Origin of the sequence: Pseudoalteromonas luteoviolacea S2607, assembly GCF_001625575.1 — a bacterium.
Taxonomy (GTDB): Bacteria; Pseudomonadota; Gammaproteobacteria; order Enterobacterales; family Alteromonadaceae; genus Pseudoalteromonas; species Pseudoalteromonas luteoviolacea_E.
Genome location: NZ_AUXV01000019.1, coordinates 115,343 through 173,013, shown reverse-complemented (window position 1 = coordinate 173,013; position 57,671 = coordinate 115,343). Strand labels below are relative to the sequence as shown.

General features: G+C 42.3%; 53 protein-coding genes (2 of these 53 running past the window's edge). 24 read left to right on the top strand and 29 right to left on the bottom strand.

Annotated features, from left to right (window positions below; genetic code table 11):
- The 4 genes from N480_RS11840 to N480_RS11825 all read right to left on the bottom strand — a co-directional run.
- On the bottom strand, positions 1-199 hold the start of the coding sequence (locus N480_RS11840; RefSeq protein ID WP_063372710.1) for a ferredoxin--NADP reductase. It extends 542 nt beyond the left edge of the window; 199 of the gene's 741 nt are visible here — the first part of the coding sequence; its start codon is at positions 197-199; its stop codon lies off the left edge, out of view.
- Positions 200-253: 54 nt separating this feature from the next.
- Entirely contained in the window at positions 254-1,264 is a 1,011-nt protein-coding gene (locus tag N480_RS11835; protein WP_063372709.1) for a hypothetical protein, read from the bottom strand.
- Positions 1,265-1,699: 435 nt separating this feature from the next.
- The gene (gene deoD / locus N480_RS11830) at positions 1,700-2,401 is read right to left on the bottom strand and encodes a purine-nucleoside phosphorylase (RefSeq protein ID WP_063372708.1); all 702 of its coding nucleotides are present in this window, start codon (positions 2,399-2,401) and stop codon (positions 1,700-1,702) included.
- 17 nt (positions 2,402-2,418) lie between these two features.
- On the bottom strand, positions 2,419-3,633 hold the full coding sequence (locus N480_RS11825; protein WP_063372707.1) for a phosphopentomutase: 1,215 nt from the start codon (positions 3,631-3,633) through the stop codon (positions 2,419-2,421).
- Between the two features lie 311 nt (positions 3,634-3,944).
- Here N480_RS11825 and udk point away from each other — a divergent pair, with 311 nt between their 5' ends.
- From udk to N480_RS11805, 4 genes are all read left to right on the top strand, one after another.
- On the top strand, positions 3,945-4,574 hold the full coding sequence (udk, locus tag N480_RS11820) for a uridine kinase (protein WP_063372706.1): 630 nt from the start codon (positions 3,945-3,947) through the stop codon (positions 4,572-4,574).
- 17 nt (positions 4,575-4,591) lie between these two features.
- Entirely contained in the window at positions 4,592-5,815 is a 1,224-nt protein-coding gene (locus tag N480_RS11815; protein WP_063372705.1) for a NupC/NupG family nucleoside CNT transporter, read from the top strand.
- Positions 5,816-6,200: 385 nt separating this feature from the next.
- Positions 6,201-9,233: a TonB-dependent receptor plug domain-containing protein gene (locus tag N480_RS11810; protein ID WP_063372704.1), complete on the top strand. Its 3,033-nt coding sequence runs from the start codon at positions 6,201-6,203 to the stop codon at positions 9,231-9,233.
- Between the two features lie 395 nt (positions 9,234-9,628).
- Positions 9,629-11,068: a patatin-like phospholipase family protein gene (locus tag N480_RS11805; RefSeq protein WP_063372703.1), complete on the top strand. Its 1,440-nt coding sequence runs from the start codon at positions 9,629-9,631 to the stop codon at positions 11,066-11,068.
- A gap of 113 nt (positions 11,069-11,181) precedes the next feature.
- On the opposite strand, the gene N480_RS11800 is transcribed toward N480_RS11805, so the two are convergent.
- The gene (locus N480_RS11800; RefSeq protein WP_063372702.1) at positions 11,182-11,433 is read right to left on the bottom strand and encodes a DUF2999 family protein; all 252 of its coding nucleotides are present in this window, start codon (positions 11,431-11,433) and stop codon (positions 11,182-11,184) included.
- A 111-nt stretch (positions 11,434-11,544) separates the two neighbouring features.
- A complete protein-coding gene (locus N480_RS11795) occupies positions 11,545-12,771 on the bottom strand; it encodes an RsmB/NOP family class I SAM-dependent RNA methyltransferase (RefSeq protein WP_081231842.1) in 1,227 nt (408 codons plus the stop codon).
- A gap of 301 nt (positions 12,772-13,072) precedes the next feature.
- Here N480_RS11795 and N480_RS11790 point away from each other — a divergent pair, with 301 nt between their 5' ends.
- Positions 13,073-14,455, top strand: coding sequence for an FG-GAP repeat domain-containing protein (locus N480_RS11790; RefSeq protein WP_081231841.1), 1,383 nt, complete (start codon positions 13,073-13,075; stop codon positions 14,453-14,455).
- 162 nt (positions 14,456-14,617) lie between these two features.
- Complete coding sequence (locus tag N480_RS11785; RefSeq protein ID WP_063372701.1) at positions 14,618-15,973, top strand: hypothetical protein; 1,356 nt, start codon at positions 14,618-14,620, stop codon at positions 15,971-15,973.
- 43 nt (positions 15,974-16,016) lie between these two features.
- Here N480_RS11785 and N480_RS11780 read toward each other — a convergent pair whose 3' ends face one another.
- Entirely contained in the window at positions 16,017-17,441 is a 1,425-nt protein-coding gene (locus N480_RS11780; RefSeq protein WP_081225336.1) for a chitinase, read from the bottom strand.
- Between the two features lie 295 nt (positions 17,442-17,736).
- On the opposite strand from N480_RS11780, the gene N480_RS11775 reads away from it, so the two are divergent.
- From N480_RS11775 to N480_RS11765, 3 genes are all read left to right on the top strand, one after another.
- Positions 17,737-18,297: a GNAT family N-acetyltransferase gene (locus N480_RS11775; protein WP_063372700.1), complete on the top strand. Its 561-nt coding sequence runs from the start codon at positions 17,737-17,739 to the stop codon at positions 18,295-18,297.
- Positions 18,294-19,631 carry an NAD(P)/FAD-dependent oxidoreductase gene (locus tag N480_RS11770; RefSeq protein ID WP_063372699.1) on the top strand — a complete coding sequence of 446 codons (1,338 nt, stop codon included), beginning with the start codon at positions 18,294-18,296 and terminating at the stop codon, positions 19,629-19,631. The genes N480_RS11775 and N480_RS11770 overlap by 4 nt, the downstream gene beginning before the upstream one ends.
- A 95-nt stretch (positions 19,632-19,726) precedes the next feature.
- The gene (locus N480_RS11765; RefSeq protein ID WP_141685345.1) at positions 19,727-20,131 is read left to right on the top strand and encodes a hypothetical protein; all 405 of its coding nucleotides are present in this window, start codon (positions 19,727-19,729) and stop codon (positions 20,129-20,131) included.
- Between the two features lie 98 nt (positions 20,132-20,229).
- On the opposite strand, the gene N480_RS11760 is transcribed toward N480_RS11765, so the two are convergent.
- From N480_RS11760 to N480_RS11750, 3 genes are all read right to left on the bottom strand, one after another.
- The gene (locus tag N480_RS11760; protein WP_063372698.1) at positions 20,230-20,481 is read right to left on the bottom strand and encodes a YdcH family protein; all 252 of its coding nucleotides are present in this window, start codon (positions 20,479-20,481) and stop codon (positions 20,230-20,232) included.
- 240 nt (positions 20,482-20,721) lie between these two features.
- Positions 20,722-21,420, bottom strand: a complete 699-nt coding sequence (locus N480_RS11755) for an SDR family oxidoreductase (protein WP_063372697.1) — start codon at positions 21,418-21,420, stop codon at positions 20,722-20,724.
- A gap of 122 nt (positions 21,421-21,542) precedes the next feature.
- The gene (locus N480_RS11750) at positions 21,543-21,926 is read right to left on the bottom strand and encodes an STAS/SEC14 domain-containing protein (protein ID WP_063372696.1); all 384 of its coding nucleotides are present in this window, start codon (positions 21,924-21,926) and stop codon (positions 21,543-21,545) included.
- A 163-nt stretch (positions 21,927-22,089) separates the two neighbouring features.
- On the opposite strand from N480_RS11750, the gene N480_RS11745 reads away from it, so the two are divergent.
- Positions 22,090-22,860, top strand: a complete 771-nt coding sequence (locus tag N480_RS11745; RefSeq protein ID WP_063372695.1) for a putative porin — start codon at positions 22,090-22,092, stop codon at positions 22,858-22,860.
- 22 nt (positions 22,861-22,882) lie between these two features.
- On the opposite strand, the gene N480_RS11740 is transcribed toward N480_RS11745, so the two are convergent.
- The 8 genes from N480_RS11740 to N480_RS11705 form a co-directional block, all read right to left on the bottom strand.
- Entirely contained in the window at positions 22,883-24,190 is a 1,308-nt protein-coding gene (locus N480_RS11740; protein ID WP_063372694.1) for a methyltransferase domain-containing protein, read from the bottom strand.
- A gap of 20 nt (positions 24,191-24,210) precedes the next feature.
- On the bottom strand, positions 24,211-24,816 hold the full coding sequence (locus N480_RS11735) for a LysE family translocator (protein ID WP_063372693.1): 606 nt from the start codon (positions 24,814-24,816) through the stop codon (positions 24,211-24,213).
- 112 nt (positions 24,817-24,928) lie between these two features.
- On the bottom strand, positions 24,929-26,104 hold the full coding sequence (prpF, locus tag N480_RS11730) for a 2-methylaconitate cis-trans isomerase PrpF (protein ID WP_063372692.1): 1,176 nt from the start codon (positions 26,102-26,104) through the stop codon (positions 24,929-24,931).
- 54 nt (positions 26,105-26,158) lie between these two features.
- Entirely contained in the window at positions 26,159-28,747 is a 2,589-nt protein-coding gene (acnD, locus tag N480_RS11725; protein ID WP_063372691.1) for a Fe/S-dependent 2-methylisocitrate dehydratase AcnD, read from the bottom strand.
- 97 nt (positions 28,748-28,844) lie between these two features.
- The gene (gene prpC, locus N480_RS11720; RefSeq protein ID WP_063372690.1) at positions 28,845-29,966 is read right to left on the bottom strand and encodes a bifunctional 2-methylcitrate synthase/citrate synthase; all 1,122 of its coding nucleotides are present in this window, start codon (positions 29,964-29,966) and stop codon (positions 28,845-28,847) included.
- Positions 29,967-30,050: 84 nt separating this feature from the next.
- Positions 30,051-30,929: a methylisocitrate lyase gene (gene prpB / locus N480_RS11715; protein ID WP_063372689.1), complete on the bottom strand. Its 879-nt coding sequence runs from the start codon at positions 30,927-30,929 to the stop codon at positions 30,051-30,053.
- Positions 30,930-30,956: 27 nt separating this feature from the next.
- The gene (locus N480_RS11710) at positions 30,957-31,619 is read right to left on the bottom strand and encodes a GntR family transcriptional regulator (protein WP_063372688.1); all 663 of its coding nucleotides are present in this window, start codon (positions 31,617-31,619) and stop codon (positions 30,957-30,959) included.
- Positions 31,620-31,958: 339 nt separating this feature from the next.
- Positions 31,959-32,168 (bottom strand): cold-shock protein, encoded by a 210-nt coding sequence (locus N480_RS11705; protein WP_023398377.1) that lies wholly within the window; start codon positions 32,166-32,168, stop codon positions 31,959-31,961.
- Between the two features lie 474 nt (positions 32,169-32,642).
- Here N480_RS11705 and N480_RS11700 point away from each other — a divergent pair, with 474 nt between their 5' ends.
- Entirely contained in the window at positions 32,643-33,320 is a 678-nt protein-coding gene (locus N480_RS11700) for a hypothetical protein (RefSeq protein ID WP_063372687.1), read from the top strand.
- Between the two features lie 10 nt (positions 33,321-33,330).
- Here the strand turns inward: N480_RS11700 and N480_RS11695 are convergent, their stop codons facing one another.
- Positions 33,331-35,598, bottom strand: a complete 2,268-nt coding sequence (locus tag N480_RS11695) for a putative bifunctional diguanylate cyclase/phosphodiesterase (RefSeq protein ID WP_063372686.1) — start codon at positions 35,596-35,598, stop codon at positions 33,331-33,333.
- A gap of 171 nt (positions 35,599-35,769) precedes the next feature.
- Between N480_RS11695 and N480_RS11690 the strand changes: the two genes are divergently transcribed.
- From N480_RS11690 to N480_RS11665, 6 genes are all read left to right on the top strand, one after another.
- Positions 35,770-36,387, top strand: a complete 618-nt coding sequence (locus tag N480_RS11690) for a hypothetical protein (RefSeq protein WP_063372685.1) — start codon at positions 35,770-35,772, stop codon at positions 36,385-36,387.
- A complete protein-coding gene (locus N480_RS11685) occupies positions 36,384-37,118 on the top strand; it encodes an MBL fold metallo-hydrolase (protein WP_063372684.1) in 735 nt (244 codons plus the stop codon). The genes N480_RS11690 and N480_RS11685 overlap by 4 nt, the downstream gene beginning before the upstream one ends.
- 314 nt (positions 37,119-37,432) lie before the next feature.
- Positions 37,433-39,226 carry a glycoside hydrolase family 3 protein gene (locus N480_RS11680; RefSeq protein WP_155732827.1) on the top strand — a complete coding sequence of 598 codons (1,794 nt, stop codon included), beginning with the start codon at positions 37,433-37,435 and terminating at the stop codon, positions 39,224-39,226.
- A 54-nt stretch (positions 39,227-39,280) separates the two neighbouring features.
- Complete coding sequence (locus N480_RS11675; protein WP_063372683.1) at positions 39,281-40,078, top strand: D-glutamate cyclase family protein; 798 nt, start codon at positions 39,281-39,283, stop codon at positions 40,076-40,078.
- A gap of 14 nt (positions 40,079-40,092) precedes the next feature.
- Complete coding sequence (locus N480_RS11670; protein ID WP_063372682.1) at positions 40,093-40,827, top strand: 5-oxoprolinase subunit PxpA; 735 nt, start codon at positions 40,093-40,095, stop codon at positions 40,825-40,827.
- A gap of 36 nt (positions 40,828-40,863) precedes the next feature.
- On the top strand, positions 40,864-41,385 hold the full coding sequence (locus N480_RS11665) for a GNAT family N-acetyltransferase (RefSeq protein WP_063372681.1): 522 nt from the start codon (positions 40,864-40,866) through the stop codon (positions 41,383-41,385).
- Between the two features lie 85 nt (positions 41,386-41,470).
- Here the strand turns inward: N480_RS11665 and N480_RS11660 are convergent, their stop codons facing one another.
- Entirely contained in the window at positions 41,471-43,603 is a 2,133-nt protein-coding gene (locus N480_RS11660; RefSeq protein WP_063372680.1) for a beta-propeller domain-containing protein, read from the bottom strand.
- Positions 43,604-43,758: 155 nt separating this feature from the next.
- Here N480_RS11660 and N480_RS11655 point away from each other — a divergent pair, with 155 nt between their 5' ends.
- From N480_RS11655 to N480_RS11640, 4 genes are read left to right on the top strand one after another with little or no spacing between them, the layout of a single operon-like run.
- A complete protein-coding gene (locus tag N480_RS11655; RefSeq protein WP_081231840.1) occupies positions 43,759-44,700 on the top strand; it encodes a MipA/OmpV family protein in 942 nt (313 codons plus the stop codon).
- A complete protein-coding gene (locus N480_RS11650; protein ID WP_063372679.1) occupies positions 44,690-45,091 on the top strand; it encodes a DUF3019 domain-containing protein in 402 nt (133 codons plus the stop codon). Before N480_RS11655 ends, N480_RS11650 begins: the two co-directional genes overlap by 11 nt.
- Positions 45,091-45,780: a response regulator gene (locus tag N480_RS11645; protein ID WP_063372678.1), complete on the top strand. Its 690-nt coding sequence runs from the start codon at positions 45,091-45,093 to the stop codon at positions 45,778-45,780. Before N480_RS11650 ends, N480_RS11645 begins: the two co-directional genes overlap by 1 nt.
- 7 nt (positions 45,781-45,787) lie before the next feature.
- Positions 45,788-47,032: an ATP-binding protein gene (locus N480_RS11640; protein WP_063372677.1), complete on the top strand. Its 1,245-nt coding sequence runs from the start codon at positions 45,788-45,790 to the stop codon at positions 47,030-47,032.
- Here N480_RS11640 and arfB read toward each other — a convergent pair.
- The 6 genes from arfB to N480_RS11610 all read right to left on the bottom strand — a co-directional run bounded on the left by arfB (position 47,029) and on the right by N480_RS11610 (position 52,931).
- Entirely contained in the window at positions 47,029-47,442 is a 414-nt protein-coding gene (gene arfB / locus N480_RS11635) for an alternative ribosome rescue aminoacyl-tRNA hydrolase ArfB (protein ID WP_063372676.1), read from the bottom strand. The two genes, N480_RS11640 and arfB, sit on opposite strands and share 4 nt — an antisense overlap.
- 266 nt (positions 47,443-47,708) lie before the next feature.
- On the bottom strand, positions 47,709-48,914 hold the full coding sequence (locus N480_RS11630; protein WP_063372675.1) for an ABC transporter permease: 1,206 nt from the start codon (positions 48,912-48,914) through the stop codon (positions 47,709-47,711).
- Positions 48,915-48,922: 8 nt separating this feature from the next.
- Positions 48,923-50,251 (bottom strand): ABC transporter permease, encoded by a 1,329-nt coding sequence (locus tag N480_RS11625; RefSeq protein WP_063372674.1) that lies wholly within the window; start codon positions 50,249-50,251, stop codon positions 48,923-48,925.
- Positions 50,252-50,259: 8 nt separating this feature from the next.
- Positions 50,260-50,949 (bottom strand): ABC transporter ATP-binding protein, encoded by a 690-nt coding sequence (locus tag N480_RS11620; protein ID WP_063372673.1) that lies wholly within the window; start codon positions 50,947-50,949, stop codon positions 50,260-50,262.
- Between the two features lie 10 nt (positions 50,950-50,959).
- Positions 50,960-52,228: an efflux RND transporter periplasmic adaptor subunit gene (locus N480_RS11615; protein ID WP_063372672.1), complete on the bottom strand. Its 1,269-nt coding sequence runs from the start codon at positions 52,226-52,228 to the stop codon at positions 50,960-50,962.
- Between the two features lie 412 nt (positions 52,229-52,640).
- The gene (locus N480_RS11610) at positions 52,641-52,931 is read right to left on the bottom strand and encodes a hypothetical protein (RefSeq protein WP_063372671.1); all 291 of its coding nucleotides are present in this window, start codon (positions 52,929-52,931) and stop codon (positions 52,641-52,643) included.
- Between the two features lie 144 nt (positions 52,932-53,075).
- On the opposite strand from N480_RS11610, the gene nhaR reads away from it, so the two are divergent.
- Both nhaR and N480_RS11600 read left to right on the top strand, forming a co-directional pair.
- Positions 53,076-53,966: a transcriptional activator NhaR gene (gene nhaR, locus N480_RS11605; protein WP_063372670.1), complete on the top strand. Its 891-nt coding sequence runs from the start codon at positions 53,076-53,078 to the stop codon at positions 53,964-53,966.
- 31 nt (positions 53,967-53,997) lie between these two features.
- On the top strand, positions 53,998-54,282 hold the full coding sequence (locus N480_RS11600; protein ID WP_063372771.1) for a SelT/SelW/SelH family protein: 285 nt from the start codon (positions 53,998-54,000) through the stop codon (positions 54,280-54,282).
- Between the two features lie 76 nt (positions 54,283-54,358).
- Here the strand turns inward: N480_RS11600 and N480_RS11595 are convergent, their stop codons facing one another.
- A complete protein-coding gene (locus tag N480_RS11595) occupies positions 54,359-55,228 on the bottom strand; it encodes an AraC family transcriptional regulator (RefSeq protein ID WP_063372669.1) in 870 nt (289 codons plus the stop codon).
- Between the two features lie 150 nt (positions 55,229-55,378).
- A complete protein-coding gene (locus N480_RS11590) occupies positions 55,379-56,308 on the bottom strand; it encodes a hypothetical protein (RefSeq protein WP_063372668.1) in 930 nt (309 codons plus the stop codon).
- Between the two features lie 150 nt (positions 56,309-56,458).
- On the opposite strand from N480_RS11590, the gene N480_RS11585 reads away from it, so the two are divergent.
- Positions 56,459-57,307, top strand: coding sequence for a hypothetical protein (locus N480_RS11585; RefSeq protein ID WP_063372667.1), 849 nt, complete (start codon positions 56,459-56,461; stop codon positions 57,305-57,307).
- Here N480_RS11585 and N480_RS11580 read toward each other — a convergent pair.
- Positions 57,219-57,671 carry the 3' end of a LysR substrate-binding domain-containing protein gene (locus tag N480_RS11580; protein WP_063372666.1) on the bottom strand. 483 nt of this gene lie beyond the right edge of the window, so 453 of the gene's 936 nt are visible here — the last part of the coding sequence; the start codon falls outside the window, past its right edge — the gene reads right to left on this strand; it ends in the stop codon at positions 57,219-57,221. The genes N480_RS11585 and N480_RS11580 overlap by 89 nt on opposite strands.

Genomic DNA, 57,671 nt, shown 5'->3' with positions numbered 1-57,671 from the left:
AAAAGAATTCTAACAATGGGTCTGCAGGAGCATTAACAAATGAATATGCTCTGGCCACTTTTCTATTATTTATCTCAAGGCCTAACTTAGTAAATTGTCCAGCAAAAAATGGCTCGATATCAGCGGCGACTTTGAGGCTAAATAAACTCGGTGTCCACCAATTAATTTCAACAACTTTTCCTTCTACCCAATTCGACATAGTCGCACCATAAAAAATGCATATACTAAAACAATGGCATAGAATCAAAGCTTGTCAAAGATCTTGGCACCAAGTGCTTGCTAACCCGCTTTTTAGTTTAGTTTCGGGTGGTAAAAATACGGTTCTTTTGGGCACTAAATCTCCCGCATCAAGGCTCTCAAGTAACTGCGAAACATGCTCAACATACCCATACTCTATGAGCTTCGGCACATGCTGAATGGTGTAGCTGATAACATCAGCTGCCATCGTATTTTTGACGACACTCTCATGCATTAAGTCTAACCACGCTAGGTACGCCAAATCGCTATCTGGTAAATAATTATCAGGCAGCTCTGCTAATTTCGTGCGGTAGTGATCAAAAATATCGAGTTTCCTCGAAATAAGCGCTGCGCCTAGCAGATTCACGGTCACCCTCGCGGCGCTTCTTTTATGCTGAACCTTCAAATAATAATTGCGCGCTTCACTGAAAAATTTGACTGCATCTACCGCCTTGCCAAGTACGACGGCTGTGTTTCCTTTTACTACCAATAATCCAGCTTTACGATTACCATTGAGAATTGCTTCGTCAATGCTTTGCAACAGTTGAAAGCTAATTGCAGGTTGCTGTTTCATGCGATAGGCAATGGCCAAATTGACTTTTACTGTCATTTTATCAATGTCGTTAAATGCATACTTAAACGTACATTTGTATGCAGAAATTGCCTCATCAAACTGACCATTTCTTCGGTATGCTACGCCGATGGCATTTGTTACCACGAATAAGTATGGTGTGATGTAGGGGGCAAGACGCGGTGCAGAGAGTAACTTTACCATTTGCTCAACAAGTGGCATATTTTTTGTGCTGCTTGCAGCAACGAGTACATCTTTGTATATCAAGATCGTTTCGGTGTTGTCTTGGTCTAATAGCCGCTTGGCAATTTTTTCGAACTCTTTTATTGCCTCATCAGGCTTGTTACGTGCAAGGTACTTTATATCATCAGCAACAGGTTTACTGCCAGCCGCAGCATAGGTTTGACTCAGCAGCATTATCGCAACCACTGTATTGATACACATTTTTCGAATCATACCTACTTTACTCTTTACAGCCTGTGCTTATTTTAAAACATAGTACACCCAGAAAAACCGCGGATCCAGAATACAAATTTATACAACAATTGGCTCAACTTTGTGCAAATACAGAATACAGTAGACGAGACAGCCTCAGTGAGATACCTGCAAAGCGAAAAGCTGCTACCTTATTAAGCTCTATTAGGTGTTATTTTAACGTCGTATCTCAGCAAAGAAATTTCCGAGTCGACTGCCTAGAAGATATGTCGTCGGCACGACCGTGAGGTTGCGAAATAGTATCAACGTTATTTAGGACAGATCAGAAGATAAAAAAAAGCCGCACTACGTGCGGCTTTTTGGGTGTGATTCGCTTTGTTTTAGGCGTGTCTCCAAAACTCTGCGATTACGTTACCAAGGAACTGTTGTAACAGCACTAACAGTACTGTTTAAAATTTAAATCGATTCAAGCGCGATTTTAACCATTTCGTTAAACGTGCTCTGACGCTCTTCAGGTGGTGTTGCTTCACCAGTGATTACGTGATCACTTACCGTGAACAATGCCATTGCTTTTGCGCCGTATTCAGCAGCAACACCGTACATACCCGCTGTTTCCATATCAACAGCCAATACACCTAATTTATCTAGTTCGTTATAAAACTCACCATCGGCTTGGTAAAAGGTATCCGTTGTGAACACGTTACCAACCTTTGCTTCAATACCAAGTTTTCGTGCTGCGTTTACGCCATTTTCAAGCAATCCAAAATCTGCAATTGCTGCGTAGTCGTACCCACGAACACGCGCTCTGTTTACATTTGAATCGGTGCTTGCACCCTGAGCGAAAATAACGTCGCGGATCTTAGTATCTTGACTGATACCGCCACACGTACCAATACGAATTAGGTTTTTAACCCCAAAGCTTACAATAAGCTCGCGAGCGTAAATAGACATTGATGGGATACCCATACCTGAACCCATGATACTTACAGGCTTGCCATTGTATGTTCCCGTGAATCCAAACATGTTACGAACATCTGTAACTTGTCGAGCGTCTTCTAAAAAGTTCTCAGCAATATACTTTGCACGTAGTGGATCACCCGGCATCAATACCGTTTCAGCAAAATCACCTGGGTTTGCATTAATATGCGGAGTACTCATAACATGTTTCCTTTAACTTAAGCTGTAACCAACTTGTCGGCAAAGCCGTCACCATATTCTAATGCTTCAAGGTTAAACCACTGGGCAAGGGTTTGACCAATATCTGCGAAGCTGTTTCTTTCACCTAATGGAGTATTGTTCATTCCATTACGGTATGCCAACACTGGCACATATTCTCGTGTATGATCGGTACCAGGTGCAGTTGGGTCGCATCCATGGTCCGCTGTAATAATCAACAAATCGTCGTCTTGTAGCTTACCTAAAATTATTGGTAAGTATGCATCAAACTCAGCCAGCGCTTCAGCGTAGCCAACAGCATTGCGACGGTGACCAAATTTTTCGTCAAAATCTACTAAGTTAGTAAATATCAGGCTGTTATCAGGTGCTGACTCAATCACTTCGCTGGTTTTATTTAGCAAGTTCATCAAACCTGGAGCCTTATGTTTTTGGGTAATGCCTTGGTGCGCATAAATGTCTGCAATTTTACCAATGCTGATCACCTCACCACCGTTACCTGCTAGCTTATCTAGTACAGTAGGTGCTGGTGGTAATACAGAATAATCACGTCGATTTCCTGTACGAATAAAGTCGGCACTCGAAGTGCCTATAAACGGCCGCGCAATCACTCTACCTATGTTCATTTCATCAAGCAGTGCCCGTGCGATTTCACATACTTGATAAAGCTTTTCAAGGCCAAATGATTGCTCATGAGCGGCTATTTGAAAGACGCTATCAACTGAGGTGTAACAAATTGGCTTGCCCGTTTTGACATGCTCTTCACCCAGCTGTTCTAGAATTACTGTGCCCGAACCGTAACAGTTCCCTAAAATTCCAGGGATTTCAGCTCTTTTACACAGCTCATCAATAAATTCTTGTGGGAAACAAGGTTGCGTATTTGGAAAATAGCCCCAGTCAAATAACACCGGTACACCCGCCATTTCCCAATGACCTGAAGGCGTGTCTTTTCCGCTCGAAAGCTCTTTAGCATAACCCCAAGCCGCATTAGGCTGCTGTCGCTCAGAAACTAAGCAAGGTTCTCCCCCTGCCGCTTCACATGCATCGACTAGACCTAGCTTGCTAAGATTCGGGATTGCTAACGCTTCACCTTTTTCCTCTTTATAAGCTTTTAAAAGATGAGCAAGTGTATTGGCGCCTACATCACCAAATTTATCAGCATCTGGCGCTGCACCAACACCAAGGCTATCTGCCATTAAAATAATTGCTCTTGCCATATATCACCTCTCATCTTTTGTCTGGGCCATATTTTGTTTTTATAAAGCATTTAAGCTCCCAGAGGACGTTACTTTATTGCTACCTAAATATATCGTACAGGACATTAGTCCGCTGTCACAAAACAGTAATATAATAATCACCGTACCTATTTTACCTAAAATAAAAATCTGGTTATACCAGAGGACATAAGTCCTGTTTTGAGAGTCCTAAAACATTTAAATTTGATCCTTAAGCGAGGCAAAAGAGATTAATCGTGTCTTTTTTGCTATTGTGATCTTCCAACGTTAACAATAGCTGGGTGTGAACTTTAGTGACACGAACAATTATAGCCATAGCTGGCGCTTCTGCGTCCGGTAAGTCTCTTTTTAGTCAAACAATATATAATGAATTAGTAAATGAACTTGAATCAGGTGCTATTGCCGTTATAGAAGAAGACGCTTACTATAAAGATCAATCGCATTTGCCGTTTGAGCACAGAACTCAAACCAATTATGACCATCCGGATGCGTTTGAGCATGCGTTGATGAAAGAGCACCTTGGACAGTTGCGTCTAGGTAAATCGGTACAAGTTCCAACTTATGATTATGCTCAACATACACGCAGTAGTGAGACACGCACGGTAAACCCGGCAAAAATTTTAATTGTCGAAGGGATTTTACTGTTAAGCGACCCAGCATTAATAGAAGAATTTGATATAAAGGTATTTATTGATACCCCACTTGATATTTGTTTATTACGCCGTATGCAGCGTGATATCGAGCATAGAGGCAGAAGTATATCTTCTGTTGTAGAGCAATATCAGGCAACGGTAAGACCGATGTTTTACCAGTTTATCGAACCATCGAAGCACAATGCCGACTTGGTCGTGACCCGTGGCGGTATGAATCGCGTTGCGATTGATATTATTAAAAGTAAAATAAAATATTTGCTGCAAGAATAAAACGGGAACATTTTGGCATGACAACAATAATGAGCCTAGTCGGCATGATGATGCTACTAGGTATTGCTTTCGCGGCTTCAACGAACCGCAGCGCAATTAATAAAAGAACTGTGGGAATCGCATTCCTTATGCAGGTCGTCATTGGCGGCTTTGTATTATTTATAGAAGCGGGTAAAAACGCACTGGCTGCGATGTCATCAGCCGTGTCGTCAGTGATTGGTTATGCCAATGACGGTATTAGCTTTTTATTTGGCCCTCTGGCTGCTCAAGAGTCCATCGGATTCATATTTGCAATTCAGGTTTTACCTGTCATTGTATTTTTCTCAGCGTTGGTAGGTGTTTTATATCATCTGGGAATCATGGAATGGATAATTAAAATTTTAGGTGGTGGATTACAAAAGCTACTTAAAACGTCACGACCAGAGTCTTTGTCTGCGACTGCGAATATATTCGTTGGTCAAACAGAAGCGCCTTTAATAGTGAAACCGTTTATTCCAAAAATGACACAATCAGAGTTATTTGCGGTTATGGTGGGCGGTCTAGCCACTGTTGCAGGCTCTGTAATGGCTGGATATGTAGCAATTGGTGTCGATCTGAAATATTTGATCGCGGCGAGCTTTATGGCGGCACCTGGTGGCTTCTTGATGGCAAAAATGATTGTGCCAGAAACTGAGAAGACAAAAGAGAATTTAGCCGAAGTAGACAGCGGCGAAGACAAGCCTGTAAACGTAATTGATGCAGCAGCAGCTGGCGCATCAAGCGGTATGCATTTAGCACTGAATGTAGGTGCAATGCTTTTGGCATTTGTCGCACTAATCGCGCTGATGAATGGCTTGTTAGGCGGTATTGGTAGCTGGTTTAATCACCCAGACCTAACGCTGCAAGAGATTTTAGGTTATGTCTTTGCACCTGTCGCTTGGATGATTGGTGTACCATGGGCAGAAGCCACAACGGCTGGTAGCTTTATTGGCCAAAAATTAGTAGTCAACGAATTCGTTGCTTACTTGGACTTTATGAATTATCGAGATGGGTTAAGTCCTCATACTCAAGCAATTGTCACATTTGCGTTATGTGGATTTGCTAACCTGTCATCGATTGCAATTTTACTAGGTGGACTAGGCGGTATGGCCCCTAGTCGTCGAAAGGATATCGCACGCTTAGGGCTCAGGGCGGTTTTAGCAGGGTCAATGGCTAACCTAATGAGCGCAGCAATAGCAGGTTTTTTCCTCTCGCTAGCTTAGAAACTTAACGAGATATGCCGCTTTTGCAAAACAATTGGTTGGTTACCTTAAGGGGTTAGGGTAGCCATACTAACTTGAACGATACTTCACCAAAGGGCCTTTATGGCCCTTTTATCGTTTCTAACACCATGAAATACCCCCCCACAATTTCCTATTTCCTCTTGGTATACAGTCCTATTGATAATCAATTTTCCATTCCCATACAACTGGACCAACCTTTATGAAACAACAAGGTCACAACTTCATTTTAATTTACATTTGATACACAAAGAAATATCATTGCATTAATCAAAAGGGAAGAAATAGAAACAAGAGAACATTATTCATTCTCACCCCCTCTATTTGATTGTTTCCAAAACCAATAAAACTAATTAAGGAAAGTTCAGTGTCACTAAGCAACAAGCGCAGTTTGCTTGCCATATCCGTAGCCGCAATATTGAGCGGTTCAGGGTTTGCCAACGAAGATATAAGCCGCACTCAAATTGAAGACTCCAATGCATCAGCCCCCACAACCGAAGAAAGCGAAAAAGCGGAACGTATAGTTGTAACCGGATCTCGCATTAAGCGAGACAGCTTTTCTGTTGCAACCCCTATTGCAACACTTTCTAAAGACGCATTAAGCGATGCAGGTTTAGGTTCACTATCAGAAATCCTCGTCGATCAAATGCCACAGATTGGAGAAGGGTCAAGCAACAGTAACTCGCAAAGCAGTGTACAAAACACCGGCCTATCAACGGTAGATCTAAGAGAACTTGGAATAAACCGCACACTCACTTTAATTGATGGACGCCGCGTTGTTTCTAATAGTTATTCAGGTAATTATGTCAGCCTCTCTACCATTCCAACGGGCATGGTTCAAAGGGTTGAAATCATCACTGGCGGTGCATCTGCAGCATATGGCTCTGACGCCATTTCCGGTGTTGTAAACATCATCACCCAACAAGATAAAGAGGGCGCATCATTTAATGTGAGAACTGGTGAAAGTACCGAAGGCGGTGGTCGAGAGCTCACATTTGACGCTGATTTTGGTACCAGTTACGCAGATGGCCGAGGCTACTTGTTCGTCAGCGCCTCTTATGATGAACAATTTGGCTTAGAGTACTGGGACCGAGACCGCGCGCAGCAACAAGATTACTGGGACTATGACGAAAAGCGCATGTGTAACACTATGCTCACGGCCATATATGATGAGCAGAACAAGACCGCATTTCAGTGTATGCGAGACATTGAGCAATCAGATTGGCGATCGTTGAGCGATTCAATACCTGGGGGTGTATTTGACGAAGCGAGTAGCTTTAGGCCGAATGCTGGCTTTTGGTATGATGGCACAACCTTACGAGATGACTGGCAAGAAGAAAAGCACGGTATCCATTTCAATCAATTTACAATGCTAAAAGTACCAGACAAAGCCCTCAGCGCAGCCCTCAAAACCGAGTTTGAATTTGAGTCCGGCACTCAAGCTTATTTCCAATTTCATCTCAGCCAAAATGACTCAACAAACCCAAAGTCGCCTGAAAGCGAAGATGAATGCGATCCTATCGTCACTTATAACCCACAAAATGATCAATTTGGCTCAGATTGTATGGGCAGAATCCCGTACGATAACCCATATATGCCAGAGGCAATTCGTGCTCAAGCCAGTGAACGCGGCGTAAAGTGGGACCGCCTCTTTCAAGAAGTGGGTAATATCGTCAATAGTAATGACCGTACCACAATTAGATCTTGGACAGGGCTAAGAGGGTATGTGTGGGAAGATTGGGAATGGGATGTGTCGCTTGGTTATGGCAAGTTTACGCAAAAACAAACCCGTACCAATGAAATTATCGTTGCTCACGCTAAATACGCACTGAATGCTGAGCAGCTTGACGATGGTACCATTCGCTGTAAAGATGCTACAGCTCGCGCAGCAGGCTGTGTGCCACTCAACCTGTTTGGAGAAGGGTCAATCACGCCAGAAGCTGCCGACTACCTGAGAGTCAATGCGCAAATAAATACTGATATAAAACAAACAACATTTGCAGCTGTACTTACTGGTGATTTATATACGTTACCTGCGGGCCCAATCGCGTCGGCATTTGGCTTTGAGTATAGAAAGGATGAACAAAGTGTCGCAACCAATGTGCCACAAGGTGGTATCACATTTAACTACGTCCCAAATTTCTCGGGTGATGTCAGCGTATACGAGGCTTTTGCAGAGGTATCGGTTCCGCTATTAAACAACGCCCCTTTTGCAAAACATTTAAGTGCTGAATTTTCAGCCCGACTTGCTGATTACAGCTGGTCTACAACCGGAATGATCCAAAGTTACAAGGCTGGTTTCATCTACGAGCCAATTGAGGGATACTCAATTAGAGCTAACTGGGCAAGAGCAATGCGCGCTCCAACCATCACTGAGTTAATGTCACCTCCACGAGGAGACTACAATACATTCAGTGACTTTTGCGATGGGGTAACAGCTACTTCAAATAATCCAGGCCATGACAATTGCCGACAAGAAGCGGGCATACTGGCAACCATTGCCGCAGAAGGTGTGTTTGAGGATGAAAATAGCAGCTATTCGCCTAACACAGGTAATTCTGAATTGCATGAAGAAACTGCAGACACCTACACACTAGGGGTTTCTCTTGCACCAGAGTTTATACCGGGTCTTAGAGTCGCCATTGATTACTACGACATACAGATAGAAGATGCCATTACAGCACTTTCTAACGATGACATCATCACTTTCTGTTACAACTCGGCCATCGCATACGGTAGTAGCAACGAATTTTGTAATGACATACGTCGTGACGAAGAAGGTCAAATTGTCGAGGTTCAACAACGTTTGATCAATACCGATGAAATACGTACTAAAGGCTATGATATTGCCCTGCAATATGACTATAACATTGGTGAATATGGTGACTTAACATTTAAGTTGGATTGGGGCCACGTCATTGAGTACTCGATAAAATCGACTGGGCCAGACGGTCAATTTGAAGATTTTGAAGAAGGCTTCTTAGATAGAGATGTTTTCGAAGACAAGGGCTCAGCGTCACTTACTTGGCGTAAAAATGGCTGGCGCGTTCGCTGGAGTACACAGTACAAAGGCTCTATAAAACGTGACAAAGATGATTACGAAAAGTGGCTAGACGCGATGGCTGAAAACCAAGAACGTTGTGCCACGCAAGCCGATACTTGCATCGCAAACCCAGAGTCACTTTGGGGAGGTGACCTGCCTTCAGTAACGACTCATGGACTGAGTATGTCGTACACCATGCCAATGAGTAATGACAGTGAGCTACGCCTCTACGGTGGAGTGAGAAACCTGTTTGATGAACGTGGCCCGTTTATCATCTTTGGTCCCGGTAATTATAACAGCGCATATGGGGGTGGCTTGGGCCGATTTGCATTCGTAGGGGCACAATACACCTTCTAATAAGGCCAACTGAGCCTACATCATCAAGCCAGCTTAAAGTTGGCTTGATTTACATCACGTACAATATGCCCTCTCAGTGAGACAGCTCGCAATAAAACATAAACCTTGAGCGCTCCCTATTCCACGTGAGTGTTCGCTTCACTCCATTCATTCCACTAAATTCGAATGTTAGTAAACCACTTAAACATTTCCTGATGAGATTGCTAGTTTTGTTTAATGGGGTCTTGTATAAATATATGTATATGACCGATTTTATTTTCAGACATAAATCGACTCAATATTTAAAATACCAATAAAAAACGTGATAAATACAAGAATAACTGCAATCCGTCACTAGCACCGACCAAAATAAACATACTCTAGTGGCTGCCCCTATTCTAGGAGAAGGAATTTTTATGAGTAAACTCGCAATTACACTATTTGTAACCATTTTTCTGAGCGCATGTTCTAATATTCGCTCTGTTCCGTACCCCACGCATTTTGAGACACTAGATCAACATGCTGTAAACTTCATTCGTGATGTTCCGACTATCAGCTTGAAAGACTATTCACCACAGTCTAAACGTGCGTTGCAGAAAATGCGTGATAAAGAAATCATGGTCTCTATTTCTGGCGGTGGAGCAAGAGCAGCTGCATTTTCACTCGGCGTACTGGCGGAGCTCGAATACCTTGGGCGATGGACAACGGCACCTAATGATAACAATGCGGTTATGGAAATAGATTACTTTTCTACAGTTTCGGGGGGCGGTTGGGGCGCTGCTTCCTATTTAGCAGACAGAATTCAATCCGGCACTGCAAAATATAGTTTAAATGAGCGGCTCCCAGACATCGAAAAAAAATTTCTCAAATTCTCGTCGGAAAATGATTCATGTTTAACACGAGGTATCGAAAAGCACATTACAACCGGTATAAAGATTGGACAAATAAACACGAATACGAACACAAACTCACCACAGCTCCCCTACTTGTTTATCAACACGACAATTGAAGCTAATCAATCACCATTTATCCCTTCTCCAAAGCATATCAATTACTACCACGTTTCTGATTTTTACGCATGTGGTCGAGGTGAGACTCATCGTGTAACAAAACAAGGCAATTTACTGCCAATTTCTTATGCTGTCGCGATGAGCGGAAGTGTGCCCGGATTTCACTATAGTTCTGCGGCAACAAATATCTGCAATGACCCGATACTATTTAAATCTTCTTTTTGCAGCCGTGGAAAAAACAACTTAAGTGATCTGGTGCTAGTCGATGGCGGGGTTTATGATAACTATGGATTTCAAAGTGCACTCGAAATCCTTAACTCTGCGCCTAGCACAAATAACAAAACACTGATTGTCATTGATTCGAACGCTGATACCGAGATCCCATTCACCAATAATAGTGACCCTTGGAATTTTAGCCTTGGGTTTGGTTCACTGACTAAGGCGGGCTTTCCCAGCAAAACGTCTTCATTCAATCGCCTTTTTAACATGACCGCAAAAGCGATGGGGATTATGCCTATTGTATTGGACTTTTATGGTGCAGCCCTGACAAATGAGCAACTCAGTCGAGTTCAAAAGCTGGGGTTACTAGAGGGACTAGATATTCTTCAAGAGCATGCTAAAAACTATGTTAATTGTTTCGCGGTAGACGGGACCTATTTAGACACAGCTGAACTTAGATCAAAGCATTGGAGCCAAGATTGCGCCGTAAATAATTTTTATAGATCAGGCCTAATTGGAAAAACCACCTATAAATTTGACGACTACTACTTCACATTATTAGAACAACTAGGGCGATTTGTCGTTAGGGTTAATGCGGATAAAATCCATGCCGCCATATATAAATAGCTGATGAGCAACTTGATTTAAGTAGTTCACCGTAAACTCAGTTCAAAGCAGCCAAAACACTGTCAGGTTTATGGAGTTAACCCACATCAACCTGACAGCTAAAATAACGCATATTACTTATTAAGCTGCGCTTTTGCTTCTTCCACTTTAGAATAGTCCAAGCCGAGCTCGGTAACAGCTTCTTTAATTAGCTGTGGGTTTTGCATCACAAGCCCCATTAGTTGCTGCAACTTCTCAGGTGGAATAGCTAATTGTTGCACTGTGGCCATAGCCATAAGGGGGTTTTCTGTAAGGGCTTGGAAAACTTCCTTAATTTTCTCGTCAGAAATATTGTGCTCTTTTAACAAAGCAATAATTGGATTCATGTTTAAACCTTTTCGTTCCTATAATGAGTCAGTATTTCGTACTGCACTCAATCAACTATATATGATGCTGTAGTTATTGGGACTTAGCGCTTTAACTTCAAGACCTATTAATTATTCAGCATTATTTTTCACTAAAACGGCACCGTAGAACCCATCAAATTCAGAACTGATGCCAGGTAATAAACTTACCTCTTGCTCCAGAGACCAGTTTGGATTGTTTGCTAAAAATCGCTGCACTTGCAGTTCGTTTTCTGACGGAAAAATAGAGCAAGTAGCGTAAACTAACTTTCCACCAATACGACACATTTGGCTATAACGCTGCAAAATATCTTGCTGTAGTACAATTAGGTCATCCACACTTTGCTCGCTCAAATGCCACTTCGCATCAGGGTTTCGGCGCAGCACCCCCGTACCAGAACAAGGAACATCCAGTAACACTCTATCAAATTTCTCTTTTTGCCTTTTGATGGTTTTACTATTTTGAATCAATCGAGTTTCGATAACATGTGCACCTGCACGTTTAGCCCGCTTTTTTAAAGTATCTAATTTGTGTTGATGAATATCTAAAGATAACACTCGCCCCTTGTTTTGGAGCAGTGCAGCTATGTGCAAACTCTTGCCACCAGCACCTGCGCAAGCATCCACTACCTTCATACCGGGCTTTAATTCAAGCAGTGGGGCAATTTGTTGAGAGCCGGCATCTTGCATTTCGAAAAGCCCAGTCTGAAATGCATCTGTGCGGAATAAGTAACCCATTTGCTGCACTTCCAGCGCATCAGTAATCGCCTCTACCGGTGACGTTGAGATGCCCTGTTTTGACAGTGATTTTGCAACTGTGTTGTTATCAGCCTTTAAGCTATTTACGCGAATAAAGTTGCTTGCACTGTGATTCAGTGCATGAGCGACTGTAGGCCAGTCATCACCCAACTCTTGTTTTGCTCTTTCATGCAACCACACCGGCATACTCAATTGGATGTCTTGTGGTGCGTCATCAAGTGCTTGTTGCAGTTCGCTCGCTTGAAGCGATTCCAATTCAGGATAATCAGGTATCTGCCCTGTTTGTAAAAACATATAGGCTCCCCAAAAATGCCAACTTTCTTCTAAAGTACATTCTTCGAGGGCATCTAGACGCATTTTATGTCCAGTTATCCAGCATAGTTTTCGGCTAAAACGAATGAGGTTGTATAGAGTTGTAACAAAATATGCTCTTTGTTCTATTGTCCAACCGCCATTGGCAGCCAAATGTTGTTGAATGACTTTATCAGCGTATTGCTCTAAAGTTACTGCTTGTAAGAATGCTGTATGCAAGCAATCTAGCAATTGGCGGGTCACAGTCACGGATGTTCTCTCTTTACAAATTTAAGGCGCGAATTGTAGCGCTTTTCACTATATGACACCACTTAATGACCTATATTTGACCGGATTAAATCACAAAAATTTACATCCTCAACATTGAGCGTATTCCCTTCCTCCCATAGCATGGGTGAAACAATAAATAGATAAGTTGAGCTAGCTTGGCTCTTTGGCCCACATCACGAGGAAATTACCTCAAACGTCGTGCGCCAATTAGCAAGTTTGTGGCATCTCAACTTAGAGAATAAACCAATATAAAATCAACAGGATTTTGAGGAACTTATCCATGAAATCAAAATTGCTACTTGCAGTTAGCTTTATCATCGCCGGCCAGTTACATGCGTCCCCTATGTCTTTAAAGCTAAAAACTAAAAGCCCTTTACAACTTACAGACTCAGAAATTGTGTTTGCATTAAATAAAGACGCCAAGCAATTAGAGCGTATTGAATTGAACAATGGCCAATCGACGGTGATCCAAGCGAATAAAAGTTCTAAAGGGTTTCATTTTGGTCGTATTGCAGGCCATCAAAATGTGCAGGCTTTTATTATTGATGACAAAGGTGTTTATCTCGCTACGCATAAAGATGCGACACGCATTGTCAATTCAGAGAGTTTACTAACCCGCTTACAAGTAGACGACTTCAAAAAAATTGATTTTATGTTGGATGCAAACAACGATGGCCTAAGTGATATTTATCTTCCTGGGTTTACACACAGTGAATTGTATATTCAGCAGTCTGACGGTACATTTAACAGACATCACTTTAAATACTTACTGCCTCTCAGATCTCATAATTACAGCGATAGAATGGAAGTAAGCACAAACTTCAACTCCCTCCCAACCGTTCATGACTTTGACCAAGATGGTAAGCTTGATCTGGTATTTCGAACTCGTGAGAATATTTCGGTCCTCTATGCAAACAAGACGGGCTTCAACAATGAGGTAGAGCATATTTACCTACCTACTTCTTTCGGTAAAACAGACAATAATGCTATACGTACAACCCATGAACTACTTGATATTAATAAAGATGGTCATTTAGATCTTATTACTAGAACCCGCCCAATTACGGAGGGGATTTCAGGGCTAGAAGCCAAAATTGATTATGACCTGTATTTAGGTCAACCAAAAGGGTTTAATTCAGGAGCAATCAAGCTACCACACACTATTGGTGCGGGAGGAATGCGAATAGAGCATGATTTTGACGGAGACGGTTTACTCGATTTACAAACACTCAGTGTCGATATTGGGCTCACTACAATTGCTGCGATGGCACTCGGTGGAGGTAAGGCTGATGTTGATGTGGAAATGCACTTTTTTAAACAGCATCCACATACTCTGTTTGCAAAAAAGCCAAGCACAGAAAAAGAAGTGGAATTAGAAATAGACATGAAACGCTCTATGCGTGGGATCCCCTTTTATACTGGCGACCTCAATGGCGACAAAAAACACGACATTGTCTTCAAATCAGGAGATAAGACACTCAATATTTACTACGGTGCGAGTGAAAATTTGCTCAAAGCAGAGCGCAAGAAAATCAACAAAAAACTCCCCGAAAATGCCAATGATATCGTCTTAGTAGACATCGACGGTAACGGAAAAGAAGATTTTATATTCAAGTATGCTGATGATGCTGGGCATGTGCGGCTTGAAACACTCTTAAATTAAATAGCACAGAGAGCTCGGGCCAAATTTTGCGAGTTAGATTTGGCTCTTATAAGTTCAGATTATATGTTATTTTTTATAAACATCTGATTTATGTTCAAAAATAATCCAACTTCATGTATGGTTCCAATTTGGGAAATTAATTACTACGAAAGGAACTGTACCATGAAGTTAAAATACAACGGATTATTTTTGGCCACAGCTGCTGCGCTGTCTTTAACAGGATGTGGTGGCGGCAATAACAGTGAAACGCCACCAACTATTGATAGGCCGGATCCCACTCCTATCGTCTTTTCAACGCTCTCATTAAAAGCACTCCAACAAAATACATGCGGTAATTCACCCATTGTCGCTGATGTTGTATTTCACAGAGCCAATGGAGAGTTTATATCCAGCGCACAAACGCAAGCTGATGGAACGCTAGAATCCACAATCCCTTCCGATGCTCAGCATGCTTCTTTTGTGTACAGGTCCGTTGATGATAAAGGCGACAAGTACCTGCAGATACAGTCCGTATTAAATATTAGCAATGGTTTTGAAGTAGATGCCTTGGTCTTTAAGAATTACGATGATTGCGGCTGTAATGCGATTAATTACAATCTAGAGACGCTGCGCGCTGAGACACCAGATTCTGAACTTTATGGTGCGAGTGTAGAGCCGATACTTCTTGGCCAGGCAAACGACGAAACCAGTCTGTGTGTAGAAGATCAGCAACAATTATTATTTACTCGATATGAAGATACGCGCAAAGGTGCCATTTTTGATACTTCCAAGCCCGCCACAATTGCCCTTTCAGATGCGCAGTTTACAGCTGAAGGGACAATAATAGATTTTGGTGACCACACCTTTGAACCAAGAGAGCTGATATCATTGTCTGCGTATGCTGGTAACATAAGCGTGTACAACGAACACGTCAATGAAGCGCGCTATAATCACGCGTCTTATAAAGACCAAAATGCGCTTGTTATATTCAAAGACCTTAACACCGTAAATTACCTGTCGACGTCTAGAATTGATGAATCGAATGGGTTTGGCGTTTCAGTGACAACAAACTCTTATGCGATCAATAGGGTAGACAATGAAGGTAAAGTTGCGATTGCATCTCATATTGCCGATGATGAGTCACTCGCTCGCGGTTATCTAAGGTTGGCTGAGTCAATGGCTGATGAAAGCAGCACCGATGTTGCGGTGATTAACTTTAGTGATGCAGATGACAGGATTAACGCCGTTAACTTTACTTTAGACTGGGAAGACGCACAGCAAGGCACGGCAAAATGGCAGTTTATTACAGATGGTGATGACACAATACCTAACTTAATGTTTGGAGACATTGTCCCTGAAGATAGCGTTACACCTTTGAGTATTTCTCTAGATGTGACATTGTTTGCCCTGAATTCTGAACTGAACTTTGAAGATATGAGAGAGATCATGCTACAAGGCCAAGAGAGCTTTGAAAAGCGTGTAGAGTCAAAACTATATGATGGCGCGGCAATTTATTCAATAATTGCTAAAGAGCTTTAAAAACTAAATTAGGGGGAAACCTGTTGGTTTCCCCCTAATATTATTAAGGCATTAACTTCCAAGGGCCATTTGAATTAGTCGGACTTGGCGTATTACCTTTCGTCCACCACTTAGCTTCATATATACGGCCTTCATGACTGGCTTTGTCACCTTTTAAGTAAACCTTAGTGGCGCTCCAAGCTTTGACGCCTCCTACAGGCGGTTTGTCATCAACCGGCGGTAGAGTATCTACGGCAGTTACACTTGGCCAGCCTGTATGAGATTGATAAAAATTGGTGACGCACTTTTCATAATCCCCAGGTACCAAAGCAGAGTATGCAGTTTGATAACCGACCAGTTTACATTCAAACGAATGTCCTCCTGGCCTGTCAGAATAATGCGCCCAGTTTGCTTCCCAGTTTGTATACAGTACGCCATTGGCGCCATCTAGATTAAGGCTACCAAACGGTGTTTGCTGCCAACATGTGTTTTCTTCGTCTGTTTCGATAGGTATGTTGTAATAGTGCGATAACCCTTCCCAGTATCTAATACGGTTTACGGGCTGCCCTTTATATCGATTGTGCTCACCACACTCAATACCGCCATTAATTACATTAATCGTAGTACCAAAGCCGTAGCCAATTCCTGCATTAAGTTCTACTTGAGAAGGGACCCATGTTCTATCTATTACATGTAGCATTGCAGGCTTTGGTGCTTGAGGTGTTAAAAAGAACCATATAGCCGATGCTAAGTTAAGCCAAGAATCAGCGACTCGACCAGGATCATTCAGCAGTACAGTCGCATCACCGTCAAACATCACTTCTGAAAACATGCCATAGTTAAAATGATATGACAGCTGCTTCGCACCTCGGCCAAAATACCCTTGTCCAGCCCCACATGGCCAGCGACGGTTTTGCCAGTCATTTTGGCCACATCCAGTGCGATAACCTCCTTGACCTTCTGACCATCCCATTTCTCGAACATGAACCAATGCTTGTTGCCATTCTTCTAAGCCGTTTGGATTGTCTGAAGTGTTGTCCTTAGAGATATGGCCACCGGTTTCCTGAGCAAAATGAGCAAATGCAGTCACGATAGACTTTTTACAAATTGCGTCTGAATTACGCCCATCCGTATAAGTGCCACAAAATGCAGGGAATTTACCAATAGCACGTAAGAAGCGAGTGTAAGTATACTCTGGTGCAGCCATTTGCGTTAAGAAGTCCCATTGGGCCTGGCCAAACACACGCTCTACACGTTTTACATTCTCAGGATTAGATGCGGCACCAGGCACAATAGCTTCTACAATCGTATTGCTGCGTGTTTCGAGCGCTTTTGACCAAATTGCATACATAGGGTCAGACGTTAGAGCTTGTTCGGCCGCATTTAGGTCAGCGCGAGAAACAAGATAGCCATTTGGATTATTTGGATCAGGCTGCACGTTCATAGCTTGAACAAAGGTGCTTGCACACAATACAGGCGCGCAAAGCATCGCGAGCCTAGCAAACTTGCCTACCTTAGCATTTGAATTATTCATAATTTACCTTTACATGTTGTTGAAATTATTGAATTTGAAAGTCAATTTTTATCGTTTTCAGTTACCAATTTGCGGTTGCTTATTGGCTGTTAAATTGATGAATATCAAAAATCATCAATTTAACAAATATTACACATTGACATCGCTGTCAATGTGATTTACCTAATTTTTATACAAATGGAAACTTGATTCCTGCCATTTGTACTGCAAAATAAGGAAATATTATTAATAAAAAGAACAAACTACCGTCATGAAAATTGAGCAATTAGAAGCACAACATTTTTCCCAAGTAATTCAGTTAGGAAATTTGGTACACGGCGAAAATTATCTAGACAAAGACAAACTGAAAAAATTTTATAAGATGGGTCTCAAAAGCGGACTGAACGCCTCTTTTGTTGCAGTGAATGAAGAGGCGCAAGTGATAGGCTTCAGGCTCACTTACAGCGCAGGCCAATGGCCAATTGACAAATGGTGTACCCCCGAAAAGTGGCCTGTTAATCGTGCTGAGATGGCTTATTTCAAATGCATTGCAATACATCCAGACGCACAGGGAAGTGGAATTGGCCCAAAGCTTTTGAGCGCTTCGATACGTATATTAAAACAGCAAGGTGCGAAGGCTGGAATAGCGCACCTGTGGAAACAAAGCCCAGGAAATGGAGCCGTGAAATACTTTTCTAAGGCAGGAGGCGTGTTAGTTAAGCTTCACGAAGACAGGTGGCTAGAAAACTGTATAAATGAAGGTTATGAGTGCCCTATATGTGGCAATGATTGTCACTGCCAAGCCGCTGAAATGGTATTAACGCTGTCATGAGTATTTACGATCCGCTATACGCACCCAACTGCCAAGGCGAGGCATTTGCACCGAGTTATTGGGCCACTACAGCGCAACTGGGCATGCCAACACCTCCCCCACAAAAAGATCAAACCTATGATGTTATTGTCATTGGCGGAGGCTTTACAGGTTTATTGAGCGCTTTTTATCTCGCGACACAGTTCAACAAAAAGGTGTGTGTTGTAGAAGCAAACCAAGTAGGTTTTGGGGCCAGTGCTAGAAACGCAGGCTTCGCTTTACCATCTTCCGGCCGTTTGGGCGTCCTACAAATGAGCAAAAAGTGGGGAGAAGGCACCGCGCAACAAGTTTATCAAGAATATAATAACGCAGTAACACGCGTTCATGAGTTGATTGAAAGCAATCAAATTGATTGTGACCGTCAGTCAAATGGCTATTTAAAAATTGCACATTCAGAAAATGCACTCGCAATGCTCAAAAATGGGTTTGAGTACAGCCGTAAAGTAATGAAAGATACCAGCCTCTCTTTGATTTCAAAAGATGAATTGCGCGAAACATACATTGATATGCCGGACAGTTTTGGGGCAGTCAAAACAGAACATGGATTTGGACTGAACCCGCTTAAATTACTGCTCGCTTATAAAAAGTTAGTACAGCAAGCTGGTGTCGATCTTTTCGAGCAAAGCTTAGCACAGCAGCTCAGTAAACACGGCTCGGTCTATCAACTTAAAGTCAATGAGACACAATTAACGGCAAGTAAAATTATCATCGCTGGTAATGCCTATAATAGTAAACAAACAGACCCCGTTGTTGATAATCGCTATTTACCAATCTTAAGCAGCATATTAGTTACTCGCCCGTTGACTCAAAGCGAACTACAAACAACAGGCCTAAAAACTCACCAAGTCATGATGGACACTCGCACGCTAAAATACTACTACCGATTATTACCTGATAACCGCCTGCTATTTGGCGGACGAGGTGCTGTGTTTGGTAAAGACCAAGATAAAGCAAAGTATCGGATGCATTTAATAGCAGCTTTAAACAAGAGCTTTCCAGGATTATCGCAAACAACATGTGAGCACCATTGGCATGGGTACATTGCCGCTGCCTTAGACGATCATCCACACATATTTTGTGAAAACAATATCGCTTACGCGATTGGTTACTGTGGCTCTGGCGTTGCCTATAGTGCACAAGCAGCCTATCGGTTAGCGCAAATGGTTTGTGACCAGGCTGTGCCTGATTTACCTATCTATCAAAGACCTGCACCAAAGTTTCCTTTTGCGACATTGAGTAGGTTAGGTCAATTCGGATTTTATAATTTGGCTATTTTGAAAGATCAGCTTAACTAAACCCAAAGCGAACAAAAAATACACAAAAGGTACATTAATCTTCAACATTGCTCACGTTAAATGGACTTGAAACAACTACTAACTAAGGAAAAGAAATGAACAAAATGATTGTTTTGGGTCTACTAGCTGGCCTATCGAGCGTTGCTTCTGCACAAACAATAAATCTTGAAAATGTAGACAATGGCTCAGTTGCTTTTGAAAAGGCTGAAGTAACTATCGCTGCTAACCAAGGAGTGTTTGCTTCTGGTGTTGTTACTTATTACAGCCCGCGTGTATGGGTTAATGGTCGTTTACAAAGCTTCTTCGTTGGTCCAACTAACGGTAACCAGTTTTGTGAAGAACGTGGCCACAATCAAGAAGTAAGTGGTAGCACTATTAAATGTGGTGAAGATGAGTCATCTTACGCTAACTACGACTGGTACGGAAAGTCTTGGGTTTATAAAAGCACTGGCAGCAAGAATCAGTGCTACCAACTATATGCAACTATTAAGTGCCAGTAATATACCAGCACTTACTTTAAGCCCACCCACTTAGTGGGCTTTTTTTACAACAACACTTAAGCGTAGGATGTTCGTTAAAAGCGACTGTTTAATAAAGTCTAAATCGCTGACTCTGTTTTTTTGATCAACCCAAATAGCTCATCTTTTAGATGTACACGCTCCATCTTTTTAGTATCTAGATACTCGTCTGTTGTATTTTCAACACCATCTTCAATACGGCGTACTTCCTTATCTAGCTCATTGTACTTATTAAACAACTTAGCAAAGTGTGTGTCATTCATTTTTAGGTGACGAATGGTGTGATGATGGTCTGGGAATTCATGTAATAAGTCGTGCTTTTCAATGCTCATTGGCAGGTCCTTATGAGTTATTTATTGGTCTACTCTCATTATTATCAATGAACAAAAATCATCCTTGATCTACATCAGTTATACACCACACCTAGTAAGCTCTTTACTGTAATATTGATTTACTCTATAAAAAGTCAAATTACGATGTGAATTGTCTATTGTCACAGTCCATACTTATTTGATTTGCAAAATAATCGGCGAATGAGGCCATCATTAAACTACTGCAAAAGCAGCTACTCACTACCACGGAATTTTGCTGCCATCGTAACTGATAAAGCTGCCACTCTCATTATCTGTTAGATTATCGATTACGCTCTTCAGCCCTATTGCTGATTCTTGGGCCGTAATCAGTGCATTGGGTCCGCCCATTTCAGTTTTAACCCAACCGGGATGTAACGCAACAGTTTTGATACCGTCTGCGTGCAAATCATTAGACAAGCTTTTGACAACAGAATTCAAGGCTGCTTTTGAGCTGCGATAAATGTAACCGCCTCCCTTGGTATTTTCTGTGTGACTGCCAACTCTTGAAGAAAGCGCTGCAAATATTTTCTTTTCGCCCAGTTGCAAATTACGATAAAACGCTTCAGCTAACTTTGCGGGCGCAATCGCATTGACTTCCATAACCTCTCTCCATGCTTCGACATCACAGTTGCCAAAGCCATAACCCTTTGGCCCGTATAGACCCGCATTATTGATGATTACGTCGATGGGAACATCAGCCAATGTCCGAGCAAGCGCATTCACTTGTTGATAATTAACAACATCCAACTCGTATATCGCCAGACTACCGCTTGCTTCTTGTTCACTCAGCTTTATTAGCGCCTCAGCACTTGAGGGATCCCTCACTGTAGCCAACACCTGCCAGCCATTTGCCAAATATAACTCTGTTAACGCAAGCCCAATACCTCTATTCGCTCCTGTGACAATTACACGTGCCATACAGCCCTCTATTCTGTTTACTCATATCGCTCTTATAATGCATTTTGAATAAGGCAGAAATTCTATTCAAGTTAACGAAGAAATAAAATCGCACAACAAAGTTTAATAATGGTATCAGAAACCTAAGAGGCGGCTTCTAACCAGCTTTTAGCCGCGTTATTTCTAGAAAAATAACGCGTTTGTCCGCCAAGTATCCACCCACCAATCGTAGACGTAATGCGATGCAACCGACTATTGCCAATTACTGCAGTTTTTGTAAATTGTTCACTATATTGGAATGCAATTCTCATATCATTGAGTGCTTCTCCCATCTCCCACCCAGTCAACTCAGTGATGTCAATAAGTGCATAAACGGCATGGCGCTGATTTCTAGCAATAGCGTGATCCACCACTGGCAATATAACCAGATAGTCTTTATGTGTCAGTTTACCGACCGCTTTAAAACTCAGTAATAAACCCGACTCTCTCACTTCAGTCGTGACCGAAATTCCGTGGAATTCATTCATTGCAATAACCGTTCACCCAAGTAAATTTTTAGTAAACAAAACGCATTATTTTAAAATAGTTCAAAATGACTAATCGCGCACATTTATTCAAATCGTCTATGCTTAAACTTAGGTATTTGTCAGCGATAACAACTAATTTATGCTTTAAAAATAGGAAAAGCCTTTGAAAATACTAATAATATTGATATTCAGTCTGTGCTCTTCACTTTGCTTTGCTAACACCGACAAAACGTGGTTCAATCAAGCTGTGTATACCAAGTTTGAGGATGCAGATGTCCAATCTTGGCAAGTAAGCAGTCATTACTACTTCGCCCCTCAAGCTTACTTTGGGGTCTGGGATGATTTCGGCTATTTGGACACAGACAGTAATATTTTGCTGACATACAACAATGATGAGGATGTATACACAGGCGTTGAAGGAGAAGCTTTTTTCGGCAATTGGTTTATCCCTCTAGGCATAGCAGATCTAGGTAGTACTGATGACGATTATTCAATCGGTGTAGGTCACCTATTTTACGATAGCTTTAAAGCAAGTGTCAGACATCAACGCTTGAAGAATGGCGAAGACATTACATGGGTTCAAGGTCAACTCAATATCGATTTAAACAATGATGCGTATGTTGGTATCACAGCAAACAGTGATGATTCCTTAGATGATTGGACTGTCGAGGTACGATATTTCAGGGGTTTAGGCGGGGAAAAGTTCTTTACTTTAGATTTGTCTCATCACAATCAAACGACTAAAAACCACAATGATTTCTTGGCCAATTATTACTTTAATCAACACTTTGCACTGGGTGTTGGCAGTCATGCATCCCACCTTCTAATTGAGGGTAAATATTTTGTGAATCATAGTTTTTTTGTTAAGGCTCGCTATCAAGAACAAAGCGATGATGAACAATCTTTAGAAATGTCCATGCAGGCACAGTTCTAAACTAACTAGAGTCACAATACCTTCAAGTCCCAGCATCGGTGATTTTCGCTAGACACTGATAGTTTATCGCATTAATCGTGACGTTATCCAAAGGAGTTACTTGCTCTGATAGCCACTTTTCAAAATCTGTAAAGCGTTCAAGTTCATACATTTTACCAATTACTTCTCGAGAGTTGAGTGACAGTGCATCGTATAAATAAAGCTCCGCTTGCCACTCTTGTTCAGATGTAGCTGCTCTCTCGCCTCGTTTTATTAAATATGCACGCTGAAAAGAGCGTTTAATTTGCACTAAACCCAGTGCGCCCGTATCACTGGGCTGTGGGAGTTTAAAATTTGTTTGCTTCCATTCAGGCTTTGGAAAAATAACTGAAAAGTCAGGGCTATCAGGTTGAACATATTTAAATACAATGGCTTGGTTTGCCGTTAAAACGGCATCGTAAGGGCTAAAAGCAAAGGCTATGTTTAAGCTACAATCACCTTCATGTAAGGATAAGTCACGATATACCTGAATGTCTGTTGTTAGTTTCACAACATGCTCTGCCCAGTCTCCATCAGGAATGATTAGCTCAGCGCAGAAACACGTATCATCACCTCTATTTAGTGCCTGCGCACGCTCTCTATCTAAACAAAAAAACTCTCCAATAAGTAAGTCTCCCTTAGATTGCTTCGACTGAGGCGTTAACCAAGTTTTTAAGCTAACCTGTTCAGGTATGAGTACCCCATCAGACCGTAAGTACTGAACTAAGTGCTTAAAAATAAAAACTTGTGGTTCGCGCTTTAACAGCGCAGTCATAGTTTCAGAAATAATAATGTCGAATTGCTGCTCGCGATTTGGTCGCCACTGTGTTGCGTCACCATGGACCAATTCAATTTGGTAGCTCTCTAGGCCAAAATGCGCTATCAACGCCTCAACAGCTGTGATATTTTCTTGATGGATATCCAGTAAAGTAATTTCCACATTAAGCTGCTCTGTGCTAGCAGCCAATAGTGGTAAGAGTAAAGTGGCGTAGGGACCTGTGCCAGCATAGAGTATTCTGACCGGTTTTATCTCAACTTTTAATTTGTCTGCAATGGCGTTTGCCACGCCTTGAGCAAACATCTGAGTGCGTATTGTTTCTTCAAAGCACTTTGCAGCCTGTACGGGGGAAATGGCCACACCACATGCCGTTTGTGTCTTCGGCGAGTCATTCATATCCGTATCAGTAAACACTTGCGTAACCTCACCTAGATACGTCACCATTGCCTTGATTTCAGACTTGCTAATGGCCCCCTTTTGACAGTGCAATAGTTTGTTTACCGTCTCAACAAATTGTGCTTTGGTTTGGCACATAGTATCCCTACAAGTTTGTCTTATATTAATTCTGAGGATAGAGTGACAAAGAATAAAAGTAAAACCAGTAAACTCGCAAAAAATACTCTTAAATACTTAAGTTGCTTATTTGTTTTTACCACTCGATGAAGCAGTCCACCTAAATATAACCACAACGTATCAACGAAGACTGCGACTACAAATAGCGTGGACGCTGCAACAACACTAGCCTGAGCAGCAGACTCCATCGGAATATTCGTATTGGCAAAAATCGCGATGCATGCTGCATATGCCTTAGGATTTAATAAATTGAGAATAAATCCATCTTTAAACCCTAAAGGCTGACTGTTAAGCTCTGCCAGTCCACCTTCGTTGGTCGCGATTTTGTAGGCAACGTAAAATAAATAGATAAGCGCGCCTATCTGTAAAGCTTTGGTCAACTGGGGAAAGCTTAACAGTAACGCGCCCAGCCCCGTAGCAGACGCAATAATTGCGACCAAAAGCCCCGTCAGAATACCAAATAAAAATGGTCGGCCTGCACGTACTCCCACGCTTGCCCCAACCGCAGCCAGTGCTAATGGTGCAGGGCCGGGAGAGCCAAGCAAAAAAAATGTTGTGAGTGCCAAAGACAGTAATGCTTCATGCATAATACATCTCCAAAAGTTCCTTACGAAATTGCAAATTTATTGGTGCGTGATGAGTGTGGATGTTTTAAGGGGACACAGAGTTGTGCCCCCAAGCAATAATTGTTTAGGCTGATTACAAAATATCGGGAATGCGCACGGTACCTTCCATTAAAACACGTGCACTGCGGCTCATAATCGCTTTTTTCGCAAGCCAGCGCTCTCCTTGTAATTGCGCTTCAGCACCGACTTTCAAAGTACCTGAAGGGTGGCCAAATGTGATTTGTGTTCTATTACCACCGCCTGCAGCTTGGTTGACCAATGTGCCGGGAATCGCACCTGCGGTAGCAATTGCTACCGCCGCCGTCCCCATCATCGCATGGTGTAATTTACCCATTGAAAGCGCACGTACACACAAGTCGATGTCTTGCTCATCAATGGCTTTCCCACTCGATGCCAAATACTGCTGAGGTCCACTAACAAAAGCAATTTTTGGTGTATGTTGTCGTACTTTCGCCTCTTCCAGTGTTGAGATCAGCCCCATTTTTAAGGCACCATGAGCGCGTATAGTTTCCATGCGCGCCAATAGTTGCGCATCACCATTAATAGCTTCTTGTAATTCAGTACCTTTAAAGCCAAGATCTTGTGCTCTGAAAAATAAGGTTGGGATCCCTGCGTTAATCATGGTGACATCAAAGTTCCCAATATCTGGTACTTCAAGTGTGTCAACAAGGTTTCCACTAGGAAACATGTCAGCATTTGCATCAGCTGGGTCTAAAAATTCTACAACGACTTCAGCAGCAGGAAAGGTCACACCATCTAGCTCAAAATCACCTGTTTCTTGCACTTCACCATTTGTAATGGGGATATGCGCAACGATAGTTTTTCCGATATTTGCTTGCCAAATGCGGACTACGGCAATGCCATTTTGAGGGATCCGCTCGTCTGAAACTAATCCATTGCTGATTGCGAACGCCCCAACCGCAGCGGTTAGATTGCCGCAATTACCACTCCAATCGATAAAAGGTTTATCGATTGCGACCTGGCCAAACAAATAATCAACATCATGATCGGGTTTCGAGCTTTTCGATAAAATAACCGTTTTGCTAGTACTAGACGTCGCACCGCCCATACCATCTGTTTGCTTAGCATAAGGATCAGGGCTGCCGATCACTCTAAGTAGTATTTGATCTCTAATTTCACCCGGCTCTTGGGCAGCTTGCGGTAAGTCATCCAGCTTGAAGAAGACCCCTTTTGAGGTACCTCCGCGCATATATGTCGCGGGTATTTTGATTTGTGGTTTAAAGCTCATTGTGTTTCCTAACGAAAAGCCCAAGCATTGCTTGGGCTTTAATTGATGACAGTGTTACGCGTTTGCTTCTAAGAAGTCTTTCGCGAATCGTTGCAATACGCCACCAGCTTCATAAATTGACACTTCTTCAGCCGTGTCTAATCTACATGTTACTGGCACTTCAACAACCTCACCGTTTTGTCGGTTTATCACAAGCGTTAGCGTGGTACCCGGCGTACGCTCTCCTTTTACATCGTACGTTTCTGTACCATCTAAGCCTAAGGTGAGACGAGTCGTTCCACCTTTAAATTCTAACGGCAATACACCCATACCAATTAAGTTGGTTCTATGGATACGCTCGAAGCCTTCAGCGACGATAACTTCAACACCAGCAAGGCGCACGCCTTTTGCAGCCCAGTCTCTTGATGAACCTTGGCCATAATCTGCACCAGCAACGATGATCAGCGGCTGTTTACGCTCCATATAGGTTTCAATAGCTTCCCACATGCGAGTAACTTTACCTTCAGGTTCAACACGAGCAAGCGAGCCTTGCGTCACAACGCCATCTTCTTTGACCATTTCATTGAGCAATTTAGGGTTTGCGAATGTCGCACGCTGCGCTGTTAAATGATCACCACGGTGGGTCGCATAAGAGTTGAAATCCTCTTCCGGTAATCCCATTTTCGCCAAGTACTCACCCGCCGCGCTACTAGCTAAGATGGCGTTAGATGGAGACAAATGGTCCGTTGTGATGTTATCGCCTAGAATTGCCAATGGACGCATTCCTTTCATGGTGCGCTCACCCGCAAGTGCACCTTCCCAGTATGGCGGACGACGGATGTACGTACTCATTTCTCGCCAGTTATACAGAGGGTCATTGTCCTCACCATAGTCGACACTTAAGTCAAACATTGGATCATATACCTCTCTGAACTGCTCCGGTTTAACACTTTGTGCAATAACTGAGTCTATTTCTTCATCGCTTGGCCATACGTCTTTAAGGGTAACAGGGTTGCCGTTTTGATCATGTCCCAAGACATCTTTTTCGATATCAAAACGCACAGAACCCGCAATCGCGTAAGCCACCACCAAAGGAGGTGAAGCCAAAAATGCTTGCTTGGCATATGGATGAATTCGTCCGTCGAAGTTTCGGTTACCAGATAAAACCGCAGTTGCATATAAATCTCTGTCGACCACTTCTTGCTGAATTTTTGGATCGAGTGCACCACTCATGCCATTACAGGTAGTACACGCAAATGCGACGATGCCAAAGCCCAATGCCTCCAATTCAGGTAATAACTGTGCTTCGGTCATATAAGAACGCACAGCTTTTGAGCCGGGAGCGAATGACGTTTTAACCCAAGGCTTACGTTTTAAACCTAGTTTGTTTGCATTGCGTGCCAACAAGCCAGCCGCAACAACGTTGCGAGGGTTACTGGTATTTGTACAACTGGTAATGGCAGCAATAATAACTGCGCCATCTGGCATTTGGTCTTCTGTTTTTTCATAGTCAGCAACAATCCCCTGCTTTGCAAGGTCTTGTGTCGCCACTCTGCGGTGTGGATTTGATGGCCCAGCGAGATTTCGACCTACACTCGATAGATCAAACTTCAGTACGCGCTCATACTTCGCTTGTGTCATGGAGTCAGACCATAAGCCTGTTAGCTTGGCATACTGCTCTACAAGCTGGACTTGCTCATCGTCACGACCTGTAAGTTTCAGATAGTCAATCGTCTTTTGATCGATATAGAACATTGCAGCTGTAGCGCCATACTCAGGTGTCATATTTGAAATTGTTGCACGGTCGCCAAGAGTTAAGTCATCAGCACCTTCACCAAAGAACTCTAAATAGCTCGAAACCACTTTTTCGTTACGCAAAAACTCGGTGATCGCCAATACGATATCTGTCGCGGTGATCCCCGGTTGGCGTTTACCTACTAGCTCAACACCCACGATATCTGGCAAACGCATGTATGACGCACGTCCGAGCATCACACTTTCGGCTTCTAAACCACCCACACCGATAGCGATGACACCCAATGCATCTACATGTGGCGTGTGGCTGTCTGTGCCAACCAAAGTATCAGGGAATGCAACACCATCACGCGCTTGAATAACAGGAGACATTTTCTCTAAGTTAATTTGGTGCAAAATGCCGTTACCAGGTGGAATCACATCAACATTTTTAAAAGCAGTTTTGGTCCAATTGATAAAATGGAAACGATCGTCATTTCTGCGGTCTTCAATCGCTCTGTTTTTCTCAAAAGCATTTTCTTCGTAACCCGCATGTTCCACCGCTAAACTATGATCCACTATTAACTGCGTTGGTACAACCGGATTTACTTTGGCTGGATCTCCACCTTTCTCGGCAATGGCATCACGTAACCCTGCTAAATCAACCAATGCAGTTTGGCCAAGAATATCATGGCAAACCACACGCGCAGGAAACCAGGGGAAATCTAAGTCGCGACGACGTTCAATAATTTGAGTTAAATAATCATTTAGTTTTTCCGGCTCGGCTTTACGAACCAGGTTTTCTGCCAGCACTTTTGAGGTATAAGGTAAACCCTCATATGCGCCAGGCTTTATTGCTTCGATGGCTTCTCGCGTATCGTAGTAGCAAAGAGTTGAGTCAGGTAATCGTTTACGGTAGTGGGTGTTCATAACTGCTTATTCCAACTGAGGTGTGACGGTATGTATCCGCTTGAATCAGACAACGCTTCAAGCATGCAAAGGCCCAACATGTGGGCCTATCTCCTGCTTATCTTTCTGAAATAGCAGGTACTGGACGTAACTCTTCGCCTGTGTATTCGGCAGAAGGGCGAATAATACGGTTATCTGCACGTTGCTCCATGACATGTGCAGCCCATCCCGTCAGTCGTGACATCACGAAGATTGGTGTAAATAATTTAGTTGGAATACCCATGAAGTTATAAGCAGAAGCGTGGAAGAAATCCGCGTTACAGAAAAGCTTTTTCTCGCGCCACATCACTTCTTCACAACGCACTGAAACAGGGTAAAGTACTGTATCACCTACATCTGCTGCCAGCTTTTCAGACCATAGTTTAATGATCTCGTTGCGCGGATCTGATTCTGAGTAAATCGCATGACCAAAGCCCATAATTTTTTCCTTGCGCTCTAACATGCCCATCATTTCTTGTTCAGCATGATCAGCAGACTCAAATCGCTCAATCATTTCCATTGCAGCTTCGTTTGCACCGCCATGTAACGGGCCGCGCAGAGAACCAATTGCGCCAGTCACACAAGAGTGCATGTCAGACAGTGTTGATGCACACACGCGTGCTGTGAACGTTGATGCATTAAATTCATGTTCTGCATATAAAATAAGTGAAACATGCATAACACGCTCGTGAAGTTCTGAAGGCTTCTCGCCGCGCAATAAATGTAAGAAGTGTGCACCGATTGAATCGTCATCTGTTTCAACGTCAACACGCACGCCATCATGACTGTATCTGTACCAATAACAAATAATACTAGGGAAACAAGCTAACATACGGTCTGTCACTTTAGCTTGCTCGTCAAAGCTCGCTTCACCTTCAAGGTTACCCAGCATTGAACAACCTGTACGTAATACATCCATAGGATGAGCTTCAGCAGGAATACGTTCAAGCACATCTTTAAGTGCTAAAGGCAAACCTCTCATAGACTTAAGCAACGCTTTGTATTCATCTAGCTCTGCTTGATTTGGTAATTTACCCTTTAAAATCAAGTATGCCACTTCTTCAAATTGGCAGTTTTCTGCCAAGTCTTTTACATCATATCCACGATAAGTTAAGCCTGAACCTGACTTTCCAACTGTTGAAAGTGCGGTTTTCCCTGCAACTTGACCACGTAAGCCAGCGCCACTTAGTACTTTAGCCATGATATTCTCCTGAAATTTTTACCTGCTGAATTTATAAAGTTTAGTATGAGGCAAGCAGTTTAGGGCTTGCCCTTTCTTATTTGTTTATTTGTTTTTGCCTTCTGCAAATAGCGCATCAAGCTTTTGTTCGTAATCGTGGTAACCAAGGTAATCGTATAGGTCCATTCTCGTTTGCATTGTGTCGACAACCGCTTTTTGGTCACCGTCATTTAGCAAAGTTCTATAAACCAGCTCAGCCGCTTTATTCATTGCTCTAAATGCACTGAGTGGGTATAGCACCATGCCAACTCCCCATTCTGCCAACTCTTGTTTATTCCAAAGTTCCGTTTTACCAAACTCGGTCATGTTAGCTAAAATCGGCACATTAAGCGCTTCAGAGAATGCGCGATAATGTTCCTCGGTTTGAATTGCTTCAGCAAAGATACCATCGGCACCCGCTTCAACGTATGCTTTTGCACGTTCAATAGCGGCTTCTAGGCCTTCTTGAGCAAACGCATCAGTACGAGCCATGATGAAAAAGTCTTTATCCGTACGCGCATCTACAGCGGCTTTGATACGATCCACCATTTCTGCTGTTGAAACTATTTCTTTATTTGGTCTGTGACCACAGCGCTTTTGTGCAACCTGATCTTCAATATGAACGGCCGCAGCACCCGCTTTTTCCATATCGCGGATAGTCTTTGCAATATTAAACGCCCCGCCCCACCCAGTATCGATGTCTACCATTAAAGGTAAGTCACATGCCGAAGTAATACGCTGAACGTCTGCAATCACGTCATTTAATGAAGTCATACCTAGATCAGGTAGCCCGTAAGAAGCGTTGGCAACACCACCACCTGAAAGATAAATAGCTTGGTGACCGATTTGCTTTGCCATGATCGCACTGTACGCATTGATAGTGCCTACAATTTGCAATGGTTGATTTGCGATTAAAGCGTCACGAAATTTTTTTCCTGCACTCATGGTGGTGTTATCTCCTGTGATGATCTATTACATTTTGGATAATTTGACGGCAATGTTATTTTTTGAGTATTGAATATGGCGCCTCATTAAAATTTCCGCCAATTCACCATCTCGATTTGCGATGGCCTTAACTATATGTTTATGCTCGTCGTATGCGGTTGTAACACGAGGGCCTGTCATACCTAATTGAACTCGGTACATTCTTGCCAAGTGGTATATACCATTACTTAACATAGTGATAAGTTGCTGGTTTTGGCTGCCAACAATGATGCGATAGTGAAAGTCTAAGTCGCCAGCTTCCTGATAATATGACTGGCCTTGCTTAACAAGCTCAAATTGGTCGTCTAGCAAATTAGACAGCTTTTCTATTTCTATTTCAGGCATATTTTGCGCAGCGAGACGCGCGGCCATACCTTCTAAAGCTTCTCTGATCTGATAGAGTTCAAGTAACCCTTCGGCGGTTAGAGTAACAACTCGCGCGCCAACATTTGCTTTGCGTTCTACAATATTGCATGCTTCTAGACGGTTTATTGCTTCACGAACAACGGCTCGGCTTACTTCGTATTTTGTCGACAATTCAACTTCACTGAGCTTAGCTCCTGCAGGTATTTCACCCTCAACAATTTCTTCCCTTAAGCGAAAAAACGTTTTGTCTGAGGATGTTACTGCCTGCTCTTGGAAAAAGCTCATTATCAACCTATGTATATATAATCTGTTAATGCCAACAATATAGATACACTTTACGTTAACGTCAACCTAATAAACCTCAAATTGTCGACAATTTACTTATAGAGACTATTCACATCATTTATCTTCTATGTAGATACGCGCACGACAAGGCCTTGTGAACCCATTATAGGTTCGCAATTTGTCGATTTAATTGCACTTGTATGGTTTAAATGTAAGTACTGCAAATGAAGCAGTTAAAGGCAGATCATATGAGTGGAAAAGACAAAGTGGGTCAAAGTAAATTTTAGACATTAAAAAAGCAAGCGTAGCTTGCTTTTTTAGGTGTTTAAACTGTGACAGTTACAGCTTAACGATTTCTTCAGCTTGAGGACCTTTTTGGCCTGTAGTAAGCTTAAACTCTACACGCTCGCCTTCAGCTAATGTACGGAAACCGTCGCCTTTAATTGCACTAAAGTGTGCAAATACGTCCGGACCATTTTCCTGAGCGATAAAACCGAAGCCTTTTGACTCGTTAAACCACTTTACTGTACCTGTTAAAGTATTAGACATAATAATAAATCCTGATAAAAAATATAAATGCCAATCCTTAAAAGCAAACTCTAAACTGCTTAAAGAGAATCTATTTTTACAAAACTGGCAAACCTATGCCCTTGTGGGCGCATAGACCTAAATTTTGCCGGTGATAAAACTTCAGGACGGTACTACTACAAGCTAACACTTATACAACATCGTAATGGAGATTTATAAACACTGACCGAAATTCTGTCTATGTTCATCTTATAGGGATGCCCCTCTAAGTCAACTAATTTTTAAACATATTTATGAATGCTTAATGACATATTCTCATAAGCAATGTGAACAATTAAATACAGTTCTATAACACCACTAAAAATGCGGCATGCGACGAGATTGACACAACTCAATCTTTATTGATTTTTATGCACAAAAATGTCAAAAAAATCACTTTTCTTAAAGTAGAAATGTATAATCATTTTTGCCGAAAATTACTTGGGAATAGCATAATTGAATATTGTTATAATCGGATTAATTTTGACATTCAGCATTGCATCTTACGCAACAGATAATAAAGTGCCGCCAGCGAAGCTGACAATTTCATATATTGATCATCCAAGCGTTTTGCATCAAGCCCTACCACTCATTGCGCAAGCATACCAAGCAGAGCACATTGATGTCGATTTTGTCGCTATCCCATCACACCGTTTAATCAATGAGATTCAGGCGCAACATATTGATGGTGACGTCATTCTCGCTAAAGAAATATTTTCGCCCTATAAAGAACTCATCGCGGTTGGTCCGCCACTAACGCACGTGCAATTTGTTTTGCTCTGTGTAGAAGATGTCCCTTGCAACCAGCAAGTACTGCAAACTTCCCCAAAAACTATCTTGGCAACCGATGAGTCAATGCGGGTCATTCTCAACAAATTTCCAACCTCTCGCAGAAATAGGTATTACCAACTAAATCAATTAGGCAAGTTGCCTCACCTGCTACAGGAAAGGCGTTTTGAGTATGCCATCTATGTGATGTCCTCTTCGTGGCCTATACCACAAGCCTTAGAACACCTAAATCGGCATACATTGTTCGAAACACCAGCTTATCATGTTGTACACAAAAAACACGCCGCAATAGCGAATAAAATAGCTCCTCGCATCGCTGCGATTTTAAATAAACAAAGCAAGTGAGACAGACAATTTAGTCATTACGTAGTAAACGTTCAATTTCATCTAACGCGAGGGGAGTCGAAAAAAAGTGCCCTTGTAATTGGTTGCAGCCATGCGTCGCCAAAGTTGAAGCTTGGAGCTCACTCTCCACGCCTTCTGCAATACAATTCACGCCTAGACTCTTAGCGATGTTAATCATCACTAAAGCCAAGTCATCCTGTTGCTCAGTACCATAGATTTCACTCACAAAGCTCGGGTCTATTTTTATCGAATCAAAATGAAGTTCTTTTAACAGTGCTGGGTTTGTTTGCCCTAACCCAAAATCATCAATGGACAGTTTAAACCCAAACTTACTCAGTAATACTAATCTGTCGGATAACTCGTCAGCATTTTCAAGTAAAGGGCGCTCCGCAATTTCAAGTTCGAACTGACTAGGAGTTAACTGGTGATGCTCTATTAATTCTATGATTTGCTCTGGAAAAGAGCCATCTAACAAATGTCGTACCGACAGGTTTAAGCACAACTGTAGTGATGGCTTGTGTGCGACCAAGTCAGCAAAAGCATCGATTGCCTGCTCAAAAACTTGCATACTCAATTGAATGCCAATGCCAGCTTCTTCGGCCGTTTCAATAAATTGCTCTGCCGCCACAACATCAGCACCATGTCGCCAGCGCGCTAACGCCTCTAGCTTCTCTACCTCATGGCTTTGTGCATTAACAATGGGTTGAAAATAAGGAAAAAATTCACCACGAGCGAGGGCATTGACGAGCTCTTTTTCACGCTCTAGGCAATATTCGGCTTCTTTATCTAACATGGTACAGTAAAATTGGTAGTTTGAATGGCCGACTTTTTTCGCGCGATACATAGCGCTATCTGCGCACTTCATGAGCGTGTCGGCGTTGTCACCATCATTGGGGTACAGCGCAATTCCAGCGCTAAATGAAATATTTACTGAAGTGGTTTTAATATCATACTCACCACTAGCTGCCGCAAAGATCTTATCGATCACATGCCTGACATTACGCCTGTCTTCCATTGCATCAATGAGTAGCACAAATTCATCACCGCCAATGCGAGAAACCGTATCGCAAGCACGAATGGTCGATGTTAACTTCTTGGCGACTTGCTTTAGCAACTCATCTCCAGAGTCATGCCCGTAAGTATCATTGATTAATTTAAACTTATTTAGGTCCAGAAATATAACCGCAAACTGGTGTTTATGACGCTTAGCCCGCTTGCATGCCTGGATCAATCTATCTTGAAGCAGTAATCTATTGGGTAACCCAGACAATGCATCATGATGTGCCATATGTGCCATCTTCTTTCTCATTAATCGAGATTCCGTTACATCCTGAAAAACCAGCACCGCACCTGCAATCTGATCAGAACCCAGAAAAATGGGAGAGCAAGAAATTTCAATGGCAAACTCGAGGCCCAAATGATTGCGAAAGCAGGCCAGTTGAGTCAGCGAGACTGTCTGCATTTGAGCCATAGCAGATTCCATAGGGTCACATATCGGCTCTTTATTTTCTTCGTCAATAAGCGGCATCACCTTATGAAAAGGTTTTCCAACAACTTCTCGATCTAACAAAGCTAGTACAGCTTCAGCCACGGGGTTCACGAATGAAATATTGCCCTCGGTGTCTGCACATATCACACCATCACCAACAGATCTCAGTGTAATAGCTAGTAGCTCGTGTTGTTTTTGTATTTGAGTTTGTTCGGTAATATTTATTAACTGGCCGAGAAAAACACCAGAGAGATGGGTATGATTCAAACTGACAATAAAATGGTCTAGATCGCCGCTTAGAGAGCTCAGGTGCAGATCGAGTTGCTCAAATTCTTCCCCATCGTCTTGCCATTTTTGGAACATTTGAAAGCTTTGTTCGTCTACAAGTTTTGCCATTCCAGCTTCGATCAATTCTTCCTCGGACATATTAACGTGCGCGCACATGCCTTGGCTGACAGCATAAAAAGTACCATTTTCACACACTAAAAACTGTGCAGTTAAAGACTCTTTGAAAACTTCATAATACAATTCGCCATGTTCCCCAAAGCCAATTTCTTGTTGTTTTTTTCGTGCTAGGAAAATTACACCCCCACCCGTGACAATCGCCATGACAAATCCAATTATTCCTAATGAGAAATAGTTAAACAGTTCAATCAGTGCTTCATTGCCATAGATTCCGGCTTCTGCAAATAACAGGTTTTCAATAAGCTGGCTAATCTGAATCCCAAAAGATAAACCAACCAAAAGGAAAAAAGAGCTAAACAAGAGCTTTTGGGTCACTTGATTCATTTAGGCGTCCACAGTAAACGAGATTTATAAATTCATTTTTATCAAATTTAATATTAGACAAAGTCGTATAAATTGGACAGTTAAGGCCAAACAAAGAGATTGTTTATATTTCTGGAATTAAATGGTTTTTTGTCCTACATCTAATAAGGGTGTAATCTTTGGAAACCAACTATGATGAGCTTAAGCGATGACTCTAAAGTGGTAGAGAACTTTGTGCGAGTTGCACAGATCATTGCCAATCTAGAAGCGATTTTGAGCCAAGCAAAGAACCTTTCGTTAACAGCGAAAAACGCGCGAGTCGTCGCCTTGAGAGCCGGTGATGCGGCTCTAGGGTTCAAGCCCATCACCAATTTTATTGACGAATTTTCTGAACAAACCATTTCTTCCACTACCAAGATTTCTAACCTGTCTAACCAACTTTTTAAAGTCGCGTTAGAACTTGTTAGGTGCAGCCAATATTACGAACAGATTTGTAGATTAAGAAACCAAGTCAGTACCCATCAAGTAGAAAGTATGTATTCAAAGGCCGTTAAGTCACAGCGACTTGCTGCAAATCATTTGTCTCAGGCTTTAAGTGAACTTGAAAATCATTTCGAAGACATTCAAAAACAGATGCAAAGCGCTGAATACATCGCGGTAACTAGTCGTGTTGAAGCAACAAATGCAGGGGAGTTTAGTGATAGCTTGCAATCAGTTTCTGATTTTATCGCCAGTGCTGCTAAAACCATCAAAACAGCTGTAGTTTATAACTTAAGTGAAATTCATACATTGCGAGGGCTATTAAGGTGAAACTAACAGAACTACACAAAGCTAAAACTCACAGTTGGTTAATACTTGAGCGCAATGACGAGATGCTCAATACTCTTGGCTCTGTCAATCAATATTTTATCCATTCCCAGTACGAGTCAATGATCATGGATCCCGGTGGTATCGAGCTGTTCTCTCCTATGCTTGCCGCCATTTTGCAACAGACGGAGCTCGACAAACTCACAACAGTTTTCGCATCACATCAAGATCCAGACATTATTTCTACTCTGGGCCTGTGGGATAAAGCGGTCCCCAATGCGACTTTATATGCACCCGCATTGTGGGATAGGTTTATAGACCATTTTGACTTGGATAACCTCAACTATGAGGGCATCAATGATGATGGCGGCGAAATCCAACTCAGTGGCGTAAGGTTACGCCTATTACCGGCTCATTACTTGCACTCTGCAGGCAATTTTCACTTATACGACCCTGCAGCTAAGATACTTATGTCAGCAAATGTGGGCTCAGCGATAAAATCAGAATCAAACACTCAGTTTGTTGAAGATTTCGCTCAGCACATCAAGCATATCGAGCAATTTCACAGACGCTGGATGCCTTCAAACAAAGCAAAAGAAAACTGGATAGCAAGAGTAAAAGAGCTAGACATCGATATTTTGGCACCCAATCACGGTAAGCTTTACAGAGGCGACCAAGTGCACGAGTTTTTAGATTGGTTTGCTAAGTTAGATGTTGGAAGCGCAGTGCGCTAAGTCGTATATCAAAAATACACATATCAGGCATATACAAAAAGTGGGTCTGTAATGAATCCCTTACTTAGAACTCATTTTTGGATGATGCAGTATCTATCAAATAGATGATGCACATCCTTTTAGACCGGACAAATCAGCTACATTGCGCCTGTGCTGTGCTAAAAAACTAGTACAGGTGCTATTCACAAACCTTGTGCTAATTAACGCTTTCTCCTTCACCTCGTTGAATAGCATGATAAAGTAAACAAAAACTCTAAACACAAAAGTTCGTGCGTATTTTAAAATTTTTCAAAAAATTAGGTTTCATCTCGATTATGACAGTCAGCCCTCTTTTAAGTGCAAATGATGCACAGCCAAGTTTGCGTGAAATGATTGGCCAAAAGCTTATGCTGGATTTCCGTTACTTTTGCGAAACGGGCGATGCCAGTAAATGCCGCAAACCAATGACACAGTTGCCTCCATCTCTTCAAAAGTTGTTACAAACATACCAAATAGGTGGAGTCATATTGTTTGCTGAAAATGTGCAAGATACCGAACAAATTGTTAATTTAAGCAAAGATTTAAATAAAGCCAGCCAAACTCCGATATTTATATCAATCGACCAAGAAGGTGGCCGAGTCGCACGTATCAATAGATCTGAAGCAACGTCGTTCACCGGAAACATGAGCATCGGTGCTACCTACCCTAAACACGGCGAGAAATATGCAACAGAGGTTGCTAAGGTCATAGCTAAAGAGTTGTCTAGCCTAGGAATTAACGTAAACTTTGCGCCTACCGTAGATGTGAACGCCAACCCGTTAAACCCGGTGATCAATGTCCGGTCATTTGGCGAGGATCCTAAACTGGTAGCCAAACTAGGGGCTGCCCAAGTGAAAGCGTTTGAAGACAGAGGTGTAATTTCAGCTTTAAAACACTTTCCAGGCCATGGTGATACACAAGTTGACAGCCATACCGGATTGCCAAAAGTAGAGCATACTCTTTCTCATATTAAACAGCGCGACTTGCTGCCATTTGCACACATAATTCAGGCCCAGCAACCGGGCATGATCATGACGGCACATATTCAGTACCCAGCTTTGGACAGCAGCACTATAGTCAATAGTAAAGGCGAGCAAATGATTCGCCCGGCCACCATGTCAAAAGCCATCATGCACGATTTGCTCCGTGAAGAGATGGGGTATCAAGGTGTCACGATTACCGATGCACTAGATATGGCAGGGATCAGTGATTTCTTCACACCTATTGATGCGGTCGTTGAAACATTTAAAGCAGGCGTCGATATCGCGTTGATGCCAATAGCAGTGCGCACACCTTCAGATATTGAGAAGTTTGAGCGCTTTTTTGACTCGATTGTAACGGCCGTCTCTGAAGGAAAGCTACAACAACAGGAAGTTGCCTCTTCATACCACCGAATTATGCGCTTAAAAGCTCGCATCGCGCAATTTCAGTCCAGCCCGACCACTGCTATCGCAAAAGCAACCTTAGGTAACCCCCAGCATCGTCAATTAGAAGCGGAGCTTGCTTTGGCTGCAATTACCAATGTGAAGAATGACGATTTACTACCCGTTAAGCCTAAAGCAGGCCAACACATTCACCTTATTATGCCTGACAGGCAAAAAGCCACAGCATTGAAGCAAGCCCTGCAACAAGCAACATCAGAGTCAATTAAAGTTACCATCACAAGTTTACAAGCCTATAAGCCTGAGCGGGCAGAACAATTTATTGCAGATGCTGATATTGTGATAAGCGCACACGCATCACCTCAGCAGAGCGCAGCTGAAATTGGTGGCATGGATGATGTCGCAGAATTGAAGAGCTATGAGCTTTCAAAACAGGCGCAACCCAAAGCTTTACTAAAACTGATGCAATATGCACATTCACGTAAAAAAGCGAGCATATTTATTAGTTTGCGAGCCCCCTATGAAATTTCGAAATATGCACAATACAATCAGGCAGTTTTAGCAAGCTATGCCTATAATGTGGATGTAACTGATGAAAATGATGTGCGCGGACCTGCTTACACGGCACTCGCTAATGTGATTTTAGGAAACGCTGAAGCACTTGGACGCTTGCCCGTAAGTATTGATATGAAAAGTTTGAAAAAGTAATTCGCTTTTACTCTGCCCGCGCTAATAATGACATGTATCTTACGTGGGGGAATTATGGATCCAAAGGCGTCCTTAACGGCACCTAATGCGATTCGAGAAATGATAAGAGCAGGTGACTACTCGGGCCCTACCAACGGGTTTGTGCCTGGGTTCACCCAGTGTAATATTGTCATTTTACCCAAAGTATATGCCTTTGACTTTCAAAAATATTGCTTACAAAATCATGACTGTTGCCCACTGTTAGCAACCAGCGTTACGGCGGGTGACCACCATTTAGATGCCCTTGGTGGTAATATCGATATCCGCAGTGATGTACCCAAGTATCGTATTTTACGAGACGGGCAACTTATTGATGAAGTCAATAATATTCATCAATTATGGCGAGAAGACTTTGTGACTTTTGCACTCGCCAGTTACGTTGCCTTTGATTACGTTTTGCATAGCTTTGGTTTTACACATTCGACGACTAGCCCAGCTCATACGCTGCCTATGTATATTAGTAACATACCCAGTTTACCTGTAGGCCCATTTGCAGGTGATAAAGTCGTGTGCTTAAGACCAATGGATACGCAAGAAATCATTAAGGCTATTCAAGCAGGCAGTATTAGTAGAGTGCCCCATGGTATCCCTGTACATTTTGGAGACCCAAGTCAAATTGGAATTAGAAACTTGAGCAAGCCAAACTTCGGCGAGCCAATATTCTTTCAAGAAGACAAACAGCCGGTGTTTTGGACCACCAGCTTAACCGCCCATCTTGCAATTACCCGCGCAGCTCCAGAATTGTGTATTATAAACAGTCCACAACATATGTTGGTCACTGACCGACCAGATATGGACCTATTAATACAGTAAAATAAGTTGGGTATATGCTTTTAAATTGTGACTTAGGGGAAAGTTTTGGCGCATGGGAAATGGGCCTAGACAGCGAAGTAATGCCGCATATTGATATGGCGAACATCGCCTGCGGGTTTCACGGCGGAGATCCAAGCGTACTGGCTAACACATTAAAGCTGGCCAAATTACACAATGTGACCATAGGCGCACATCCGAGCTACCCAGATCTACAAGGTTTTGGCCGTCGCTCTTTGAACATGTCTCGTCAAGAGCTAATACATTGTATGCATTATCAAATTGCAGCCGTAGAAGGCATGGCAAGAGTTTCGGGGCTCACTCTGTCGTATGTTAAGCCACATGGCGCGCTTTATAACGATATGATGCGCAATGAGCAAATTTTAACGACCCTTATTGAAGCAATCAGCTTATACCCTTCGAACTTAAAACTAATGATATTAGCCACTGCGCAAGCTGAGTATCATAAATCTCTTGCAAAACAATATGATGTCGCATTGATTCTGGAGGCTTTTGCTGACCGATTATATACTGACGAGGGCTTACTTACACCGAGAAATAAGCCGAATGCCGTACATAGTGAAACAAAGTTAATTGAACAAGTGCAGCACCTAGCCCATCGTTCTTGCGTAGTAACAGCAGGTGGTCAGACTTTATCCCTTCCAGCCCAGACACTATGTGTACACGGAGACAATCAAACCGCTATCGCCCAAATAAAGCAGATCAAAGAGATATTGTCAGGTGCCAATTAAAGAATCTAAAGTCGTATGTAGTAAAAAGGATGCTTTATGGAACTTTTAACACCGAGGTTGAAGTTAAGGTTATTAACCTACCAAGATTGGTTATTTTTTAAAAAACTAAACCAACATGAACAAGTCATGCAATTTGTTGCCGACATAGTAGATGAACAATCTTTGTTTAGGCTATTTGAATCACGTATAACAGCTAGGAAAAATGACCAAGATGGCTGGATTAGTTTTGTGATTGAGACGGCTGATACAAACGAGATGGTTGGACTGCATGGCATCAGAGAAACGCATGAACATAAGGCACACGCTGAGATTGGTTTTTTGCTTCACCCCGACTTTCAACGGAAAGGTTTTGCCCGAGAATCAACTCAAGCCGTAATAGATTTTGCATTTAAAAAGTTAAAATATGAATCGCTCTATGCGACTGTGACAGCCGGTAATATCGCTTCAACTAAATTGCTTGAAAAACTTGGATTTACTCTCAAAGAAACCATTGAAAGCAACTACCAAATTAATGGCAGATGGTACGATGATTTACTATTCGTTTTAGATCAGGAATAAATCCAAAACAAAAAAGCGTCACCTTGCGTAAAAAGGTGACGCTTGGTCCCTTAGAGAGTTAACTCAAAGGTTTGACATGTACGAGTTAAAACGGGCCCGCGTTTTGGGCTGGGTTTTGCCATAAACTAGACCAAACGAAGTTACCATGCACATAATAAATCGTGTTGTCATGAATAACGCCTCTGTCGTCGGAAGCTCGTACATAAGGAACGCTTTGTGACGGGGTTTCATAAGTTGCAACGCTACTACCTAAATAAGTCAAATTAGGCGAATCTCCGATAGTTACTTCAAACGCCGCAAGCTCATTTTTGTTACTCCAAATCATATCTCCCCCCGCTTCTTGCTCGGTGCGCCAAGTTTCAACAGGCAGAGTCATTCTAAACTGCTCATCGCTCGCCTTTAGAAAACTCAAAGCGTGATGATCAAATTCTACCGGCGAATAACCGTTCGTAAAAACATGCTCATTTAATAGCTTAGGAGCACTCATATCAGACACATCAAACAAGCTGACTTTGGCACCTACCTGAGGCGCATTATCGGTTTCAGGCGCAGCCCAAAACCACTCATCAACATTTTGCCCAATACCAATTAACAATGACTCTGATACTGGGTGAAGATACGCCGAGTAACCAGGGATCTCTAATGCTCCAGCGATAGCCGGACTGGATGGGTTGGCTAAGTCAATCACATAGAGTGGATCAATTCTTCTAAAGGTCACAATGTATGCCTTGTCTCCCACATAACGTACCGCATACACATTTTCTTCAACTTGTCCGTTCGCCTCTACTTTGCCAATTGGCGTCGGCTTATCTTCATTGGGTAATTTAGCCAGTACACTTAATTCATCTCCTTGTTGCTCTAGAATAAATAACTGATGAACAAGCCCAGCTGTAGCACTGAAGCGAGTTGTCAGTAACCTTAGCCTATTTTCATGTTCACTGAGCCTAAATACGGCATTACTGACGCCACCAATGATAGCCGGTTCGATAAAATTGCCACCGCTAAAACTTAGCGAACCAGGTACGGCCCCTGATGCTTTGTAAGAGATACTGTCTGCTGACACATCAAATTTGTGCACCGCAGTTTGCGTTATATCTTCAACACTCGCTACTTCACTCGGCCAAAAGCTGTTGTATAAATAGATACTATTTTTAGCTGCATAAATACCATCACTCGGTGTATTAATACAGGTTGATTGAAGCTGTGTTGGGTCACTTAATGAAATCTTTGTTATCGTGGTAATACGGTTTGCACTGTCTAATGATGTCGCGTCTGCAGGGATGTAGCAATTACTCGGTTCAAAAAGCGAAGATGTGGATCCTGTGGTCAGATCCGTGATTTTTGGCAGTAATTGAGAAATGTCAGCTTGATATAAAGCCTGATAAGCGGCTAAAGCATCTGTTTGCGTAAACTCAAAGTACGCGCTGTAATTGCTTATAACATAAAGATTGCCATCAATGACTCGGCTATCAACAATATCGCCTTCGATTCGGTACTGCTTGATAATAGATGCTTGCTCTGGAGACGTCACATCAGCTACGCTCAATTCAAAGGTACTAGGGTACACACTCCCTATGGGCGTTGTTGATGCGTTTGAATTAGCAACTGCACTGTCTGTATTTACAGGCGAGCTATCCATGGAGTAAACCGGATATTTAAATACCGAGACAAGCCTATTGTCATCCAAGTACAGCTCTTGATGACTATATAAACTATCGGATGCCTCTATTCTCGCAACTTCTGCAATTCCTTCCTCGGTACGCTGCATTACACGCACAAACTGTTGAAAGTCATCTTGTATAACCACATCTTGTTCAGAGTGACCTGCAATGTACAAATAGGTACCGTCATATTCGATGCGGTCACCTTCATCCACACCCGACTCTTGCACGTTCGTTGTCGAGAAATTGGAAGAGCCGCTGTCAGCTTCAGGGGCCGCATTGGCTACCTTATCGGTATCATCCACTCCAGATTGCCACTGGCTTAAATACATACCGTTCTTAATCAGTTGATTAAATTCACTAGATGAAGATTTGCGTAATGAAGATGACGACTCCGCCAACCAATTTAACTCTGGCACCGATTTTGGCACATTGGAATTTCCCTCTCCTGGCTTGTCTTCACTATTGTTACTTCCTCCACAAGCTACAAGCGCAGGCAGTGCCACAATAAAAAGACTGCTCCTTGCAATGAGGTGGGAACTTCTAGAGTACAACATAGTTTTTCTCCTTGACTGAAAGTAATTAAACTTTAATGCATCAAGGTCAATCTTCTGTTATTTAGCTCGATCTATTTGTTATTTTATGTAACTACTTCTAGCAATTGATAAAATTACTGGTAAATTTAAGCCTATCTTTTACAGGAGTCGATTGATTGAAATATTTCTTCTTTTTGCTGCCCATCTATTTGCTATTAGTGAGCCCACACAGCAAGGCGAGTTGTGAGGAAAGTAATGAGCAATGTATTGAAGTTGGACGGTGGGATTTCGCTGTAGCCCTCGGGGCAGGTGTGATTACAAATCCAGTCAGAGGGGGCGACAACGTCCCACTCGTTGTGTTGCCGTACATTAGCTATTATGGAGACAAGTTTTTTGTCGACAATACGAGCCTAGGCTACACATTTGTAGAACAGTCCAAATATGATCTCAGCCTCGTAGCACAACTTAACACCGAGCGCGCATACTTCGAGCGTTTCCATCCATCCAATATTTTGGTCAGCAATAGCTTCACAAATGAGTCAAGCACGCCTTCAAGCCCTGTTACAAACCCTCACCCAGATACGGGCACGGATTCAGACCAGCCGGATGATGCAACAGGAGGGGACAATGATAAGCAATCTCCAGACGTCATTACCATCGATGATATTTCAAAACGTGACTGGGCATTGGATGGGGGCATATTGGCACACTGGTATTTTGAGGAATATGGCAAACTCTCAATACTTTGGCTGCATGATGTTACAGGTACCTACAAGGGCCACAACGGCCGAATAGATTATAGCTTTAACGTGCCACTGAGTATGCCAAATTTAGCCAGACTTAAATTTAAAATAGGTGCCGAATACAAAGATCAGAAACTGGTGGACTACTATTATGGTATTAGTTCAATAGACACAGAGTCCGAACGACACTTATACAATGGCAAGGCGGTTATCAATCCGTTTGTCAGCATTGCTTTTAATTATCGTCTCAATGACGACTGGCAAATCAAGTTTAGTGCAAAACAAACTTGGTTGGACTCGGGAATAACCGACAGCCCATTAATTGACAAAAAGTACACCTCCAACATCTTTATTGGAGGCTTGTATGAATTTTAAGTGGTCGTATGCGCTCATGGTTTCAGCCTGTTTGGTGGCAACAAAAGCAAGTAATGTATATGCCGTTCCAGAAAGTAAAGCAGCGCTAAAAGTTAAACCCATGATCTGCATGGTTAAGTCGATTGGACAAATCTGTGAAATGACGATTGCCATTCAGTGGCAAACAACAACGGCTCAAGATGTCTGCCTTTATCAAGACACACAACAATTAAAGTGTTGGCAAGGCACTCAACAAGCAAAAGCAAAGCTAAATATCTCTTTAGAGCAAGATATGACCTTTTCACTCAAAAATGCGCGTATGGAAACGCTCGCTGCTCAAAAAGTGAAGATTAACGCTGCTTTAAGCAGAAAATATAGACGCAAACTAAAATCTGACTGGAGTTTTTTCTAATGGCCAAAGTAATACTTGTTGAAGACGACGAAAGACTTGCGCAACTCACCGGGCAGTTTCTTGAAAGTAATAACTTTTCAGTGACGCTGGTACATGATGGCGCAGAGGCTGTTGAAAAAATCGTTTCATTGCAACCCGATATCGTGATTCTCGACATCATGCTACCCAACATGGATGGCTTTTCTATTTGCCGCGAAATCCGAAACTCATATTCAGGACCTGTACTATTCTTAACAGCCAAAGACAGCGATTTTGATCATGTTAGGGGGTTAGAGATTGGCGCCGATGATTATGTGATCAAACCCGTTGAACCATATGTTTTATTAGCGAGATTAAATGCCCTACTGCGTAGAGGTGGCGGACCGACTGTGAGTACCGACACCATTAAATTGGGCCAGTTAGAAGTTGATAAGGCAGCTAGAAAGGCATACTTAGCTGGGGATGAAGTCGAACTGACGAGTTACGAATTCGACCTGCTATGGGAGCTGGCAAATAATGCAGGGCAAACCCTAAGTAGAGAACATATATACAAGTGTGTAGTCGGCAGAGAATATGATGGTCTAGATCGTAGTGTGGATGTGCGTATATCTCGTCTGCGCAAGAAGCTTGGAGACAATACAGATCAGCCATTTCGATTAGTTACTGTATGGGGTAAAGGTTACCTTTGCTCTAAATCTGCATGGGATTAAATGCTACATGCTAAGACTACTCGCTAGCCTTTATCTTTTTGTGTTCGTCAGCATTGTATTTATCAACCAAAGCAGTGAGTATATTTGGAAAAACTGGGGAAACCAAACACCTAATGAGCTTAATTATGCCAAGCAAGTCGCTTTAAATTTAAAAGCAGTACTTGATGATGTCGGTATTGAGCGCTATGAACAAAGTGATCAATTCAATATCATCAACATTCATGACATTGCTTGGTTCCCCGAACAATTAGAGATTTTATACCGAGGTGAAATTGTGGTCTCTTTCGATGCCAACGATCACTATCAGCTCAGTATGCTATTGGATGACGGTCAGCACCTTGTGCAACTTGGGCCATATGCTCCCAACCAGGCTTCTTTTTTCGCGCAGTATGGCTTTCGACTGGTTTCTTTTTCTATCTTAGCGTTATTACTCGTGTTGTGGCTAAGGCCCTTGTGGCGAGATCTTACTCAGCTCAAGCTCATCACAACTAAACTGGCAACTGGCCAGCTTGATATTGAAACAAAGCCTTCTCGTTTTTCTGCAATATCGACATTAACCCAACAGATCCAAAAGCTGGCATTGCAAACTGCCAGCCTTATGCAAAATCAAAAACACCTTGTCAACGCGGTATCCCATGAACTCAGAACACCACTAGCACGATTGAAGTTTGCCCTCGCCATGCTCGCGGCAAAGGACCCAAAACAAGTAAAAGCAATGAATAATGATGTATTGGAAATGGAGCAGCTAATCGACGAAATGCTCAGTTATGCAAGACTTGAGTTTTCTGAAAGAGAGATGCAAAAAAGTGAAATAGATTTTAGTCAACTGCTTAATGAGTCTATAGGTAAGGCTCAAAGTAGCACCAATAAAAAGATACAATGCAATATTCAAAATAATCTGCATGTATTTGGTAATGGTCACTACCTTTCTCGTATTGTACAAAATTTACTGCAAAATGCAGATAAATACGGAGCGCATGAAATACGTATTCGTCTCGATGCGACTAGCGATGGCAACATACACCTTCAGGTAAGTGATGACGGCCCCGGCATACCACATGACAAACGCGAGAACGTGTTTAGCCCGTTTATAAGACTAGATAAAAGCAGAAGTAAAGAGACGGGTGGCTTTGGGCTTGGCCTCGCGATTGTCAGTAAGATCCTTGGTTGGCATGAGGGACATTGCTGGATAAGTGATTCTGAACTAGGCGGCGCAACATTCAACGTCACTATGGCACGATTACAAAATTAGAACTTAACTGAACGCCTTAGGACTTTGGTCTGTGCACGTTTGTTTTTACCATCTAAGCGCCTTTTTTGCGACCCTTTAGTTGGTTTTGTTTGCTTGCGTTTTTTTTCTACTTTAACGGCGTCTAAAATCAACTGCTTTAGCCTCGCTAGCGCATCCTCTTTGTTTTGCTCTTGCGTTCTAAAATTTTGAGCTTTGATAATAATGACCCCGTCTTTACTAACTCTGCTATCTGACAACGCAAGTAATCGCTCTTTATAGAATACAGGTAAGGTAGATCGAGTAATATCAAAACGTAAGTGAATTGCAGAAGACACCTTATTTACATTTTGGCCACCAGCGCCTTGCGCTCTGATCGCGGTTAATTCTATCTCCCAAGAAGATAACTCAACATTGTTTGAAAGTCTCAACATCTTATTCCTAACCTCATACAGATAAGCTTAATACCAAGCCATTGAAGACCTGGCCATAACTTAAGGTGCTACAGCATATTGAACATTACAGAAAAGAATTTTAAATTGGCAGGCCCTAGTGACACCCATTACTGCCACTTACCAACAAAGCGCCACATAATGCTAGCTGACAGCGGTATTATATCAATGTCGCCTCTGCATTGACCAGTGCTGCGATCTAACTCGAAGGTTTAAATACCCGCATTAGGAAAATAACTGGGATAATATCATACAATTCTAGTAGCCACCGCTGGCGGAAGTTGCGCAGCTCTATACGCCGGATATAGAACAGCAGCTTGACCTAAAAACAAAGTACACAAGCTACCATAGACCATGTAGCTCACCGGCACTGTGCCCAGTTCAAATACATTGCTGAAAGTAACACTGAGTACAACCGCCGCAATAACGCCAAGCACAATACCGAAACAGGTTAGGAGCATGTTTTCTAGCATAAAATAACGTACTATTTCGCCTTTGCTCGCGCCCATAGCACGTCTGAGGCCGATTAGCTTAAAACGTTTTACAATGCCATAACGAGATTGACCATAGATCCCCAAAGTGGTGACCAACAATAATCCGAAGATTACGCCAAATAGCGTTTTACTTGCCGCATTTTCAGCACTGTAAGCACGATTTTTGACATCTAGAAAAGTCTCTACTTGATCAATTTTACGACCATACGTTTCCATCAGGTAGGAAAGTGTTTGATCCATCACATCAGCTTGACTCCCAGGCCTGGTGCGAATAACAAAATTTACAATGCCATCCGTTTCTTTGACCGCAGAAATCACACCATGCTCAACGACGACCCATGAGGGCCAAGCTGACTGTAAAATATCTACTACACCCACAACACGCTGCGGTTTGTTGTTGATATATAGAGTTTTACCCACAATTCCCGGCCAGTTTTGATCAAATAACGACTCAGCTAAAGCTTTGGTTACGACCGCCTCAGAGGCTACTTTGTAGCCGTCGACTCTGGTTGTTGATTCTTCTTCTTTTAAAAAAGTACGACCAGCAATGAGTAACACACCAAAGCTATCAATCAGTTTTGTGTCACCCCCATAATAACCAGAAAAGGTATCATATTTTGTATCAGGGTTTATGGCGACCTCCACTAAGCGTCCCCAACCAGTTAATGGGATCCCAGTAGATACCGAGGCACTTTCAACGCCATGTATGGCATTCAACTTTGATAAGTCTTGTTCAAGCTTTACTTCTTTTTCTGCATCTTCCACTGGCAAATTAGTCGCGACATAAAAAACATTTTGCTCATCTAGCCCAGAAGCTCTGGCAATGACCGCGCGCTTTTCGAACGCCAAAAAGATTGCGTTAACCAAAATCGTAAACGTAATAGCCACTTGTAGAATAAAGAGCAATGCTGCGGCGTAGTTGCTCTTTAAGGACTTTAATATTGGCAGTAAATCTTTCATATTTGCCTCTACAAACTCTTGAGCTGTTTAGCTGGTTGTACACCTATGGCCCGTATTATTGGGAATAGACCAAATAGCAAACTCGACACAACTGACAAAATCACGGTCACTAGCATAAGCTCAACACTCATACTCATAATGTCTTTGCTCAAATGAGTATAAAGTTGACTAGACACATACAGGCATACATGCGTCATAACTAGCCCTAGTACGCCACCTAAAAGTCCGATAATGCTGGTTTCAAGTGCATATTGTTGGACCAAATCAAAACTACTTGCCCCGACGGCTCGGCGCAAAGCAACTTCAGCGGCTTTCCCTTGAAACTTAGTCATAATAATGCTCATTGCATTGAGCAGGCACAAAACTAAGAAGCAACCAGCGAGCCATACCGCAATTTTACTGTCGCTTGAGTACGCTCTGCGCTCATGCATGTACTCTGACCCAGTTTGTAACTCGTTTACAATCGGCCTTTGAAAGCGTCCCAGTGCTTGTTGCTCTTGTACATACGCGTTCAAAAAAGCTAGGTATTCTGACTTTTGTTCACGACTACTGAGTTCAACCCAAAAGAACACCCAAATGCACTCAGATGCCCAAAGCGCCGCTACTGTGGTGTTTTCAGGCTCTTTCCAGCATTCATAAGATTGAAGGTTTGAGGTCCACAACTCTAAGTTTATCTGTGTCTGAAACGGTACGAAAATATCTCGAGGGGGCTTAAATGCGCGCATGGAATCACCATAAAAGCGAGGAAGCGCAAACCAATCATCCAGCACGCCTACCACTTTGAATTGATGCTCACCGAGCATCACAGAACGACCTACCGAGTTTTCACCAGCAAATAAAGTCTGGTTCATTTTTTTTGAGATGACAGCAACCAGCTCACCGCTCTGATCGCTGGTTTGAGGCCACCCAGATCCATACAAGAACGGCACTTCAAAGGTACTAAAAAAATCTTTTGAAGTTGCACGCACAAAAGTCATTTTAGCGTCAATAGCCCCTTGCTCAGGAAGCTTTAACATGTCTTTAAAACCAGCGATAGGAACATGCCCTAACGCTTTATTTTGCTGTATTAAGTTAACGGTATCTTGCACAGAAATATAGGTTGGAGGCTGCTCCTTCACTCTGTTTCGGTATGCAGCTTCGGGACTCCAATTATTCAACCTAACAAGAAAAACACGATCGCTTTTAGACGGGAGAGGATCCTTGGTCATCATATAGTTTATCGTGTAGGTCGTCATCGTAGCGGAAATCCCTACAGCGATAACTAAAATAGCCAAGAGACTCAAAGAACGTGTTTGCCATAAACTTAAACAAGCCAGCTTGATATAGTAGACGATCATAAGCCCCCCTAAGCTATTGCCGGGGTTTGTCTACTTACTTCATTGATCACGCCATCTTTAACTTCTATTACACGGCTTGCTTGGGTTGCTTGTACTAAATCGTGGGTGACCATAATGATAGTCGTCCCCGCTTCATTTATCTCTTTGAGTAACGTCATCACACCATCAGCCATTGTTGAGTCCAAATTACCGGTTGGCTCATCGGCCAGTAAAAAAGCTGGTGAACCAGCCAATGCCCGAGCAATAGCGACCCTTTGTTGTTGTCCCCCTGAGAGTTGAGATGGAAAATGAGTATGTCGACTACCCATACCAACTTGCTCCAGAGCATGCTCAACACGTGCTTTTCGTTCAGCCGTAGAAAGCTTGCGATAGCGCAAGGGCATTTCAACGTTGTCGTATATATTCAGTTCAGGAATGAGATTAAAGCTCTGAAAGACAAAACCAATCTTTTCATTTCTCAACCGAGACTTTTGCTTATCATTCAGTGAACAGACATCGGCACCATCAAGCCAATACTCCCCCTCAGAAGCAGCTTCGAGTAACCCAGTTATGTTAAGAAAGGTTGTTTTACCTGAGCCTGACGGGCCCACCACGGCGACAAACTCTCCTTGCTGCACTTCTAAGTCAAACGGGCACAATGCCTGCGTCTCGACGGTATCTGTGCGGTAAGTTTTCGCCAGCTTACGCATTCTTAACATACTCACTCCTTTATTGAACGATTCTTACGCTACCCGCTTCTTTAAACACGCTAAGATCAGAAATCACTACTTTTTCACCCATTGCCAAACCAGATATCACTTCCACTTGACCAAGGCTTCTCGAACCTAACTTAATTGCCTTTTTCACTGCCGTATCGTTTTGCACCACGTACACATAACGACCTCCACCAGTTTCCGCAAATTGACCTCGAGGTAAAAAGTAAACGTCACTCTTTTCTTCCAGAACTACACGACTTGTCAACCGTTGATTTTGTCTTAAGCCTTTAATATTTTTACTTTTAAATCTAATTTTCCCCTCAACTTGGCCGTTAACAATTTCAGGAGAAATAGCCGTTAACTCGCCTTTATATGTATTGCCATTGAGCATTAAATCCGCACTCATACCCAGAGCTAAATCGTCCGCATAGTTTTCTGGTATGTTGACTTCAACTTCATATTGGGACAAATCAACCACACTCAATAGGGGCTGATTTTTTGTGACGGTGTTCTTCTGCTCTACAGCCAAATTCCCTACAATCCCTGATACCGGTGAAGTAATAGAAAGCGCCGCTACTTGCCTTTGAATTTCGTCCACTATAACTTGTTGCGCCTCCAGTTCTAATGCGCGTGTTTGAATTTCAAATTTTTGACTCTCTTTAAGAAGCGCAACCTCTTTTATCGCTAACCGGTGCTCTCTCTGCGCATTTTCAAGATCATCTTTAGCCTTCTGAAAGTCGATATCACTGACAACCTGACTTTTATGGCCTTCTTCATTTCGTCTCATTTCACGTTTTGCGGCATTAAGTGCAACTTGTGCTTTGCCAATGTAGTTTTCTTGTTCAAGATTTTGTTTTTTTCCCTGAATTTTTTCACGCTCGAGCTGGGTTTTTAAGCGCGTTAAATCCGCTTTCTCTTGTGCCAATAAACTCGTTAATTCAGGGCTATCTATCGTTGCTAACTGCTCTCCAACTTCCACTGTATCTCCAGGCGTAACAAGATATGTAACAGTGCCCTGAGCTGGGCTATAAAGAGTGGGTCTTTTTGCGGCAACGACCCGCCCTTGGACAGAAATATCTCTAACAAATTGGCCCTTTTGCACCTCGGCAACACGTATATTTTCTAAACGGACTGCACCTTTGCCACTGAACCAAATCGATAATTGCGGCACAACTAACACAAAGAAAATGATGATACCTACAACAATAGCCAAATAGAGTTTGTAGTTCCTTTTCTTCTCTATTTGCGTGTCTTGAGCACTGGTATCAGAAATATAGGTCATTTTTTACTTCCTTGAGAATCATGTTACAGCTTTTCATTTTATAAAATACACAACCTGACTTTGTTTGTCACTAATAATAAACATTTCGTTAAAGAATTTCATCACTGAAATATCTAGGTGAAAGTTTGGAAAATTAGCCAAAATATAGACAGTTACGGGGCTTTTAATTGATTTACTTGATCATTATTAAAAGAATCATTGCTGTTGTAAACAATTTTCAAAGTCAGGTTTAAGAGTTATTTGTTAACAATTCGGTGCGGTTATTAGAAATAATAATGTCTTTTTTAGGATAAAAAGTGCAGCTTCCGTGCCGCAGCAAGTGCTTGGGAGTGATACTTAGTAGTATAAAATCATCGATATAACTGAAACCTCTTGAGCGCACACTGCACACCCAAGAGGTTTAACAGTAACATCACAACTTTTGCGTCAATACTGTTTCGCTGTTCGTAACTGCGCGTTTAATTGCTTGAGCAAAGTCTTTGCCTTTAGCCTTAACCACAATACTGGGTAACCCTGGCAATAACACTTCAATGCTACATTGGGTCAAAGTACCATGAAGCTTCGAAGGGACATCATCTATGTGTACTTTAACCTTACGAATGTTCTTAACGTATTTAGCAAACTTACTTGCAATCAGCTTCGTGGCTTTGCTCTTTGCGCTTGCACCTAATATTTTGCCTGTCATACGTAAATTTAATTTCATATCTCTTGACCTCGTTCAATTAAACGCCCAAAAGTAACGTTCTTTCGAAATTACTGATTGCGTCGATGAATTAAATCTACTAAGGTGGAATCAAAGATAAAAGCTGATTAATTCTTAGTTAGTCATCGAAATTTACGAAGTATTATGAATATCAACTATAACCACCTGTATTATTTTTGGCAGGTCAGTAAATTAGGCAGTATCGCAGCAGCGAGTAAAGTACTACACCTTACACCTCAAACTATCAGTGCACAGATCACTAGCCTTGAGCAACGACTAGGTAAAGCCTTGTTTGTCAGAGAAGGAAGAGGACTACGGCTTACTGAATATGGTCAATTGACCCAGCAGTATGCAAATGACATGTTTAATGTTGCTGAAGAGTGGCTGGAGACGACAAGAGGTGATCTAGATAACCTCAATCGCACTTTGAAAGTTGGTATTTCAGACTCTCTTCCCAAATCTCTTGTCTCCAAATGGCTATCTCCACTTATTAAGCATGAGCGCATAACTAATTTACATTGTATTGATGGCCAGCAATCAGAGCTATTGGCGCAAATGGCGACCCATAAAATCGATCTCGTACTCGCTGACAAACCACTTGATAGCTCTACGCCATTTAAAGCGTTTTGTCATGAGATAGGTAAAAGCCAACTTGGTTTGTATGGCAACTCAAACTACTACGCAAAGTTGAGTAAGGATTACCCAAATACACTCAAAGATATGCCAATTATTTTACCAGCCAAGTCTAGTCCAGTCACAAATGCCATTCAGTATTGGCTGGAAGACTTAGAGATAAACATGTCAGTTGCAGGACATGTTGACGACAGTGCATTGATGAAATCACTTGGACAGCAAGGGTTTGGTATCTTTCCTGCGCCCTTGTCAATCAAGGCTGAAATTGAAAGGCACTATGATGTCACATTTATTGGCAGCATAGAAAATGTCTACCAACATTATTATGCCTTTACGCCCGATAGACTTATTAAGGACTCAATCTATTCCGAGTTTGTGCAAAATGCGCAAAAAGACGAGTGATCCAAGCTTAAGCAATATGAAAATAACAGCAATGAATAAACCCAAAATTACAATTCACTACTGTGTACTGTGCCAGTGGCTTTTACGAAGTGGCTGGCTTGCTCAGGAGCTGCTGTCTACATTTGGTCAGGATTTAGGAGAGGTCGCACTTGCGCCAGCCTCTAAAGGTGTTTTTGAGGTTTACTACAATGACCAGCTAATTTGGTGCAGAATCAAAGACGGCGGCTTTCCAGAGGCCAAAGAACTAAAGCGCCGTGTCAGGGATTTACTTTGCCCGGATCGCGATTTAGGACATATAGATAAACACACTAAGTAGTGACTTAGCGCCTCAAAAAACCTGAAAGAGCATTGCATTACAATCTATAACCCTTTCAGGGTAATTTATTGGTCGATTATTTTGTGATTGGCAAATAAATATCAGTTATCGCGTCACATTCAGCCACTTCAGGGAAAAAACACACTCGCTCCAAAAAGATTGGAAAATCTCGAAGCTGATATGTAGACTCCGGCAGCCAAGTCGCGTACAGATAGTTGACCAACAGCCCTAAAGTGTCGTCACTGCCAATGTGCCTTAATACAGCGCAATCACCGGCTGGAATTCGCTTGGTGACAACATCAAAAGCATTCTCTTTTACAGGTGAATCAATGGCGCACCCTATATCCAATTGATACTCATCTGCGCCCACTAAGTTTGGGTCGTTGTATAGCAAGTTAAATGTCTTACTCGCGCTTGGCGGCAGATTGTTTTCTCGCCGCCAGTCTATAAACCGTTTGATGCTCATGCCTAGCTTTCTTGGATCACCGCGATGCTGATGCACCGCAATTAAGGTCTCTTCAATAGAAGTAATTTCTACTGCTGGCACGCTACCCATACGCTTACTTTTTTGTCTAAGTAATAAAATTGGATCGTATTTACGATGCCACAAGTTCCAATCTGGCGACTTTCTGAAATTTGAAGGGCTCGAGCAAAAGTGCTTTTTAAATGCCCGAGAAAAGGCTTCATGGCTATCAAAGCCGGCGTTCAAGGCTATATCAATGATTTTCATCTCATGTCTAAATGCCAGTTGGTACCCTGCCCGCTTAAGGCGTAACAACCTTACTAATGATGCGACAGGCATCCCGAAATAAGCAGAGCACTGCCTGTGAAAGTGATATTTCGATAGATGTGCAAATTGGCAGAGCTGATGAACATCGAGATCCCTATCGAGGTTCGCCTCGATATACTCCAATACCTTTATAAACTTTTCTTTTATCCTAGACATATATTACCCTCAAAAGGGCAATATTAAGTGTTATAAACGCCATAAGCTTGACCAATATTGCTCTATCACGACCTAACCCTCAAGCGTAACTGGGTGCATAAAGCATTTGAGATTAATGACGTTTATTTAATGGACTCAAACGAAACACAGTTATCGCCCTGCATCCCTACGGATTTGCTCAAGCAGCTCATCATCACGGATCAGACGCTGCATAACCAATTGCGCTTCTGCACTGTTTGAGTTGTTATACAAATCTAATATGTCACTTGCTAGCTGCTGCTTAAGCTCTGGTGAAGTTTCACCTGACTGATAGTATTGACCGATGAGCCCTTCCGCAGCCATCGTTTTCATGTACTTATTTGGTTCTTTCTCAATAATATCTTGCAATGATTTAGCGATGCGCGTGTCAACCACTGGTGAGTGTGCGACCACTTCTAATGCTTGCACTTTTAATTTTTCATCCTGACTATTTCGGCTGATCTCAAGCACTGCATCTACGGTTTCATAATCAAACATTTCGCCTTGAGTGCGATTAAGAATATACATGTTCATTTGCAATTGACCCATAGCAGACAAGCGCTCTGTAGGAGATAAACTCTCATCAAGCACTTTACTGCGCAGATCCTGACTGACCTTCATTGCAAACTCTGGGTCTGTTTTTAATTTGAGATCATAGTCTTTTGGTAAATCATCATAAAAGCCATATACCGGATTATCTTCGCGGTTTTGTTCTTTGTCTTTTCGCTCTTTTTCTTCTAATACCGCCAAGATGGTCTGTTCCATATTGTCAGCAGAAGGTGTAATCGAGAAAGCTCTATTTTCAACTTCAAGAATGCGCTCTTCTAAATATTCAATGCGCTCGATAAGCGCACCTTTATCCATCGAGTTAAGATCGCGACTGTTTTGGTCATCCGTAGAGTTCTTCAAGGTATCTGCTCGCGAATGTTGCACTGTATTGTACTGTTGAGACACAACCACCTCAGACTGCGGAAGTGAATTCGTAACAACTTGATTATAAATAGATAGTGCAAGCGCTGCAGCGGCAACACCTATGGCAATATTACTTTTAGTTTGAGACATCTCGTACCTATATACCTACTTTTCAGGCTTTAAAATTGAAATTGCTTCCTTGACCAAAACTCGATTTCGTAATGTAGTTTATTTGGCACTAAAAAACTGTTAAAAGTTGTACAACAAATTTAGCCATACATTAGGGGTAAATTGCAAATCATGCGCTTATATAAGTCACGTTTGTCGCGAGCAAGTATTTTGATATGGGGTATCTGTGCAGTGCAAACCATGTTAATTTTATCTGATGTGTGGCCCTTCTCTGTCGAATCTCGATTTTACCATCATGGGCTAGAAGCACTAACAACCGCCGCCATCGTCGTGATTGCAGGCGCCACTTGGGCTACTCTTCAGAATCAAGCTGCACATAAAGAAATGATTTTTAGCGCTAAGCTGTTAACGTATGGCGTCCTATTTTGTGCATTTGGAGATATCGTTAACTTCAATCTTTTACAACATACATATCGCTACGACCCTTTAATAAAACATGACTATTTAATTGACTCCATTTACGTATTTTCAGTCGGCTACGGGCTTATATTGTGGAGTGGCTTTTTATTTCTTAAACAGCTGTCGGTGTCTAAACTTGAAGTAATAGGAGTGGTTTCGGCTGTGAGCATTGTGACGCTATTCTCATATTTGCAGATGCGACTGCCCGGAACAGGTGCTTATGTATCTATTTTGGCGGGCTTTTACGCCTTGTTAGTGGCACAATGCGCCAGCGTGGCTTTGCTGTTGCTTATCAAAGCAACTAAGATAAAGCTGACAAAGCGTTATTATTTACCTGTCATAGGCTTATTGCTTGCAACATTAGCAGACGCATTAATTGGACAGTTTTGGCTATTTGGAAATCAGGGGCAAGGCTACTTTCCCCTCATAAGAACTATTAATTGGTTTGTCTATATCAGTTCAAGCTTACTCATTATTCAGCTCCCTTGGGTATATCACCTCTTTGTAACTGCTCAACAGCGGGATGAGTGCATGCAAACTGAGACTTTAACCAGTGACTAACCTGTTGCATCAATGGCCGTTTAGCAACGTCTTTTGGCATCATGAGGTGATATGAAAACGGTAATTGAATCGCTTTATAGGGTAACCTCACCAGTGTGCCGTCACCGAGTAACCCAGTAGCAATATGATGCCACCCAAGCGCGATACCTTGCCCGTACTTTGCCGCTGTTAAGGTGTGGCTTACTTGGCTAAAGCGCCGATAGTTTAGCTGCTTAGGTAAATCCAACCCTTGGCTTTCAAACCATATTTTCCAACTCATATTACTTGGCGCATCTTCAACACCGCTATGATATGCAAGAAAGGTACTAAGCGCGTTGATTTCACCAACATAGTTTGGCGCACCGACTGGGTATACATATTCATG

Excerpts from the sequence above, each read along its gene's own strand:
- N480_RS11835 (WP_063372709.1), bottom strand. The coding sequence starts at position 1,264 with ATGATTCGAAAAATGTGTATCAATACAGTGGTTGCGATAATGCTGCTG.
- deoD (WP_063372708.1), bottom strand. The coding sequence starts at position 2,401 with ATGAGTACTCCGCATATTAATGCAAACCCAGGTGATTTTGCTGAAACG.
- N480_RS11825 (WP_063372707.1), bottom strand. The coding sequence starts at position 3,633 with ATGGCAAGAGCAATTATTTTAATGGCAGATAGCCTTGGTGTTGGTGCA.
- N480_RS11815 (WP_063372705.1), top strand. The coding sequence starts at position 4,592 with ATGACAACAATAATGAGCCTAGTCGGCATGATGATGCTACTAGGTATT.
- N480_RS11805 (WP_063372703.1), top strand. The coding sequence starts at position 9,629 with ATGAGTAAACTCGCAATTACACTATTTGTAACCATTTTTCTGAGCGCA.
- N480_RS11800 (WP_063372702.1), bottom strand. The coding sequence starts at position 11,433 with ATGAATCCAATTATTGCTTTGTTAAAAGAGCACAATATTTCTGACGAG.
- N480_RS11790 (WP_081231841.1), top strand. The coding sequence starts at position 13,073 with ATGAAATCAAAATTGCTACTTGCAGTTAGCTTTATCATCGCCGGCCAG.
- N480_RS11785 (WP_063372701.1), top strand. The coding sequence starts at position 14,618 with ATGAAGTTAAAATACAACGGATTATTTTTGGCCACAGCTGCTGCGCTG.
- N480_RS11780 (WP_081225336.1), bottom strand. The coding sequence starts at position 17,441 with ATGCTTTGCGCGCCTGTATTGTGTGCAAGCACCTTTGTTCAAGCTATG.
- N480_RS11775 (WP_063372700.1), top strand. The coding sequence starts at position 17,737 with ATGAAAATTGAGCAATTAGAAGCACAACATTTTTCCCAAGTAATTCAG.
- N480_RS11770 (WP_063372699.1), top strand. The coding sequence starts at position 18,294 with ATGAGTATTTACGATCCGCTATACGCACCCAACTGCCAAGGCGAGGCA.
- N480_RS11765 (WP_141685345.1), top strand. The coding sequence starts at position 19,727 with ATGAACAAAATGATTGTTTTGGGTCTACTAGCTGGCCTATCGAGCGTT.
- N480_RS11760 (WP_063372698.1), bottom strand. The coding sequence starts at position 20,481 with ATGAGCATTGAAAAGCACGACTTATTACATGAATTCCCAGACCATCAT.
- N480_RS11755 (WP_063372697.1), bottom strand. The coding sequence starts at position 21,420 with ATGGCACGTGTAATTGTCACAGGAGCGAATAGAGGTATTGGGCTTGCG.
- N480_RS11750 (WP_063372696.1), bottom strand. The coding sequence starts at position 21,926 with ATGAATGAATTCCACGGAATTTCGGTCACGACTGAAGTGAGAGAGTCG.
- N480_RS11740 (WP_063372694.1), bottom strand. The coding sequence starts at position 24,190 with ATGTGCCAAACCAAAGCACAATTTGTTGAGACGGTAAACAAACTATTG.
- N480_RS11735 (WP_063372693.1), bottom strand. The coding sequence starts at position 24,816 with ATGCATGAAGCATTACTGTCTTTGGCACTCACAACATTTTTTTTGCTT.
- prpF (WP_063372692.1), bottom strand. The coding sequence starts at position 26,104 with ATGAGCTTTAAACCACAAATCAAAATACCCGCGACATATATGCGCGGA.
- acnD (WP_063372691.1), bottom strand. The coding sequence starts at position 28,747 with ATGAACACCCACTACCGTAAACGATTACCTGACTCAACTCTTTGCTAC.
- prpC (WP_063372690.1), bottom strand. The coding sequence starts at position 29,966 with ATGGCTAAAGTACTAAGTGGCGCTGGCTTACGTGGTCAAGTTGCAGGG.
- prpB (WP_063372689.1), bottom strand. The coding sequence starts at position 30,929 with ATGAGTGCAGGAAAAAAATTTCGTGACGCTTTAATCGCAAATCAACCA.
- N480_RS11710 (WP_063372688.1), bottom strand. The coding sequence starts at position 31,619 with ATGAGCTTTTTCCAAGAGCAGGCAGTAACATCCTCAGACAAAACGTTT.
- N480_RS11705 (WP_023398377.1), bottom strand. The coding sequence starts at position 32,168 with ATGTCTAATACTTTAACAGGTACAGTAAAGTGGTTTAACGAGTCAAAA.
- N480_RS11695 (WP_063372686.1), bottom strand. The coding sequence starts at position 35,598 with ATGAATCAAGTGACCCAAAAGCTCTTGTTTAGCTCTTTTTTCCTTTTG.
- N480_RS11690 (WP_063372685.1), top strand. The coding sequence starts at position 35,770 with ATGATGAGCTTAAGCGATGACTCTAAAGTGGTAGAGAACTTTGTGCGA.
- N480_RS11680 (WP_155732827.1), top strand. The coding sequence starts at position 37,433 with ATGACAGTCAGCCCTCTTTTAAGTGCAAATGATGCACAGCCAAGTTTG.
- N480_RS11675 (WP_063372683.1), top strand. The coding sequence starts at position 39,281 with ATGGATCCAAAGGCGTCCTTAACGGCACCTAATGCGATTCGAGAAATG.
- N480_RS11670 (WP_063372682.1), top strand. The coding sequence starts at position 40,093 with ATGCTTTTAAATTGTGACTTAGGGGAAAGTTTTGGCGCATGGGAAATG.
- N480_RS11665 (WP_063372681.1), top strand. The coding sequence starts at position 40,864 with ATGGAACTTTTAACACCGAGGTTGAAGTTAAGGTTATTAACCTACCAA.
- N480_RS11660 (WP_063372680.1), bottom strand. The coding sequence starts at position 43,603 with ATGTTGTACTCTAGAAGTTCCCACCTCATTGCAAGGAGCAGTCTTTTT.
- N480_RS11650 (WP_063372679.1), top strand. The coding sequence starts at position 44,690 with ATGAATTTTAAGTGGTCGTATGCGCTCATGGTTTCAGCCTGTTTGGTG.
- N480_RS11645 (WP_063372678.1), top strand. The coding sequence starts at position 45,091 with ATGGCCAAAGTAATACTTGTTGAAGACGACGAAAGACTTGCGCAACTC.
- N480_RS11640 (WP_063372677.1), top strand. The coding sequence starts at position 45,788 with ATGCTAAGACTACTCGCTAGCCTTTATCTTTTTGTGTTCGTCAGCATT.
- arfB (WP_063372676.1), bottom strand. The coding sequence starts at position 47,442 with ATGTTGAGACTTTCAAACAATGTTGAGTTATCTTCTTGGGAGATAGAA.
- N480_RS11630 (WP_063372675.1), bottom strand. The coding sequence starts at position 48,914 with ATGAAAGATTTACTGCCAATATTAAAGTCCTTAAAGAGCAACTACGCC.
- N480_RS11625 (WP_063372674.1), bottom strand. The coding sequence starts at position 50,251 with ATGATCGTCTACTATATCAAGCTGGCTTGTTTAAGTTTATGGCAAACA.
- N480_RS11620 (WP_063372673.1), bottom strand. The coding sequence starts at position 50,949 with ATGTTAAGAATGCGTAAGCTGGCGAAAACTTACCGCACAGATACCGTC.
- N480_RS11615 (WP_063372672.1), bottom strand. The coding sequence starts at position 52,228 with ATGACCTATATTTCTGATACCAGTGCTCAAGACACGCAAATAGAGAAG.
- N480_RS11610 (WP_063372671.1), bottom strand. The coding sequence starts at position 52,931 with ATGAAATTAAATTTACGTATGACAGGCAAAATATTAGGTGCAAGCGCA.
- nhaR (WP_063372670.1), top strand. The coding sequence starts at position 53,076 with ATGAATATCAACTATAACCACCTGTATTATTTTTGGCAGGTCAGTAAA.
- N480_RS11600 (WP_063372771.1), top strand. The coding sequence starts at position 53,998 with ATGAATAAACCCAAAATTACAATTCACTACTGTGTACTGTGCCAGTGG.
- N480_RS11595 (WP_063372669.1), bottom strand. The coding sequence starts at position 55,228 with ATGTCTAGGATAAAAGAAAAGTTTATAAAGGTATTGGAGTATATCGAG.
- N480_RS11590 (WP_063372668.1), bottom strand. The coding sequence starts at position 56,308 with ATGTCTCAAACTAAAAGTAATATTGCCATAGGTGTTGCCGCTGCAGCG.
- N480_RS11585 (WP_063372667.1), top strand. The coding sequence starts at position 56,459 with ATGCGCTTATATAAGTCACGTTTGTCGCGAGCAAGTATTTTGATATGG.